38 protein-coding genes and 1 tRNA gene (1 of these 39 only partly in view) are annotated in these 55340 nt (G+C 42.9%); 8 read left to right on the top strand and 31 right to left on the bottom strand.

Annotated elements, in window-relative coordinates; all coding sequences use genetic code 11:
* The 7 genes in view from QZ738_RS19625 to QZ738_RS19655 are tightly spaced (at most 22 nt apart) and all read right to left on the bottom strand, a layout consistent with a single transcriptional unit that may run on beyond the window.
* Positions 1-506: the 5' portion of an ATP-binding protein gene (locus QZ738_RS19625; RefSeq protein ID WP_293789785.1), read on the bottom strand. Its footprint begins 760 nt before the window's first position; the window shows 506 of its 1266 coding nt (coding positions 1-506); the start codon lies at positions 504-506; its stop codon lies off the left edge, out of view.
* Positions 490-1863: a sigma-54 dependent transcriptional regulator gene (locus QZ738_RS19630; protein ID WP_293789787.1), complete on the bottom strand. Its 1374-nt coding sequence runs from the start codon at positions 1861-1863 to the stop codon at positions 490-492. Before QZ738_RS19630 ends, QZ738_RS19625 begins: the two co-directional genes overlap by 17 nt.
* 16 nt (positions 1864-1879) lie before the next feature.
* On the bottom strand, positions 1880-3061 hold the full coding sequence (locus QZ738_RS19635) for an ABC transporter permease (protein ID WP_293789789.1): 1182 nt from the start codon (positions 3059-3061) through the stop codon (positions 1880-1882).
* 22 nt (positions 3062-3083) lie between these two features.
* On the bottom strand, positions 3084-4313 hold the full coding sequence (locus tag QZ738_RS19640; RefSeq protein ID WP_293789790.1) for an ABC transporter permease: 1230 nt from the start codon (positions 4311-4313) through the stop codon (positions 3084-3086).
* Between the two features lie 9 nt (positions 4314-4322).
* Positions 4323-4988, bottom strand: a complete 666-nt coding sequence (locus QZ738_RS19645) for an ABC transporter ATP-binding protein (protein WP_293789868.1) — start codon at positions 4986-4988, stop codon at positions 4323-4325.
* 22 nt (positions 4989-5010) lie between these two features.
* Positions 5011-6471 (bottom strand): TolC family protein, encoded by a 1461-nt coding sequence (locus tag QZ738_RS19650; protein WP_293789792.1) that lies wholly within the window; start codon positions 6469-6471, stop codon positions 5011-5013.
* A 1-nt stretch (position 6472) separates the two neighbouring features.
* Positions 6473-7720, bottom strand: a complete 1248-nt coding sequence (locus QZ738_RS19655) for an efflux RND transporter periplasmic adaptor subunit (RefSeq protein ID WP_293789795.1) — start codon at positions 7718-7720, stop codon at positions 6473-6475.
* A gap of 385 nt (positions 7721-8105) precedes the next feature.
* Here QZ738_RS19655 and QZ738_RS19660 point away from each other — a divergent pair, with 385 nt between their 5' ends.
* Together QZ738_RS19660 and QZ738_RS19665 are read left to right on the top strand one after the other, a co-directional pair.
* A complete protein-coding gene (locus QZ738_RS19660) occupies positions 8106-9086 on the top strand; it encodes an SDR family oxidoreductase (protein ID WP_293789798.1) in 981 nt (326 codons plus the stop codon).
* Positions 9087-9662 (top strand): arylesterase, encoded by a 576-nt coding sequence (locus tag QZ738_RS19665; protein WP_293789800.1) that lies wholly within the window; start codon positions 9087-9089, stop codon positions 9660-9662.
* A gap of 180 nt (positions 9663-9842) precedes the next feature.
* Here the strand turns inward: QZ738_RS19665 and QZ738_RS19670 are convergent, their stop codons facing one another.
* The 16 genes from QZ738_RS19670 to QZ738_RS19745 form a co-directional block, all read right to left on the bottom strand.
* Positions 9843-11825: a DUF4832 domain-containing protein gene (locus QZ738_RS19670; protein WP_293789803.1), complete on the bottom strand. Its 1983-nt coding sequence runs from the start codon at positions 11823-11825 to the stop codon at positions 9843-9845.
* Between the two features lie 153 nt (positions 11826-11978).
* Positions 11979-13115 carry an acetylxylan esterase gene (locus QZ738_RS19675; RefSeq protein ID WP_293789806.1) on the bottom strand — a complete coding sequence of 379 codons (1137 nt, stop codon included), beginning with the start codon at positions 13113-13115 and terminating at the stop codon, positions 11979-11981.
* Positions 13116-13249: 134 nt separating this feature from the next.
* Entirely contained in the window at positions 13250-14905 is a 1656-nt protein-coding gene (locus tag QZ738_RS19680) for a RagB/SusD family nutrient uptake outer membrane protein (protein WP_293789809.1), read from the bottom strand.
* A gap of 13 nt (positions 14906-14918) precedes the next feature.
* Positions 14919-17741: a SusC/RagA family TonB-linked outer membrane protein gene (locus tag QZ738_RS19685; RefSeq protein WP_293789812.1), complete on the bottom strand. Its 2823-nt coding sequence runs from the start codon at positions 17739-17741 to the stop codon at positions 14919-14921.
* 34 nt (positions 17742-17775) lie between these two features.
* Positions 17776-19449 (bottom strand): RagB/SusD family nutrient uptake outer membrane protein, encoded by a 1674-nt coding sequence (locus tag QZ738_RS19690; RefSeq protein WP_293789815.1) that lies wholly within the window; start codon positions 19447-19449, stop codon positions 17776-17778.
* 15 nt (positions 19450-19464) lie between these two features.
* The gene (locus QZ738_RS19695) at positions 19465-22635 is read right to left on the bottom strand and encodes a TonB-dependent receptor (protein ID WP_293789818.1); all 3171 of its coding nucleotides are present in this window, start codon (positions 22633-22635) and stop codon (positions 19465-19467) included.
* Between the two features lie 481 nt (positions 22636-23116).
* Positions 23117-24043 (bottom strand): DUF4886 domain-containing protein, encoded by a 927-nt coding sequence (locus QZ738_RS19700; protein ID WP_293789820.1) that lies wholly within the window; start codon positions 24041-24043, stop codon positions 23117-23119.
* Positions 24044-24056: 13 nt separating this feature from the next.
* On the bottom strand, positions 24057-25208 hold the full coding sequence (locus QZ738_RS19705) for a glycoside hydrolase family 88 protein (protein WP_293789822.1): 1152 nt from the start codon (positions 25206-25208) through the stop codon (positions 24057-24059).
* A 20-nt stretch (positions 25209-25228) separates the two neighbouring features.
* On the bottom strand, positions 25229-26092 hold the full coding sequence (locus tag QZ738_RS19710; RefSeq protein ID WP_293789824.1) for a glycoside hydrolase family 16 protein: 864 nt from the start codon (positions 26090-26092) through the stop codon (positions 25229-25231).
* Between the two features lie 10 nt (positions 26093-26102).
* The gene (locus tag QZ738_RS19715) at positions 26103-27170 is read right to left on the bottom strand and encodes an alginate lyase family protein (RefSeq protein WP_293789826.1); all 1068 of its coding nucleotides are present in this window, start codon (positions 27168-27170) and stop codon (positions 26103-26105) included.
* 111 nt (positions 27171-27281) lie between these two features.
* Positions 27282-31379, bottom strand: coding sequence for a hybrid sensor histidine kinase/response regulator transcription factor (locus tag QZ738_RS19720; RefSeq protein WP_293789828.1), 4098 nt, complete (start codon positions 31377-31379; stop codon positions 27282-27284).
* A gap of 355 nt (positions 31380-31734) precedes the next feature.
* Positions 31735-31863 carry a hypothetical protein gene (locus tag QZ738_RS19725; RefSeq protein WP_293789830.1) on the bottom strand — a complete coding sequence of 43 codons (129 nt, stop codon included), beginning with the start codon at positions 31861-31863 and terminating at the stop codon, positions 31735-31737.
* Between the two features lie 62 nt (positions 31864-31925).
* Entirely contained in the window at positions 31926-33107 is a 1182-nt protein-coding gene (locus QZ738_RS19730) for a glycoside hydrolase family 88 protein (RefSeq protein WP_293789832.1), read from the bottom strand.
* On the bottom strand, positions 33104-34918 hold the full coding sequence (locus tag QZ738_RS19735) for a glycoside hydrolase family 2 protein (protein ID WP_293789834.1): 1815 nt from the start codon (positions 34916-34918) through the stop codon (positions 33104-33106). The genes QZ738_RS19730 and QZ738_RS19735 overlap by 4 nt, the downstream gene beginning before the upstream one ends.
* Positions 34915-36906, bottom strand: coding sequence for a glycoside hydrolase family 97 protein (locus QZ738_RS19740; RefSeq protein WP_293789836.1), 1992 nt, complete (start codon positions 36904-36906; stop codon positions 34915-34917). The genes QZ738_RS19735 and QZ738_RS19740 overlap by 4 nt, the downstream gene beginning before the upstream one ends.
* A gap of 4 nt (positions 36907-36910) precedes the next feature.
* Positions 36911-39085, bottom strand: coding sequence for an alpha-galactosidase (locus QZ738_RS19745; RefSeq protein WP_293789838.1), 2175 nt, complete (start codon positions 39083-39085; stop codon positions 36911-36913).
* 326 nt (positions 39086-39411) lie between these two features.
* Between QZ738_RS19745 and QZ738_RS19750 the strand changes: the two genes are divergently transcribed.
* Positions 39412-41901: a TonB-dependent receptor gene (locus tag QZ738_RS19750; RefSeq protein ID WP_293789840.1), complete on the top strand. Its 2490-nt coding sequence runs from the start codon at positions 39412-39414 to the stop codon at positions 41899-41901.
* 28 nt (positions 41902-41929) lie between these two features.
* Entirely contained in the window at positions 41930-43204 is a 1275-nt protein-coding gene (locus QZ738_RS19755) for a PepSY domain-containing protein (protein WP_293789842.1), read from the top strand.
* Between the two features lie 219 nt (positions 43205-43423).
* Here QZ738_RS19755 and QZ738_RS19760 read toward each other — a convergent pair whose 3' ends face one another.
* On the bottom strand, positions 43424-44446 hold the full coding sequence (locus tag QZ738_RS19760; protein ID WP_293789844.1) for an LLM class flavin-dependent oxidoreductase: 1023 nt from the start codon (positions 44444-44446) through the stop codon (positions 43424-43426).
* 119 nt (positions 44447-44565) lie between these two features.
* Here QZ738_RS19760 and QZ738_RS19765 point away from each other — a divergent pair, with 119 nt between their 5' ends.
* Positions 44566-45105: a hypothetical protein gene (locus QZ738_RS19765; protein WP_293789846.1), complete on the top strand. Its 540-nt coding sequence runs from the start codon at positions 44566-44568 to the stop codon at positions 45103-45105.
* Between the two features lie 101 nt (positions 45106-45206).
* Positions 45207-45695, top strand: a complete 489-nt coding sequence (locus QZ738_RS19770; protein ID WP_293789848.1) for a DUF4385 domain-containing protein — start codon at positions 45207-45209, stop codon at positions 45693-45695.
* Positions 45696-45757: 62 nt separating this feature from the next.
* Here QZ738_RS19770 and QZ738_RS19775 read toward each other — a convergent pair whose 3' ends face one another.
* From QZ738_RS19775 to QZ738_RS19785, 3 genes are all read right to left on the bottom strand, one after another.
* The gene (locus QZ738_RS19775; RefSeq protein ID WP_293789850.1) at positions 45758-46531 is read right to left on the bottom strand and encodes a DNA-formamidopyrimidine glycosylase family protein; all 774 of its coding nucleotides are present in this window, start codon (positions 46529-46531) and stop codon (positions 45758-45760) included.
* 120 nt (positions 46532-46651) lie between these two features.
* The gene (locus tag QZ738_RS19780; RefSeq protein ID WP_293789852.1) at positions 46652-47413 is read right to left on the bottom strand and encodes a DUF72 domain-containing protein; all 762 of its coding nucleotides are present in this window, start codon (positions 47411-47413) and stop codon (positions 46652-46654) included.
* A 120-nt stretch (positions 47414-47533) separates the two neighbouring features.
* A tRNA-His gene (locus QZ738_RS19785) sits at positions 47534-47607 on the bottom strand.
* Between the two features lie 175 nt (positions 47608-47782).
* On the opposite strand from QZ738_RS19785, the gene rnhA reads away from it, so the two are divergent.
* Complete coding sequence (gene rnhA, locus QZ738_RS19790; RefSeq protein ID WP_293789854.1) at positions 47783-48256, top strand: ribonuclease HI; 474 nt, start codon at positions 47783-47785, stop codon at positions 48254-48256.
* Here rnhA and fbp read toward each other — a convergent pair.
* The 4 genes from fbp to QZ738_RS19810 form a co-directional block, all read right to left on the bottom strand.
* A complete protein-coding gene (gene fbp / locus QZ738_RS19795) occupies positions 48253-49332 on the bottom strand; it encodes a class 1 fructose-bisphosphatase (RefSeq protein ID WP_293789856.1) in 1080 nt (359 codons plus the stop codon). The two genes, rnhA and fbp, sit on opposite strands and share 4 nt — an antisense overlap.
* A gap of 19 nt (positions 49333-49351) precedes the next feature.
* Positions 49352-49843 carry a metallophosphoesterase family protein gene (locus QZ738_RS19800; RefSeq protein WP_293789858.1) on the bottom strand — a complete coding sequence of 164 codons (492 nt, stop codon included), beginning with the start codon at positions 49841-49843 and terminating at the stop codon, positions 49352-49354.
* Positions 49844-50013: 170 nt separating this feature from the next.
* Entirely contained in the window at positions 50014-50715 is a 702-nt protein-coding gene (locus QZ738_RS19805) for a methyltransferase (RefSeq protein WP_293789860.1), read from the bottom strand.
* Between the two features lies 1 nt (position 50716).
* A complete protein-coding gene (locus tag QZ738_RS19810) occupies positions 50717-51097 on the bottom strand; it encodes a VOC family protein (protein WP_293789862.1) in 381 nt (126 codons plus the stop codon).
* 182 nt (positions 51098-51279) lie between these two features.
* Here QZ738_RS19810 and purL point away from each other — a divergent pair, with 182 nt between their 5' ends.
* A complete protein-coding gene (gene purL, locus QZ738_RS19815) occupies positions 51280-54963 on the top strand; it encodes a phosphoribosylformylglycinamidine synthase (protein ID WP_293789864.1) in 3684 nt (1227 codons plus the stop codon).
* Positions 54964-55340: the final 377 nt, after the last annotated feature.

The following is a 55340-nucleotide window of genomic DNA, read 5'->3' on the forward strand; positions in this document are numbered from 1 at the left end:
TCCGTCCGGAGCATTTTTGACGTTCCGGTTTTCATGCCCTGAATCTGATTTTCGAGCAAATCCGGATTCTCTTTGATAATTTCCAACGCCTTTGGATTGATCTGCTTGAGCTTTCCATCATAATCAAGAATAATAATTCCCGTTGGCGAAGTCTGAATAAGCTTTTCAAGAAAAAAATGCTGTTCTTCCTGTTTCGTTCGCTCGGTTCTTAATTCCTCGATCATACGGTTATAAACATCTACCAGCTCATCTACCTCTTTTTTTCCGGTCAATAAAAATTTAACATTAAAATCCCGGTCTTTTATGGCTGCAATGCCTTGTTTTAAATAAGTAAGCGGACTGATCAGCTGCTTATAAAGGCTAATTGATATCACAACGGAAACCAGTACAAATGCCTCTGCCAGCATAAATATGAGCTTGTTTTTTTCAAAAATAAAATAGCTCATCACCAGGCAAATCACGTGAAGAATAACGATAAACAGGATATACTTAGTCTTCAGTTTCATGAAATGGAATCTGATATTTTTCCAAACGGCGATAAAGGGCATTTCTGGTAATCCCCAATGACGCCGCAGCTTTTGTAATTCTGTTTTTATGAAAATTCATGGCCTGCTTAACCATTTCTGCTTCCATCTGGTCTAAAGTCATGGTACCTACCCCCGGCAATCTGATCTTATCATTTTTTAATGGCGATAAATTTAACTGGGATTGAAAATCATCAATCGTTAATTCATTTGTACTGCTGATCAAAACCGTTCGCTCCACCAGGTTTTTCAGCTGGCGGATGTTACCGGGCAAAGGCAGTTGCTGTAACCAGCGTAAGGCACCGGGCGCAATTGATAACGCTGCCCTACCGTAAATTTCTTTAAGATTGTTGATAAAGAAGTTAACCAGTAATGGAATATCAGACGGTCTTTCCCTTAACGGGGGCAGATGGATAGTGATCAGGTTGATGCGGTACAATAAATCTTCCCTGAACAAGCCAGCGGCTACCCTTTCGTTTAAGTTTTTGTTTGTTGCACAAACTACCCTGGTATCTACTGTTTTAGTTCGGCTACTGCCTAAAACTTCATACGTACGGTCTTGTAAAACCCTTAATAATTTCACCTGACCTGATGCTTCCAGATCGCCTATCTCATCCAGAAAAATGGTTCCCTTATTCGCCATTTCAAACCTGCCGGTCCTATCGAAACGGGCATCAGTAAAAGCTCCGCGAACATGACCAAACATTTCGCTCTCAAACAAAGAAGAAGAAATTCCGCCCAGATTAACTTTCACAAATGGTTTGCCCGAGCGGTTACTATTTTCGTGGATGGCCTCTGCTATCAGTTCTTTACCCGTTCCGCTTTCGCCGGTAATCAATATTGATGCATTTGTCGAAGCCACGCGGCCAATGGTTTCCAGTATATTAATCAGGATCGGGTCTTCACCGATGATCTGCTTAAAATTATATTTCTTATCCAGTTCCTTTCTGCTGCCTGAACGCGGTTTTTTACCGTTTATTTCTAATAAAGTTGCTACCGACTGCAGTAAGTATTGATTGTTCCAGGGTTTATTGATAAAATCGTTCGCACCGAGTTTCATCCCCTGAACAGCAAGTTCTATACTCGCCCAGCCGGTAACTAAAATAATCGGGACACCGGTATCAACAGTTCTGATTTTTTTCAGCAAACTCATGCCTTCTTCCCCTGAGGTATCAATAGAAAAATTTAAATCCAGTATCACAAGTGCCGGCTTTTGGTTTTTTACATCTTCAAAAGCCTGCACAGCGTTATCGGCAGCTACAACCTCGTAACCCGCCCCTTTTAAGAGAAGCGAAATGGAGGTTCTAACGGCAATGTCATCATCAACTACTAAAATCATATACGAAGTTAACTATTTAGTCTTCATGCAAAGCAATGGCCGGATGAATTGCAGCAGCCTGCCTGCCCGGGTACAATGAGCAGGCAATAACCAGTGTGTAAATAAATAAAACAGAAAGGAGAATGGCAATAAGGTAAACGCCCGAAGCGACATCAAACACATTTAACAGCGGAAACTGAACAGCAAAGAAACAGCCGATCAGAACAGAGATTGTGGCCAAGATTAACGATTCGAGTACCATTTGCGTAGATACGGAAATGCCACTTGCACCAATTGCCCGCCTCAGACCAATTTCCCCTTTCCGCTTATTAATGTTGTACCATAACACACCGAAAAGACCAAGGGCAACATTAATTATCAGGAAACCCGCAACGATGATGAACAATAACATCGGGATAATGGTTTCCTTGTTTCTGGCATCGCGCATTTCATCAACGTGCTGAATTTCGACTGCACTACGCATCATTGTGGCCATAAACTTATATAGCTTGCTTTCAAAACTGGCACCGGCAGTTTCCCGTACCCTTATTAAAAGTGTACTCGCCCACTTCAAATTCGTTGTATCCAACCGACTAAACATCAGATTGTTGGCAGGAACAAAATCGCCGTTGGCCTTAAAATCGTTAACGACACCAATAATCTTAAATTTTCTCTTATCGTCAAAATCGCCGATCAGCTTGCCTGCAGTCTTTGCGGTTCCGAACATCTCTTTGCTAAAGGTTTCGTTAATAATAATTTCTTTATTTTTGCTGATTAAGTCTTCCGGAGAAAACCATCTCCCGTCAATGAGTTTGATATTCCAAACTTTTTGATAATCGCTTCCGACGTTAAAATCGCTGATTTGATTAAATTTCTTTCCTCCCTGCGTTAATCCGGTACTCATAAAACTGGATGAATAGGGATAATTCGAACTCGAAAAACTTATCGCTTCAATTTCGGGCATTGCTTTCAATGCTTTGTTCAGATTGGTGTAAAAGATATTCAGGGAATCAGCATTTTTTGATAATTGATCACTATTATAGCTAACCGCCCACACCCTATCATAATCAAATCCAAGTGGCTTGATATAATTTTTATAGTAATAGGTCAGATAAGAAAAAACAGCAAATACAACCAGAAAGGAAATCAAAATCTCAGACAGAAAAAGGATATTCTGTTTCCTTTTGTTCCATATTAATTTAAACAGATGTTTATACATAACCGTATTTTATTTTGAGGCGTTAAGCCTTTAATGCTTTAACAATATTTAATTTCGACATTCGCCATGCGGGGTAAACTCCTGATATCAACCCAAATAAAAAACAGGTAATCAAACTAAAAAACAACACCGTTAAATTCATAGTGAGATTGAAGCTTGATATGTAATCTGATTCGTTGATGAGGTAAATAACAAGCAGGGACAAAAAGACCCCAATAACACCGCCGATAAAAGTAAGAATCAGGTTTTCTACAATAAACTGGTAAACCAGGGTTTTTGATGAGGCACCAAAAGCTTTACGAACGCCGATCTCTGAAGAGCGCTCCATGATCCGGGTAATATTGATGTTGACTAAATTCATGGTTGGCAGCAATAAGAACAGGAGTACAAAAATTCCGCCTATAGCGATTACTTTTGTGATCCCGTTACTGTTCGAATCTCCGGCCATTCTACGGGCAATGCTGGTTTTAAACCCATCTGCATTACAATAAATCTTATCAAAATCTGGTGGGATCGGCAATTTATTAACCATTTGCGTAAATTCTTTTTTCATCCTGGGCACATCATCTGCCGTACGGCCTAAAAGCACCGCATTATAGGAACCCATTAATTCTGTATTTTTGCTGTCTTTAGCAAGCGTATAAGGTAGATACATATCGCCGGTAAAATTGCGCGCAGCACCTGAAACATTATCAACCACTCCAATTACCCGATAGTTGATGTTATCTGCAGAAATGTATAAACCGATTACCGATTTTTCATCACCGAAATAAGCCTCTTTTGTTTTTTTAGAAATCACGGCAACCTGTTCTGCGTTTTTAATTTCCCTTTCACCATAAGGTTTGCCTTCTAAAAACCTGTATGATAAAACATTCCAGTAATCTGCATTGGTGTACTTGTAACCTATTACCAGCTTTTTATTGTTCAAATAAGCATTTGATGATTTCTGCGCTGATGAAATGGCCATTTTATAAACCGTTTTCAACCTGGAAACATAATGTTCGAAGAAATAAAACGACAGGTTGCTCATATTCATCCAGCCTTCTTTGGTATTTTTTATTTCTATACGTTCTACATAAAGCGAACGGTGTTGATTATAATCAGGATATCCCGGATTAAACATTTTATCTGCAAGTGCAGTGGCTACCATTAAGATGGTGAGCGTAAGGCTGATGCCAAATAAGCTGATGAAGGTGAAAAATTTCCTTCTTTTTAAAACAGCTAGGGCTATTTTGAAATAATTTTTTAACATAGCTGAAATTTACTGAACCTGTGAACCATCAAAAAGACGAACCAATCTGTGTGTTTTATGGGCCATGCTTTCGTCATGTGTTACCATTACGATAGTTGTACCTTCATTTTTATTCAGATTGATGAGGATTTCCATAATCTCATTCCCCATGGCACTATCAAGGTTTCCGGTTGGCTCATCAGCGAGGATAATCTGAGGGCGCCCGACAATGGCCCTGGCAATGGCAACACGCTGGCGTTGCCCTCCTGAAAGCTGCGTAGGGAAATGTTTCAAACGGTTACTCAGGCCAACTTTTTCCAGGGCTTCAGTTGCTAGGGCCTTTCTTTCTTTCGCAGATGAATTGCGGTATAATAAAGGTAGTTCTACATTATCCAACACCTGCAGATCATTAATCAGGTGGTAACTCTGAAAAATAAATCCGAGCTTCTCATTTCTGAAATTAGCCAGCTTTTTATCAGAAAAACTGCGAATGTCCTGGTCATCTATTTTAATATCTCCTTTAGATGGTTCATCGAGCAAACCCATAATGTTGAGCAAAGTACTTTTTCCGCAGCCCGATGGTCCCATAATGGAAAGAAACTCACCCCTTGCAATGTCGAGGTTAATACGGTTTATCGCCAGGGTTTCCACAGTTGCTGTACGGTAAACTTTTTCAATGTTTTTTAAGCGTATCATCATGTATAGTAATTAAGATTTATTAATAAGTTATTTTTATGTTTTTTTCAAAATCGTAAAGAGAAAGATAGCGAAGCTGATAGTAAGCGCCCCAAAAATCGCGCAGTGAAGAAACATAATCGCGTTTTGCTGCATCATTTTCCTGGAAAGCAATGCTTAAATCAGTAATACTCAGGTTGCCTAAAACGTAGCGTTCGCTGGCTATCTTATATTTTTCAGCGGCAATTTTTTCGGCAGCATCTGTAAGTTTAATCTGTTCTTTCATCATATTAAAAAGCGTTACCTGTGTTACGATCTGCTGTTTAAAAGTTTGCTTATCCTGCTCAACAGCATAAGTGACCAGTTGCTCGTTTGCCTGTGCCGTTTTTGTTCTCGATTTAGACCTGCCCCAATCCATCACCGGAATAGACAGCTGCAATTCTACAGTTTGCTGATTTTTCGGATTCCGGTAAATATCGAAAGCACTTAATCCGGCATTGGAAAATCCCAGATTTGCCCTTAATGTGGCTTTCAGTCCGTTTTCGCCCTTTGCTTTGGCCACATCTCTTCTGGCTTCTGCCAACCGGCGGGCAAAACCGATCGCGTCAGAACGGTTTGCAAAGGCTTCGGCCAAAACCTTTTCAGTTGCCACCGTCATCTGCGCAACCGCCTGTGGCATATCCAGCTTTATCCTGTCGTCACCCTCGATGCCCGTGTAACTGCGAAGGTTGAGCGTGGCCACTTCTACATCTCTTTTAGCGGTTCCAACAGCTTTTTGGGCATTAAGTACCTCCAGCTGAAGCTGGAGGATCTCATTTTTTGAAATCTTTCCCAATTCAAATTTGGTATCTGCAATACTCAGAATTCTTTTGGTATTTGCGTAATTTAAATCAGCAATATCAAGGTTAACCTGCGCCAACAGTAAATCAAAAAAATATTCGGTAACGGTAATCGAAATTTTTTCCTGCGTTTCGATAAAAACCTGTTTACTTTCACTGTACTTTAACGGTTCAATTTTCTTATCCCATTTTAAGCTGTTAAACTGTAACAACGGTTGTGTGTAACCAATTCCATACGGGATACCATTATAAAGCACACTGTTTCTATCAAAATCATCAAACCGCTGCAATTGGGTAGTTCCGTAAATGGTGCCTCCCGTTGCGGCAATACTTTGGCTAAAATTTAGTGTCAAGGAGGAATTATCATAATGTACAGGCTGGAAAAGAATGCTTCCGTTGGGTTGCTGTACCTGGGTATAAGTTTTAGTATAGCCAGGCAGAACACCTTCTAGAGCCAACTGTGGCTGGTAATTTGATTTGAAAGTACGCCACTCCCAGTATTTCGTTTCTTTAACGGTTGCGGCCTGTTTTGCCGCAATAGAATTGGCCCTGGCCATTTCAACTACCTTTAGCAGACTGAGTTTAAGCGTATCGGCCAAAGCAAATACCGCATTTACGGAGCTAAGTGAAATCACTAATCCAACAAGTACAATTCTCTTCATCATCTTAATGGCTTATTGTTACTTTTTCCGAGTTTTTAAAATCGCCCATATCCGAGGTAATAATTTCGTCTCCGGCCTTTAATCCGCTTAAAATTTCAACATAGTCAAAGTTGCTTAAACCTGTTTTCACGGTGCGCCTTTCGGCAATACCGTTTTTTAATACGAAAATTTCCTGCAAATTCGAACCGTTAAATGCTGGTCCGTTCGCCACTCTCAAAACACCATTCCGGGTATCCGTTACCAAAAAAACATCAACTTTTTGATTAGGCCTTAATACTTTACTGTCTTTTTGATTTAACTGGATATCAAACGATACTGTGGTATTGGTTACTGCGGGCGAAATGTTTACCACTGAACCCCTCAGTTGCGTATCACCAATTCTGATGATAGCGGCCATATTATGGTGGATTTTATCCAGTAGATTATCAGACATGCTACCTGCGACTTTAAAGCCGCTTAAATCGGCTATCCGTACCAGGGCATCACCTTCGTGTACGCTGGAGCCAATATTTTTATTTACCCAGGTAATTACCCCGGGCCTGGTTGCAGTTACCTCAGCCAGATCGAGTTTCCGTTTCAATGCATCCAGATCATTTTTTTGAATGGCCAGTGCAATTTCAGCCTCCCTGATTTCGATTTTCATGGTCTGCTGTTTGCTTTTAATTTCATTTTCAAGCTGTAGCTTCTCCAGTTCGGCAACCTTTAAATCAAGCTCAGCCCTTTCCACATCCTCTTTGGTTCCGCCACCGGCTTTAAGTAATCGTTTCGCCGATGAAACAGCATCTTTAAGGTTGCTGATCCGTAACTGTTTGATGCTGTTGCTCGATTTAACATCGAAAAAGCTTTTTGCTAAATCGAGCTTCAGCTTACTTATTTCATTTTGTTTGGACTCCATCTGGAATTGTAGCTTTCCATAATCGGTTTGGCTTACTGATTTATCCAGCAACAGAATCGATTGTCCTTTATTCACTTTCTTTCCGGCATCCATCAAAACATTTTTTATAGATGCACTGATCGGACTCGTTAATACCTCTTCAAATTCTGGTAACACTTCACCCGTAGCATTAATCGTATTTTCAATTATTCCGGTTTCTACTTTTGCCGTCGTGATATCAGCTGCTGTAAGTGTAGCCTTAAAATAAAACCGTACTAATAAGATACTGGCTGTAAGCAAAACAAGGATAATAGAAATCAGTAAATAGTTTTTTTTCTTCTTTTTAGCTAAAACTTCTTCTTCAATAAGTTTGTCCATTTAAACATTTTTTGGACAAGCATTTACAAGGGGAATGCCAATATTAAGTACATGATAATCAGTTTGTTAGGATTTTTATCAAATCTAAAAATGCCCGATATCGAACGTTCTGCCTGTTATCGAACGGACAAAAGTTGTATTCGGCAACAGTAAAAGTCTTTCTTTCCAAAAGATACTGAAATGAGTTTTTTTAGGTATGCTAATAAATGTGCCGACTTTACCATAGCAGATCAATAGATAAGGAAAGAAACCGAGGAGTTACAGTCATAACGACTGTTCCCTATTTATACTGACAACTTTTGCCACTGATAGAGAATAGAAAAAAAATTCGCGCCAAAAATGCAATCTACGCAAACATTCACCTTTTAAAGAAAGTTTGGTAGATATGGAACAGGATCAAAATATAAAAACAGCGGCCAGAACAGTCGTTATCACCGGCGCATCAAGTGGTGCCGGCCGGGCTATTGCGCTGGTCTTTGCGGCAAACGGCGACAGCGTAGTGGTTGCTGCGAGAAATATCGATGCGTTGAAAGACCTCGCTACCGAATGCGAACGTCTTGGTGGAACGGCAGAATGCGTCGCTTGCGATACATCAGATTATCACCAGGTGCTCAACCTGGCGGCAACAGGTGCAAATATTGGTACTGGTATTGATGTATGGGTCAATAATGCAGGTGTACTCGCTATTGGCAGTTTCGACCAAACACCCATGGAAGTTAGTGAGCAGGTAATCAAAACCAATCTTTTAGGTTATATGTATGGTGCCCACGCGGTAATACCTTATTTTAAAAAACAGGGTTTCGGAATCCTGATCAACAATATCTCCATCGGCGGCTTTCTGCCTGTACCCTTTGGTGCGGGTTACTCTGCTGCTAAGTTCGGACTCCGCGGCTTTTCTGCCTCATTGAAATCTGAGCTTCAGCAATACCCTAATATTCATGTATGCGATGCCTTTCCCGGCTTTCTGGATACACCAGGCATGCAGCATGCAGCCAATTATACCGGTAAAGCGCTCAAACCGGGCCCTGTAGTCTACGACCCCAACCGCCTAGCCCATGAAATATTTAAACTCTCACTAAATCCCAGATCGGAGAAAATGGTGGGTAGTTTTTCGGTATTGATGCGTTTATCCCGAGCCTTGTTCCCAAGCCTGACCACTGCAGTCGCAGGAAGCGTGATCCGTACCTACCTGAAACATGCCAAAGCGATAGCGACTACAAATGGCAATATTTTCAGTCCGGTAGCCTATGGCAATTCCGTACATGGCGGATGGAGAATTCCCGGAAGGCCAAAAGCGCACCGTAAATATGTAGCACTCGGCGCAGGACTACTGCTCAGTGCATTACTCATTAAAAGAAAATGGTAAATGGAGAACAAAATTATTTTTTTTGGCGATAGCCTGGTGGCGGGATACGGACTCAAAGACCCTTCTTCAGAATCCGTTCCGGCCCTTATCAATGAAAAATTAAAAAAGCTCGGACTAAAATACAGCGTCATTAATGCAGGTGTAAGTGGCGATACCACCGCGTCTGCCCTATCCAGGCTTGACCGTGCCCTAAATGAAAAACCTACAATTTTCATCCTCGAACTAGGTGCAAATGACTTCCTGCGCGGCATTAGTCCCGTGCTGATTTTATCCAACCTACAGCTCATCATCAACAAAGTTAAATCTACCATTCCTTTAGCATCCATATTACTATTGGGTATCGAACTTCCAGATTGGGCAACGGGCTTGCATCATGGCAATTATTCGGATATATTTTCGGCACTGGCTGAAAAAAACAGCATTTCATTGGTACCATCATTCTTAAAAAATGTGGCAGGCATACGCACACTGAATATGTACGATGGTGTTCACCCGCTTAAAGAGGGCTACCAGATCGCGGCGGAAAATATCTGGCCGGAGTTGTACAGGATTATTCAGGAGCGTAAAGGTTTTTAAAGAAACTCCACTATATGTGACTGGCATAACAGTATCAATCCGTAATTCAAACTATTTCGTGGATGAGTTGAATGAAAACAGGCAATTTTTCAAACTCACAAAAAAATCTGATAAGGGTTACTCCTGTAAGAGCAACCCTTATATTCAAACTTTATCTGTCTAGGAGCATTTCCCCAGTAATTATTCCAGTGAAAAAGTTTCCCAGTCAGAAATAGTCGCCCTATTGCATTTCATGGCTGATTGGCCGTTTTCTGAAGAAATGTATTTACCATTATTTCCTTTAAGAGAAATTTTACCGCTAGCGTTCACCACCCAATCAAACTTCTCCCAATCGCTAATGCTGGTGCGGTTGCAGGTGATCCCGGTTGCGGCGCCATTTTCTGAAGATACATATTTGTTCATGCTTTTCAGAGCAATTTTTCCTCCACCAGCATCAACAATGGTAAAGGTTTCCCAATCTGAGGCGCTTGCACGGGTACATCTCATGCTTACTTCACCGTTTTCGCCGGAAACAAACAAGTTATTGGAACCTTTGAGTTTAATTGTCTGACCGATTGGAGGTTCGGCCTGTATTTGCAGATTGCCCAATTCCAGCCAGCCGTTTTTAAAGGTTCCGGTTACGGCAAGTGCAATACCAGGTTTGTTTGCATTTGTTTTATCGACGATGGCCACGCCCCATTTGTAACTACCCGCCGGCAGGTTAATGGCTGTTGTGGTAAAGTTGTAACTCATGGGGTTATCTTTTATCCATTTAGAGGGTTCACCATTTTCATCGATAAAAAGTTTTTTAACCACACCGGCAGTATCCAGAATGGCAAAAGCCACTTTATACTTATAATTCCATTGCGGAATGTTATTAGGACAGTAACCCCAGCCCATATTTCTCCAGCGATGGCTGAGCGTAGCGGTCGAGCCATTGGCAATCTCATTGGGTAATGATACCTGATCAGGATAAAGACGGTAGCCTCCTTCGGCATTGAAGCGCTGTACCAACGGAAAACTGGTTTGAAACCAGGAAGCCACTTCTCCGACTCTAAAATCCATCATATTTACAGCCGCCTCTGCGGATCTTTCAAATTCAGCTTTTCTAACGTCTTCAGGATGTCCTTCGCGATATTGGCCACTCGAATCGATCCAATAACGGTGTGTACCGGTTACAATCCATCCCCCCTCCATAATAATCGGGCGTTTATGTTTCCAGGTTGCCGCAAAGTTTTTTTCCCAACTCTGGTAATAGTCGGTCATTGCAAAAGCATCATGCCTTAAGCTATATCCCTGATTTATCGCTTTCACCAGCAACTGGTTGCTGTTTGGGTTTGCTGCTCCCCAACTCGTCGGATGGCCGATTAACCGATGGTAATTGATCACGAGTGGCACTTTAGTGAAAGTCCTGTTGTAGAGCGCCATGATCCAGTCCAATACCTCTTCCTTTACCGTTTCCGTTTGTGCAGCCGTTAATACACCTGGTGCAGCATATACCGTATTATGGGCTTCACCCCATTTGCCTAAACCATAGGCATCAATAAAAGAGGTGCGAACCGGATCATTGAAGTCTTTGGCAAGCTCTTCAATAAACGTGGTATAATATTGCCTAAAGATTGGGTCTTGAGGAAAAGGAGTTTTCTGTGCTGGCACTGCAGGGTTTGATAACCAATATTGAGCACCCGCCGTGAATACAAAAGAAGGGGTATTCTCACCCTGGTCGCGCCCATCTACCACAATCCGGAATGCAATGGGCAAGCCCCTGGTTTTAACACCATTGATGAGTTTACCAATCTGCGAGTTGGGGTCTCTCCACGCATACACACCAGCGCTTGGGTTGAGCGATCGCCAGCTGGTGCGGATGTAACAGGCAGAGGCGTAATCGATCGCCTTTACATTGGCACCTAATTCGGGCACAAAAAACTGTGTGTCCCAATACGTTTCAGTAGCATCACGTTTGCCATACATTACCCACCCGTTTAGTGGATTCCGTAACACCGCCGTACTGTTATAAACCGGGTTAATCAGCACGTTATTGGCAATAACAGCCAATTTCTGTGGTCCCTTATCAAAGGTTTCTGAAAGATTTTCTTCCACCATTTTGGAACAGGAAAGCGAATGCAGCCCCAGAAGAGCAAGCAGTGTGACCTTTCCGGTCCAGCCGAAAATAAGTTTTTTCATAGTAATAAATATTAAATTTTAGATTAGAGGTTTTGCTATTAATACGGCACCTATATTGGACCCGGGATTAAATTGTCTTTACACTAAACTTTTTTTTCCTGTAGCAATGGGAGAAAAACGCCTATCAATTTAAAAAAGACTTAACCGCAGACCTTAAAGGTTGAAATGGTAATTGGCGAAGCGGATAAAATTTGTCCAGTCATAAATATTGAGGTCGTGTTTTCCTTCTCTGAAATGATAACCCATAGCCGAATGGATGACGGGTCTGTTCGCATCAGGCATATTTTCAGGTAGCGTTACTGTCTTGCCGTATAGATCATAAACAGGTTTGGCATGTAACAACGACAAAAAAGAGCCATAGGGATCTGCCCAGCGATCTTCTGTAGCATTCGTGGTATAAACCGGCCTTGGCGCAATTAAACCGATGAGCATGTGCTGATCAACAGGCAAGCCGTTTACATCATTGCTATACTTTTTGTAATTATTGTTAAACCAGTAACCAAACTGTTTGGTAATCAAGCTTACGGTTTCTCCATATTTACGCCTGGCCAGCGACGCGCCCGTACTGCCAGAGCAACTGCTGAACACCATTGCAAAACGTTGGTCCTGGGCTGCCGACCATAAAGCGGTTTTTCCACCCCTTGAATGGCCTACCAGCGCAACCTTGTTAACATCGATATCTTTATCCGTTTTGAAGTAATCCATTACCCGGCTTGCCGCCCAGGCCCATACGCCAATGGCTTTCATGCCATTATCCTTTTCGAGCTCGGCAGGAAACAACTGTTTTAATACGCCGTTCTGATAACTATCTTTCCGATCGGGAGCTACATCTGAATGATGAAATGCAGCAATGGCATAACCGCTGTCGATTACCATTTCGGCTGGCCAGAATGTACTTTTTTCCACTCTGCCCGGATCCGTATTTCTGCTACTGCGGTTGTTGATTAGCAAAAATACCGGAGCAGCTTTTGTTCGCTTGTTGGGAATAAAGAGCACTACAGGAAAAGATACTGAATGACCATGGTTCCACGCTGTAATTGTTACTTCTTTCAAATGTGCTTTTCCAGCCATGGCAGCCGCATTCTCATTGGTCACCATAAACTTTACACTATCAAAACTGCCTGGTGTTTTTCCGTAAACGTGTTCTTCAAACTGAGCTAAAAGCTCCGGTCGGCGCTGCTTTTCCCAGGTAGAGACATTTTTAATCTTTTTGCCCTTTGCAGTTAGCAATATATCGGGCAATTTATAAGCGGGCACGGCACTTTCATCGTAATTGACGATTTCTCCCATAAAGCGATCTGTTTTCTGCGCATATAATCCGGCCGATAAAGAAACCAGACCCATTAAGCAGACCGATACTCTGATGCAATTATTAAATCGCCAAGAGCATTGTTGAACAAAGGATTTTACGCGCTTCCTCATACTCAATACCCCGGGTTTTGAATGAGTTTATTCGCCTTATTAATCTCTGATTGCTGAAAAGGATACCAATAGTTTTTACTGGTAAAGGTCCTGTTTTCAATTATAAATGAGCTATAGGTTAACGTAGTGCCTACTTTGGTAATCTTCATTCCCCGAACGGCTCCGTTAAAATTACTCTCCCCATCCTTCCAGCGGCGGACGTCAAAAAAACGTTGTTCTTCAAAACACAATTCCACCCTGCGTTCATTTTTAATCCTGTCGCGCATCTGCGATTGTGTTAATCCGGCCAGTGCAGGCATTCCGGCGCGGTTGCGTACCGCATTTACGGCGTTGTAAACCTCCAGATCCGGACCTCCAGATTCGTTCAGCGCTTCTGCATAAATCAGTAAAATTTCTGCATAACGAAACAATACCCAGGGCCTTCTTACACTCGTGGTACCCGTGATGTTGTATGTAGCATTACCGCTTAAAAACTTCCGCAGATAATAACCAGATTTTGTACTGTTTACATTGGAAGGTACATTATCACGTCCACCTTCATAAGTCTCTACAGCCCTGCTTAGGCTTCCTGTTTTAAAATTTGCACCGTTAACTACAATAAACTGGTTTAAACGCGGATCTCTGTTCACATAAGGGTTTTGCGGATCATAGCCTGATGTAGGGTCGGTTATGGCTTTGCCGTTGTTCATTTCAAAAGCATCTACCAAATTCTGTGTCGGGTTTGTTCTGCCCAACCCTCCGGTGAAGCTAACGGGCGCATTATTGGCTTCGATGGCATTCGTATTACTTGCCGGTGTGGCAAAGATCACCTCATTATTGTAAGAGGTTGCCGTGTTGGTATAATCCCACAGGTTAGGAAATAAGGCCGTACTCAATAAGCTGTGTTTATTTAAATCGATTAAATCTTTAGCCGCATTGGCCGCATTTTGCCAGCGTTGCAGATCATTGCCCGTGTTGTATAACGGACTTGCGTAAACCAGCAGGGTCTTGGCTTTTAGTGCCATTCCGGCAGCCTTCGTGGCGCGTCCGTAGTTTGCAGCATCCCAATCTTTGGTGGAGGCTGCAGGAATCTGGCTGATGGCCGAGTCGCAATCCTTAACAATCTGTTTAACTACCTCATCAGCAGAATTGCGTGGAATATTCAGGTCTTCTACCGGCGAAAAGGAGCGGGTAGCAAGAACAATGCCCCCATATCTTTTAAACAACTCATAGTGTAACAAAGCCCGCAGAAAAAAAGCTTCTCCCCTTAGTCCGCGAAGATCGCTAGCCGGAAAAATCACCGCTGTGGGCGACCGTTCCAAAAATGTATTCACTACCCATAAACCGTTGTAAAGGTTGGTATACTGCTCATCAAAAGTCCTTAAACTACTCCAGTTGCCATTATTGAAAATGTTTATATTGCTGTTCAAGTTCGAATTTACGGCTTCATCACTTCCACTGGCCATCAATGCACCTGAGCCATCAACATTATACCTGGCCAGCATATAATTATAGCCGTTATTTAAATATTCGCGCACGCGCCTGTCGGTATTCCAGATCGCGTCTTCGTTAACAGGACCTTCACTGTACGAAGGTTCAAAAAACTCATCCTTACAAGCACTAATGCCAACGAGCAAAACTATAAGAACGATATATATACCATATAAATTCTTTTTCATCTTCATTTTTGAATTAAAATTTAACATTTAAGCCTATTGCAAAGGTTTTTACGTAAGGGTAAGACGAAAAACGACCTGCATTGGGGGTTTCGGGATCAATGCCCAGCTCATTGAGTTTGGAAATTGCGAAGATATTATTGCCACTCACAAAAATCCGCGCACCTTTAAAACGTAAGCGTTGGTTAAAGCTTTGTGGCGTACTATAGCCGATCTCAGCAGACCTGAGTTTTAAAAAATCTCCTGAATACAACCAGAAGGTGGAGTTGGCTGTATTGTTCCCGTTGTTTGAAATCCCGATACGGGGATACTTTGCGGTCGCCGCTGTGGCGGGAGTCCAGCTGGCTAAACTGAGCTGGTTTAATCCGTTCGGACCTGCGTAAAAAATGTCAGAAACATCTACCGTTCTGCCCGCAAGGCCCTGGAACTGCGCCCCGAGGTCAAATTGTTTATACCGGATATTAAAGCCAAATCCATAGTATATTTTTGGGATATCGGTATAGTCGCTGGAAACGGCGTCGTTTGCATCAATGATGTTATCATTGTTCACATCCCTGTATTTGAGATCGCCAGGCACCACCAGGCTCGAAAGGGTTTGTTTCGGGCTGGCATTAATCTCTGCCTGACTCTGAAAAATACCTTCTGCAATATAATAATTTCCGCCATTCACGTACCGGCCTATGGTTGACTGATTGGGCAATACATTTTCCGTCCTTTCCAAAATAATATTTTTAGCATAGGTAAAGTTGGCGTTGGTACTGATCAGCACTTCGCCAATTTTTTTATTGAAAGTTCCGCTGGCATCAAATCCTTTGCTGCTTACCTTGCCTGAATTTACCTGAGCGATGGCTATCCCGAGTATGCCCGGTAAATTTGCAGGCCCAAGAATGTCTGTTCGTTTTTCGTCAAAATAATCAACAGAGAAAGAAAGTGCACCTTTAAAAAAGTCGACATCTGTGCCCAGGTTCAGGCGGTCAATTTTTTCCCAGGTGGTTAAAGGGTTACCTGCAGGGCTTACCAGCCGAGCCGTGGTCGACGTAGAAAAAGTAGAGCCTAGAAATGGTCCGGCATCTCGGGTAAACAGCGTTCGGTATGGCAGCCTGACTACATTACCATTGGCATCATACGTTGGGCCAATATTACCCGACCGGCCATAAGATCCGCGCAGTTTAAGGTAACTGATCACTGTTGCATTTCTCATAAAATCTTCTTGTGATATTAGCCAACCTGCGGATACAGCTGGAAAAAAGCCAAAACGTCGTCCAGGTGCATAGTTTTCAGATCCGGAGTAACTTCCCGTAAATCCCAACTGGTAACGTTGCTTAAAGCTGTAATCTGCCCGCCCTACAATCATCCGTGAGCGGTAATCCAGGCGGTCTACCGCAGCACTTACATATTGCTGCGCCCGTACATTTGCCTTTACCTGATGATCTGTAGCAAAGGTTCTGTTGTAGTCCAGGCCAAACCAGAGTTCATTATTTTTGGTATTGGTTTGAAAAGCTGCTGTACGGTAAGCAATAACCGCCGGCGTACGATAAGTTTGTACAGGCGTTACGGTTTGATTGAAAACTGCATAATTTTGCGTTAATCCGTCGCCATAATTACCATAACCATCATAAGAAAAGAACAGGTTAGCAGAAAGGCCTTTGGTGATAAAATCCATTTTCTGATCGGCCATGATACTGGCGAGCAAGATATTGGTGGTGGTTCTGGAAAATCCGGTAGATTGTAATTGGCCGAGCGGATTATTCTGAAAGAGTGAGGTTCCGCCGAAAGATCCATCTGCATTTAAAATCGGAAAGGCATTTGGAGGTAAGTTATACAGGTTACTTAATACGGTACTGGTGCCGTCACCAACGTCATTACGCACCTCACTCCTCACGCCTGCCAACAGCGTCAGCGTAAGCGTTTTCGTTACATCATAATCTAAATTGATACGGAAATTATAACGTTTATAGCCATAATTGGAATCATAATTGGGTGTTTCTGTCTCCTTAAAAAGCCCCTGCTGATTGAAGTAACTCACAGCGCTGAAATAACGTACGCGGTTACTGCCGCCGCTAAAGGTAAGCGCATATCTTTGGGTAGCTGCCCTTTTGCCCAAAAAGCGGTCTAAGTAGTTATTATCTGGATAGAGGTAGGGATCAGTATGGTTTTTATAACCTTCGAGGGCCCCATTATTATAAGCCGGTGCCTGCCCCACATTGGTTAAGCCCTGATTATATAGGGTAGCAAAATCAAACGAATTTAAGGGCTTGATCAGGTTGCTGGCAGACTGGAAACCACCCTGCGCATCAAAGGAAATGAGGTTTTGTCCTATCTTCCCTCTTTTGGTGGTGACCAGGATTGCACCATTGCCGCCGTTCAGGCCATACCAGTTTAAAGCCGCGGCATCTTTTAAGACCGTTACACTTTCAATTTCGGTAATATCCATATCTTCAAAATCACGTTCAATTCCGTCTACCAGAAAAGCCGGCGTAGCGCCCTGCGCATAAGATGATTTTCCTCGGATTTGATAGGATACGTTTCCACCGCCTGGCTGATTGCCTGTCCACCTAAATAAAAAGCCGCTTAACCTGCCGGCCAATAAACCGGAAAGGTTACTGATGGGTACTTGCGTAAGCTGCTGGTAGCGAAGAGAGCTTTGGGCATAATTTAGTTCCGCTCTGCTACGTGTCGCAAAAGGAATTTCTATTAATTTATCTGTCGAGTCTGTGCGGTTAGCTTTCACAATCCTAACGGTATCCTGCTTACCACTAGTTTGTGCGAAAGCCGTGCAGGTTAACAGATAGCTGATGATGCACGCCATAACGCCCGAACATTTAATATATCTTGTCATTTCTTATCTTTTAAATTGATGTATAACCCAAAAACTACCAACCCGGATTCTGTTTCAATGCTCCACTGGTCTTGTTCATTTCTGCCCGGGGAATAGGATACAAATACATGTTATTATTAAATACTTTTTTAAATGCGGGCAATTCGACTACATTATAACTAAAAGAGCCGTTGGCATTTTTAATCACTTTCATACCCTTCATTGGCTGGGCCACAATTTCAGGCCCTTTTTTCCAGCGAAGAATATCCCACCAGCGCATATCTTCGAAAGCGAACTCGATGGCCCTTTCGTTTCTGATGCGTTCGCGCATTTCAGCCTGGCTGAGACCAGCTGGTAAAACCGGCATTTTAGCGCGCAGGCGAATGGCATTTACCGCATTATATACTTCTGCGGTTGGCCCTGATTCTTCATTTAAAGCTTCTGCATAATTAATCAGGACTTCTGCATATCTGTAAAAAACATAATTCAATAATGCTGATGCGGTTGAACCCGAACGGGAAGCCTCCGGCCAGAGCCTTTTGAGGTAATAGCTTGTTTTGGTTATTGAAGTAGCTGTACTGATATCGGTTCCATAAGTAACAATACCCTGTGCGTTGGGTTCAGATTGCCAGGTTTGCACCGCCCGCCCCTGCCAGCTAGCATTGTTATAAAGGATATTCACATAAAACCGCGGATCTCTGTTGAGATAAGGATTTTGCGGATTGTACCCGGAAGTGGCATCAGTAATGGCTTTACCATTGGCCATTTCATACAGATCAACATGATTCTGAACAGGTGAAAGATTAGATTGTGCCCCTCCATAGCTGGTAGGAATCAAAAAATCGCTCAGGTAAGTACCAATAAATCCACGGCCACCGCGTGGCCAGATCCGGATGTATTCGTTAGAATTTGCTACAGTAAGCACATTGGCGTAATTGGGCTCCAGTGAAAATTTATTCAGATCCATAATTGCCTTTGATGCCTCTGCGGCTTTTTTCCATTTGGCCAAATCATTTTCCGGATTGTTTAACGGGCTGGCATCGAAGAGCAGCGCTCTGGCTTTAAGCGCCATCACCGCAGCGCCCGTAGCCCGGTTAGATTGCGCTGCCGGGTTAGGCCAGTCGGCATTGGTTAGCGGCAACAGCGTAAGGGCTTGGTCAAGATCAGCTAAAATCAATGCAAAGGTTTCGGCATAACTGCTACGTGGAAGATCTGTGGAAGCTTCGGTAAAGTCTTGTGGTTTGGTTAGGATCACAACTCCTCCAAAACGCCTTAACAGCTCGAAATAGAAATAAGCGCGGAGATATAGTTGCTCACCCTTGATATAACTAGGGTTATAAAGATCGGTCCAGGGAACTTTATCCATATTGGCCAGCATCAGGTTTGCATTTCTGATTCCACGGTACATTTGAGCGTAAATGCCTGTCACATCAGAAGCTCCCGGATCCAGAAACTGGCCACTGTTCATCGCCGCCACCTCGATCTGACCATTGTTGGCAATAGATTCATCAGTAAATTGCGAGGTCATTCCCTTGTATCCGCTCAGGCGGCCATAATCTGAGATGGAAAAAGTATAGGTAAAGTCGCCAAAACGGGAAGCCGTTAAAGGGTCTTTAAAAACTTCTTCAAGATCACTCTGGATGCCCACATCACGCTGTAAAAAATCCTTTTTGCAGGAATAACCAATACAGAGAACAAATGAGAGCAAAAGATATATGAATTTTTTCATGACGGTAACCTTTAATTAAAGTGATAAATTGAGGCCAAAATTGAAAACCTTAGTAGTAGGAATAGTGGCGATAGAAGAGGCATAAGCATTGCCCGACAAACTGTTTTCGGGATCTATTCCGTAAAAATTTGTCCAGGTGATTAAATTCTGACCACTAACAAATACGGTAAATCCATTTAACCGAAGCCTGTTTACCCATTTTTTAGGCAAACTGTAACTGAACTGCACATTCCGTAATTTGATATAAGAGGCATCCTGCAGGATGAAATCGTTGAGGCTTTCATTAGGATTGGCATTGAGGCCCGGACGCATTACCGGCCAGCTGGCATTGGTATTATCTGGCGTCCATCTGTTTAACATTGGCGCGTAATACTGGTTAAGCCCACCACTTTGAAATACCACGTTCGAACTCACGTTTGTTACCCCATTAAAAAGTGCCGATAACTGAAATCCCTTATATCCAAACTGCATATTCAAGCTTGCATTGTATTCCGGAATATTAGGATGCCCAATGGCGATTACATCTTGGTTATTGATGATTCCATCGCCGTTAACATCCTGATATTTAAAATCGCCCGGTATAGAAGGGTAAGCCGTAATTTTGTTCAGCGGACTGCTATCGATATCTTGTTGACTGGCATAAAAACCAAGTACGTGGTATCCGAAATAAGTACCTATCGGTTTACCGGTTACCCTCAGATTTTCAGCAAGGCCAGGCGCTTCGTCCAGTACCCGGCGTTCATTTCTGGCATAACTCAGGTTTCCTGTAAAGGAATAGGTGAAATCTTTGATTTTGTCGCGGTAAGTTACCGAAAGCTCATATCCGTGGTTATAATTAATACCATAATTGGTGCTTGGCACGGTGGCGCCGTAAGTGGCAAAACTGGTTGCCGAACGGGTGGTTAAAATATCCGAGCGCTCGTCATCAAAAAGGTCGGCAGTGATATTAAGCTTGTCTTTGAATAAAGAGAGATCCAGTCCGATATTCCGTTTTAACGACACCTCAAAAGTGATAAACGGATTGCCATATTGTAACTGGGTATAGGTAGGCGCGCTAAAGTTACTGTTCGGATTTCCGAATACCACGTTTGATCCGGCGCCAAACCTGTTCTGATAATAGAAACGGCTTGTACCGGGACTTGGAATCCCTACCCTTCCAATCGAACCTCTGATTTTAGACATGCTGATCCAGGTAAATTTTTTCATCCATTCCTCATTGGCCAGATTATAACCCAGCGTTGCTGCCGGAAAAAACCCGTAGCGATAACCTTTTGCATAATTCTCTGAACCATTGTAGGTGGCACTGGCTGTGAGGAAATATTTATTTCCGTAGTTATAGGTAGCCTCCGAAATAATCCCCTGATTGGCATAAGGAGCGGCCGCCGCAGCCGAGCCCTGAAGTTCGCGCTGACCAATCAGATTGGCACTGATGTTATGCTTGCCAAATGATCTGCCATAAGTTAAAAACAACTGCAGGTTGGTTTTGGTAAAACCACTTCTGGAATACGCAGGTGCCCCGAAAAAATCATTATAGGTACCACCCACCGGTGTTAGCGCCAGAGTGGCCCTGTTGAGTTCGAGATAACCGATACTTCCGCGCTGCAATTTCCCTGATAATTGTGTGGCATCGTAACCAAACTGCGCTTTAAAACTCAGGCCCTGCGTTACGAAATCAAGTTTTTGCTTTACGGTGAAAATCGATTCGGCGATGTTGTTATCCGTGAAGGCATATCCACCATAAGTAAGTAAGGCGTAAGGATTAAAGGCATTTACCCCGCCCAATCCATAATTTACGATATGGTTATAGTTTCCATCCAGGGCAATAATCCGGGGATCATCGGAGTTGATGTATTCTTTAAAGAACGGCGCTGCCCATGAAGGCATTTTCAACGCCCGGCCCACAAGCCCTTCAATACCATTGCTTACTACCCCGGCAGGGTCGTTATATTCGCTCATGCCTGCCGGGCTGTAACGATGCTCATTTCTGCCTGCAAGGTTCACCTCAAAATTGGTGGTCCTGGTCAGGTCTATGCCTACCCTGGCCCTGAAATTGTAACGGCTGTAACTTGGGGAAGTTGAATAATCCAAAGGTGTTTTAAACTCCTTAAAATTTCCTTCTTCACGCATGTGGCTAAATGAGGTAAAGTATTTTACCTTGTCACTACCGCCTGATATGGTTAGGTTTTGCTGGTTCTGCATCCATTGGTCTTTAACCAGTTCGTCATACCACTGCACGTCCGGATAAAGTAATGGATTACCGTTTCCGGCCTTAAAAATCGCTAAATCCTCATCGGTAAAGGTTCTGGATTCACCCACGTTGCGCTGCCCTTCGCTTAACAGCATAGCACTTTCATAAGCGCCAAGAATTTCCGGACGGGAGGTTGCACTGATGATGCCCAGATTACCAGAAAATGTTACTCTCGCCGGCCCCTCCACTCCTTTTTTGGTCGTAATTACAAATACGCCGTTTGCACCTTTCAAACCATATAGCGCGGTAGATGAGGCGTCTTTCAGTATGTTTATACTTTCAATTTCATTGGGATCAATATCACCGAAAGAAGTACGTTCTACACCATCCACAATGATAAGTGCTGTAGCGGAGGGCGAAACCTGTCCGCGGATATACAAAGCAGCACCGTTAATGCCCGGACGACCGGAAGTTTGCTGAACCACCAGGCCAGGCACGCGGCCAGCCAGGGCATTATTTACGTTAGTAACAGGAGCTTTTAATAAATCCTGACCTGAAACGGTACTGATGGCAGCAGTAACGGCTGATCTTCTTTGTGTAGAATAGCCATTTACCACGACTTCACTGAGCGAGCTGCTTGCAGAGACCAGCGTAATATTGATTACGCCAGCAGCGCCTATGGTTACCTCTTTACTTTCAAAACCAATGGTTGAAAAAACCAGTACCTGACCAGTGTTGACATTGATTTTATATTTTCCATCCAGGTCGGTCTGAACGCCCGTAGTGGTACCTTTTATTCGGATGGTTGCACCGGGAATGGGTTGGTTTTTTTCATCTTTAACGGTTCCGGTTATTTCCTGAAACCGCTTCGTGGAGCCTTTGTCAACATAGCTAACAGCAATTTCTATTGGCCTGGCCGGCAACGCCTGTGCCTTACACCAAAATGCCGCAAACAAAAGAAGCCAGCCTTTAGACTTTAGGGTTATGTTTTTTATCATCTATCGGGGAATATGGTTAGAATTAATTTTTAAATATTTCTGCTTTTTGCGCAATACAAATCTCCAGGACACGCGGATGCGTACTCATTAATTCCCCAAAAGGGTGCCGGCTTCGCGCCGAATTAAAAATGGAGCTGTGAAAGCATCAAAAAGCGTCTTGATCCAGGAATTTGAACTAAACCTGATTCCGGGAAATGCCTATCAGGTAAAATGGCATTTGCGACGTGGAAGCTCGTAATTCAGGTCTGGAGTTTTCCTCATTAATACTGATGGGGATGGTTAAGAAATAGCTTGTCATCATATTTAGGTTTTTATTTGGTTACCACAAATCTATATGCTTAGCTATTTCAGAGGGTTCACTTTTGTACGGAAATGGTTTGTTTTTGTACGAATGGATAATATTTGCAGTTTATTTTTAAAAAGTTTCCGTTTTGCCAACCAAATGGCGCAAATAGACTAATGGTCGGCATCTGCAATTATTTTATCGATTCGCTTTTGATATGGTTTTAGCCGCCACTTTACGAAGGTATCGGGCAAACTCTCCGGAAACATTTTCCGGCTTAAATCTGATATCTTTAACCGAGTCGTTAAACAAAATCCCGTACCAGATAAGTCCACCCAGATATTTCCCCGCAGCATTGGCATGGTTAGGATCAAATACCAGCTCTTTTTTATTCCAATAGTACCCCACATTGATCGAATGGGTCTGATCTGGCAGATTTGGGGCCACGGGATGATCGTAGTTAAATGAAAAATCAGGTTTAAAACCATATTTCCTGTCATTGGCTACAATTTGGAAAGCATCACCTACCGGTAAAACCGGGGCATTGATCCGCTTTGCCAGGAGATAATATGCCGCACGTGATTTCTGCCACATTTCCTGCTGGTTCATCGCAGATTTACCTTCTGCTATACGCCCAAACTTTTTTGCATCGGTACGGTAAGCCCAGGTTTGGTGGATAACAATACGCACCTGGGGTTGCAACGCTTTCACATAAGCAATGAGTTTGCTGGCATAGGGATAATAGGTTGAAGAGTCTGCTGAAAGATAAGAGTACTGTTGTATAGTAACGATATCCCATTTCCCCTGTCCCAACAACATCTTTAGCGACTTTCCACCGTAAGGTTTTCCCTTGGGATCGTTAGGATCCGCTTCTGCTTTTTCTACATAGCTCCAATGCTGCTCAAGAGAATGCCCGCCAAGTTCAGCACGCCCGATGATGAGTGTTTTCCCGCCTTCTTTTGCCAGTTGTGGCAAAAAGGCGGATGCATTTTGAGAAAAACTGTTGCCTATTATAAATAAACGCAAGGTATCTTGCCGGCTTTGGGCAAAAACATTTGTGCCCAGGCAAACCAGCAAAAGGGAATACACACTCAGCTTAAGCAGCGTTGAGCACTGTAGTTTCATATTCATCTTCATATTAGTTATCTTGGTATGTCTTTTTTGGCTTCTTTAAATATTCATACAACTGTGTTCCGGCCAGTAAAAATGCACCCACGCCATATACCTCGGTACTGCTGGCATTTACAGCATCCGGACTTGCACCAATGGGCTGCACATACCCTAGCATACCGTCTTCATGCACAGCTGAAACCATGGCTTTCCATGATTTTTCTACCACAGGGAGGTATTGTTGCTTTTCTAAGACACCGTGATGTAAGCCCCAGGCAATGGCATAGCAAAAAAAGCCGGTACCACTCATCTCCTTAACCGGAAAACTTGCAGGATCTAATAATGAAGCATGCCAGCTGCCATCAGGCTGTTGCAATTCTGCTACCCTGGCCACCATATCTGTATAAAGCGCAATTAGTTTATTTCTGTCGGGATGGTTTTTCGGCATATTTTCCAGCACCCTAACCAGGCCCGCCAATACCCATCCGTTGCCTCTGGACCAGAATATTTTTTGTCCGTTTTTCTCTCTTTTATTGAAGAAACTTTCATCTCTAAAAAACAGCTTCTCAGAAGGGTCATACAAAAATTCGGTTGTCTTCCACCACAATTTAATGGCCGTATTCAGGTACTTTTTATCTTTAGTAGCCGTGCTCAGATAAGCCAAAGACGGCGGCCCCATAAAAAGTGCATCGCACCAGGCCCACTCTCTTTTCTGGATATTATTTTTCCAGTTCAAAGGTTCGTTATGTGGCTGACTAATAATGCTATCGGCCTGCAGTACAAAAGGCGTTATCATCTTTTTTTGCTTAAATTTGCTGTAGAGCTGCGCATAAGTTTGTCCTACACAATAATCATCTGCGTAAAAGCGCAAATGTCCGGTATTCCAGCCCAGCTCATTTCCAATATCTACCAGTGTCTGTAAATAACGTTCGTTGCCCCGCAGGTTACCAAAAGCAAAAATACCGGTGTAACAGGCACCATTGGTCCAATCCGCTTTTCTATGGTTAAAGCCTTTGTTTCTCCAGGTATTTAATTGCCAATCTGCAACCCGCTGCATCGTTTTAAAAATTGTTGCGGTTGCCAACATAGAATCGCTTTTAACAGTTATTTGAGCAGAAAAGGCATTCAATACACCATAGCTATTCAATAGCAAAACAAAAAGCAGTCGTTTTAAATTCATATCGTTCATTTCTTAATTGATTATTTTTGATACACCCTTACATAATCCACTTCAAACCTGGCCGGGAAAGTGGTTTTGGAGGGATCTCCGCCCTGCTTACCTCCTATTGCCAAATCAAGCAAAATATAATGCGGTTGTTTAAAAGGATTAATATTCGTTCCGTTCTGGTTGACCAGCTGGTGTAATGGCACCTCATTTAAAAGCTCGTCATCTACGTAAAGCGCAATGCTGTTTTCATCCCAATCCATTCGCCAGATATGAAACTGATCTGCCCATGCCTGGCCGCCAAGGGAATCGATATTTTTCTCGGTACTAAACCAGGCGTCTTTTCTGTCTGCTCCCATAAAGGCGATATTGGCGAGCAGTTTTTTCCGGTAATATTCCATGATATCGATTTCACCGGTTGCAGGCCAGGATCCTTTGGTTCCCAGCGTCCACCAGGCTGGCCAGATGCCATCCCGGATATCAATCTTGCCTCGCATCACAAACCTTCCGTAAAGCCAGCTGTGTAATCCTTGTGTTTTGATACTGGCAGAAGTATAATTTGCTTCCTTCCTTTTCGTTCTCCAGTCGCTGCTACCTTCCTTGAAATTGGGATTTGACTTTTTCTCTCTTCTGGCTTCCAGAATCAGTTTTCCGTTTTCGCATCTTGCATTTTCCTTCTGGTACCATTGATATTCCTCGTTACGCTCAAACCCGAGTTCATAAGTCCAGTTAGTCGAATCGGGTGCGCCGTTATTGTTAAATTCGTCTGCCCATACGAGCTTGTAACCATCAGATTTTAGCGCTGGCGGCTGAGAATGCCGGGTTTGTTGGGCTATTGCCGGTAGGCTCATCCATAACGCACAGGCAGGTAATAATAACTTGGTTACAGATTTTTTCATGTTAAATATTTTATTGATATCCATTTAATCGTAAAGGCATTAGGGTTGGAAATGTCCAGGCATAATCGTGTGTGGTATACATGACGGGACGATATGGCGCCAGATACCCATCATATTTCGGCGAAGGATAAACGCCATTCATCGCCTCCAATAAGTTGGCCGGCCAGAAACCTGTAGCGGTATGTACATTGCCCGTATCCGGATTTTTGAAAAATTTCCACTCTTCGGGATGTTGATTGTAGTAAAATAAATAATCGAGTGCCTTTTTGAATGATGCTCCATCCCGCGATGCTTGAAAAAGGTTTTCGCTTGTTTGGTTAAAAATCACCCAGCTTGATGCGGTAAGTGGCGCCAGAGAAAAATAAGTATACCAAATGCCTTTACCTTGTCGTTTTACTTCTTCAACCATGTGACCGTCCGTGGCAATTTTATCGAAAAGGTCTTTTTTGATCAAATTTATGTTTTGCTGCATATCTTCGCGGTCTTCCAGGTAGGTGTCTGCCAGGATAGAAGCCAAACGAGACCAGTCGCCGGAGTTGTTGTTCCGGTACCGGATGCTGTTTGCTGCAGCACGAAATACATTTTTAGTCCACCATCGAAATTGTGTTACCTCTTTAGGCTGCCATCTTTTATAACCTTTGAGCAAATCGGCACTGATCATTAAGGCGGTGCCGGAATACGACATCACCAGTGAGCCATCCAGTTGTGAATATTTTTTATTGACCTTTGCCCAGGCATTCAGAAAATAAATGGCCTTGTCTGCATATTTTGTTTTTCCACTCAGCTGATAGGCTAAAGCACAGCTATAGGCCGAAAAACCATCTACCTGAAGCGCCCTTGAAGTGCGGCGATGGGTCTCCTTATCAACGTAAAACCCGGGAATACTGAAATCTTCTACCGCATGTTGTGCAACCAACAACGCGGAATCTGCTTTAACCAGCAAGGCTTTATAGGCCGATAAATAGGGCTCCTTTTTGGCTTTAAGCTGTTTTTTGACAAAATCGATCTGCTGTTGAGGATGCATCCCCTTAAGCCGATGTTGTGCAAAGGCTTCGTGCCGGGGCACTATGCACCACATGAAAATTGTCAATAAAAGGATAAGAAAAAACTTCAAATGGTTCATATGTTTTATTTGGTTGATGATAAAAACTTCAATTTTTCGATGGTGTGCATGCTCAACAGTAATTTCTTAAATGTGGTTATTCTCTGTATTAAAGCGCTTTTTATATTCAGACGGGCTGGTTTCAAATTGTTTCTTAAAACATACACTAAAATATTTGGCATTATTAAATCCGGTTTGATAAGCCACTTCTGCAACCGTTAAATCTGCATGCTCCAATAAGTAGGCACTCCTTTTAAGCCTGATATTTAGAATAAATTCTTTGATAGACATCCCCACAATATCATTGATCTTTTGATACAGAATGGTTCTTCCGGTATTCATGTCAGACACAAAATCGTCTACCGAATAATTCGGGTTAGCCATGTGCTGTTCAATAAATTTCATGGCCTTAACCAGCAACTCCTCATCCATCGAAGTAATGGTTACCTTGGCAGGATCAACCACCAGTCGTTTGCTATACAGTTCCCTCATTTCCTGCTGGTTTTTCAAAATGGTATCGATCTGCTGAACCAGGTATTCCACTTCAAAAGGTTTATCGATAAAAACTGTTGCGCCATGCTCCAGCGCTTTGGTTTTATTCTGGTTTACATCGCCCATACCCGAAATCATGATGATGGGAATGTGGCTGGTTTTAAAGTTCTGCCGCAAGTGGTTACATACCTCAAACCCATTGGTATTGGGCATCATCAGGTCGGTAATGATGAGTTGAGGATATATTTTTTCGGCTTTGATGATGCCCTCCTGGCCATCGCTGGCCAGATAAACATTATACTTTTCAGACAAGCGGCGTTCCAGATAGTTTCGTAGGTTAGGATCATCGTCAATTAATAAAATGCTGGTCGATTTTCTGGCGTTCTTTGGTGATAGCTCCGGTTCTTCGGCTTCTAAAAGGATTTCATCAATTTCGGAAATGGTGTAATCGTATATGTTGGATTGCATATCGCCCGATCCTGCTTCTTTTTTAAGCGGCAGCATCATCGTAAAAGAAACTTTATTGGTTTTGTTTACCATCCAGATTTTTCCTTCGATGGCTTCTACCAGTTCCTTTACAATGGCGAGGCCAAGACCTGAACTTTCTTCAAAGGTAGGCCGATAAGAAGATAACCGGTTAAAAGAGGTAAATAATGTGGCAATCTGCTCTTCTGAAAAGCCGATACTGGTATTTAACACCTCCACAGAAATGTATTCCCTTTCCAGAAGATCAGGCTCAATAGTTAATCTTGAATGCTCCTCTGTTGTAGATGGATAAATCCTAACGCCTACATAACCTTTGTTAGAGGTATACTTTAAGGCATTGGAGAAGAGATTGGTCAGGATTTTCTCAATAATATCATAATCGAAGGCCACAAACAACTGGTCAGCATGCGCAGTAAAATTGGTTTCTATTTCCTTTTTGTTTGCGTATAGTTCAAAAAGTCCAAAAACATCATGCACAAAACTGATAAAATCGCCCACCTGCGGATTTAAGGTTATTTTTTGGCTTTCAATTTCCCTGAAACGAAGTAACTGGCTAATTGACCGCTGTATGCGGGCAACATTTTTCTCAATCAATTGCATATAGCCCGCCGCATGGTCATTCTTCTGAACAGTTTCTTTCAGCTGCTTCAGCGGTTCGAGCACCAGGGTAAGCGGGGTTTTAAGGTCGTGAGAAATATTGGTAAAAAAATCAGTTCGCGCCTGGTTCAAATCCCTCATGTTCTGTTCTTTCAGGGCTTCTAAAGCCAATCGTTCTTTAAAAACCTTTTTATTGGTATAATACCGCATGATGAAGAATAAGAGGCCCAGTACGATTAAAGTGTAAATGGAGTAAGCCCACCAGGAAAGGAAAAACGGGGGATTGACATGGAAATAAAGCCTTGAAATTTCATCGCCCCAAAGCCCGTCATTATTGGAGGCCTTGATTTCAAAAACATAATCGCCACCTGGTAAATTAAAAAACTGAACAGCGTGCTGATTAGGATTTAGCTTCATCCATTTATCGGTTAAGCCAAGCATGCGATAAGAAAATTGATTCTTATCTGCCGACAAATAGCTGTTTGACGAAAAACGGATTTCTATATTCGACTGGTGACTGGAAAGTTTGATCTTCCCCTCATCATGATTGCTTAAGGTAGAAATATCTTTGGTTAAAGGTGAATCTTCGGTTGTATTACTTACCAGTTGGTTGTTAATTAACAAGCTGGTAAAAAACACTTTCGGTTTCTGAATGTTTTTGTTGAGGTATTGCGGATCAAAAAGTACAAATCCGTTAGTCCCCCCAAATAAGAGTTCTCCTTTTTTAGTTTTATAGGCCGACCTTAAATAAAAAGAGCCGCAACTATTTGCTTTATAAAATCTGGCTTTTTCAAACTTTTGTGCCTTTTGATCGAAAAAGTATAGGCCATCGTTTGTACTAAACCAAATATTTCCTGAAACATCATCTTCCAGAATGGCAAAAACGATTTTAGGAGCAAAACCATTGGTGCTGTTAAAATTTAGGTAACGTCCATCTTTCTTTAAAAGATTTACGCCCCTCCCCGAAGTACCGAGCCAGAGGTCTCCATTTGATGCTTCATAGTAACAGCCCAGGTGGTTTACTGCATAAGGACCATCTTTGATGACATAGTGATGCAGCACTTTAAGCGTTTGGGGATCTGCGATATAAAGCCCCTGATGAGTAACCAAACGAAGGTGCTGCTGTTGATCGAGCGAAATCGCCTCAATCTCAACATCCAGCGGCTGTCCGTTTGCAGCAATCAGTTTAACCATTTCCATTGCCGCTGCCTGGTTCCGCTTGCGGTGGAAGAAGTTTTTATCAGGATCGGTCATCCACCAGGTCCCCCCGGCATCACGTACAAAATCATACACCGTCAGAGGCTGTTTGCTTCCGGGCAAAAGCATGTTAAGGTTACTAAAACGCTTTGTAGCCATTTCGTAAGCAGAAATGCCTCCGTTGAAAGAAGAAATAAAGAGATTTTTTCGATCTGAATCAAACTTCAGGCGCTTAACCATGTTGGAGCTGATGGAATTGGCTTCGGCCTTGGTAAAATGACGAAAGCTATCATCTTTCCGGTTCCAATAGTTGAGCCCGCCACCCTCTGTAGCAATCCAGATATTGCCCAGATCATCTTCCTGGAAACCACTTACGATGGGATGATTAAGTCCGCCGGGACTGGTAGTAAAATAGCGTACATAAGCATCGTCAAGTGAACAATAAGCGATTTTGCCTCCATAGGTACCAATCCAGGCGCCCTGATCAGGGTCGCCGTAAATGGTCCATATGGAGTTATTGGGCAATGAGAACGCATCATTTGGATTCATTTTGAGCAGATTGCTCACCTGCGTGTTAGGATCATAAAGCAGCAATCCGGCTTGTGTGGCTACCCACATGATGCCTACCTGATCAGTAAAGATTTTCTTGGCTAACGTAGTCTGAAAACCCGGACCAGTGATTGGGATATTTTTTTTAATTACCCCTCTCGCATCGGTCACAAAAATGCCACCCCTTTGGGTAAGAAAATAATAATCGCCCCCATAGGCCACCGCATCATTCACTACAAAGGAGGGTTGACCCAAATTAGTAAAAACTGCGAAGCGCGCTGTCTTCGTATCAAACCTGTAAAGTAAATTTTCCTGCGATAGGTAAATATTTCCCTTCAGGCTGATCACACTATCAAAATACCTGTTGGTAGGAAGCTTGATTCTCTTGAATACCTTTTTATCCGTGCCAGATATAAAGAGGCTATCGCCAGAGAGCATATATAACTTACCATCATCATGCACACAGATGGATCGGATTTTTCCAGGGAGAATCAATTCAAAATTAAATTGGCCATAGTTAAACTTCAGTAAACCATGATTGGTACCCAGAAATAATCCACCTTTTTTATCGGTCACCAAACTGCCATAAGCCCATTTTACCTTAGGGTTGCTCTTAGAGGCCAGGTCATTCAACTGATAAAAACCGTTCCCATCATACATAAAAACAGCATCCGGACCAGTATACCACATCCTCCCCAAACTGTCTTTGGTGATGCTCTGGATACCACTGTAATACGATGTTTCGGGCATAACATGGAACCGATACCTGGAAATATCAATTGCGGCGGCACTTTTCAGCAAAAAAGCAACAAAAACCAGCAGCAAACACAAGATTTTCCGGATATCCATAAGGTTAAAATGCATAGGCAGGTATTTTAATCATCATTTAAATTTTCCATCTATCAATCTATTTGGATCAATTGTGAAGGGAGGCTACTAAAATAAGCGTTATGATTGCCATGGTTACGCGCAGATATCATAAATTGTAATTCCTTTCGGATTTGTTACGTTGAGTTTAATATTGTAAATACCATTGACGTTATTTTATAATCAATTATTTGATTGGGTTGTAGGTCATGCTAATCCACCTAGCGGGGCCATGGCACAGTATCTCCGTTCCGCTTAAGTCCGGACTAACAAATTTTTCGGACTCCACTGACCAAGCCAGACCACGGGCTTTGAAAGAAAAATTTTCAGCCGGCATTTTATTAATGTTTGTCTATTGCTTTTTATCTGTATTAATGAGCTCGGCAATGCCTCGGTTTTGCTTCTTTTTGATGCCAAAAAGAAGGAGCCCTTCGGCGGCGGCGAGCCGAGGAGAGACTTTTGCCAAGTCAAAAAACGTCATTCATATTGATTTTTATAAAATAATCACCTCTCAGGACGCCCATTCAATAATTTATAATATCCTTACAATCTTTTCTTCAAACGACTCAGCGCCTCCAGATAATAATAATCTGCATAGGTTAAGGGTACATCTACCTCCGATTTAAAGGGAAATGCTCCGGTGCTGTGCATCAGGATAAAATTTCCGTTCTCGCACAACTTTGCGGTGTATTCAACAGAAGCGAGCGTCCGGATTTGCTTTTCTACTACTTCCATGTATCTCTTTTTAATGTCGGCATCTACAAAATCACTCAATTCGGTTAATGCAGAAGCCATAATACAGGCAGCTGAAGCATCTCTTGGCGTATCAGCCCGCACCGGAACATCGTAATCCCAATAAGGAATAAAATCTTTGGGCATTCTAGGATGATTAATTAGAAAGTTGGCGATATGCACAGCCTGATCCAGGTAACGTTTTTCCCTGGTTTCACGATAGAGATAAGTATAACCATAAAGACCCCAGGCCTGGCCACGGCTCCACGCGGAATGATCAGCATAGCCCTGATGGGTTTGCTTTTTATGCGGAAGACCTGTCTGTCGGTTATAGGAAACCACATGGTAAGAGCTGAAATCGGGCCTGAAGTGATGCGTCATGGTTTTATCCGCATGCGAAAGTGTAATTTTCTTTAGCTGCGCATCTCCTGATTGCTTGCTTGCCCACAACAACAATTCCAGGTTCATAATATTATCGATAATCACCGGATACTGCCAAATGGTTTTATTATGGTCCCATGACCTGATCAGGCCCACTTTAGGATCAAAACGGGTAGCCAGCGATTGCGCGCCTTTGAGCAAAACAGCCTTGTAAGCGGTATCGCCGGTTAAACGCAAGCCATTGCCAAAACTGCAATACAGCATAAAACCTACATCGTGGTTATCGGTGGTAAATTTTTCGCGTTCTACCCTGGCCGTATACATTTTTGCAAAGTTTAACAGCTCTGGATTTTTGCTATGCTCATAAACATACCATAATGATCCCGGAAAAAATCCGCTACACCACCAGCGTGAATCAGACACCGTGTTTTTGCCCGCTTCGAACGAACGCGGTAATACACCTGGTTGATGCTCGTATTTTTTAGCCATCAACAGGCTTTGCTGTTCGGCAAAAGCCAGGGCTTGATCAACAACAGATTTCAGGCTTTGCGCATTTGCAAGGTTGCTCCCTAATAGCCAGGTTAATAACAGCGCTAAAAAATATCTGCTCATAAATTTTCTTTAATGTTTTTATAATAATCAGCAATCACATACCAGGCTTTTTTACGAAATCCCTGATCAGATACCAATCCTTTTCTATTCCAGCCATCCTGATAAGTGGGGTGAAAGCGAAATGGCGACCGAAAATCAAACAATACCCAGGGCGAGATGCCATTGAGATTGGGGATATTTTTAAACATATCCAGGTTATCCCTGTAAAGCCGGGCCTGATAGTCTTCGCTCCATGAACTGGCTGTATCGCCATCACCGGTTTTACCATACAAAGCTTCAGCACCAAATTCTGAAATGATCAAAGGTTTATTGCTGGCTACCTCCCAAATAGCGTTTTTTGGTGCAACCGGCCAGGGATGGTACCAACCCATATATTTATTAATGGCTACCACGTCTATTTCGTTGATGAACGGGTCGTCCATTACAAAGCGTTGTTTATCTGCATTGAACCTCACCAGATCAAATGCAGCCGTAATTAACCGCGTGCTGTCGATATCTTTGGTGCATTTGATCAGGTATTTCAGGAACTCGTTCCGGACTGCAGATGGTTGCGTTTCATTGGCCATGCCCCAGAAAGAAACGGCACATCGGTTTTTATCCCGCATCACCATTTCCCTGATCATATTGCCTGCCTTCTTTTTAGTTTCCTGGTTTTCAAAATCGATGCCTTGCCATATTGGTGTTTCCTCCCACAACAAAAAGCCCATTTTTTCGGCTGCACGTACCGTATATTCATTTTGGGGATAATGTGCCAAACGGATCATATTGCAACCCAATGCCCTGGCTTCAGATAACAGCATCATCGCATCGGCCTCAGAGAAAGCCCTCCCCTTGCGCTGTGGAATCTCTTCATGAAAACTAATTGATTTTAAAAAAATGGGCTTTTCATTCAGGTAAATCTGTGTTCCTTTTACCGCCAGGTTTCTAAAGCCAATTGATTCTTCCACCCGATCTTCTTTTGTAGAAACAAACACCTGGTACAGTTTGGGGATTGCCGGCGACCAGCGCTGTATTTTTTTTACGTTGGCGATTGACCTATTCGCAATACCCTGATCATCGGTAACGAGGTTTTGCCTGATATTCAGTTCGGGAATCTCAACTGTTACCGCTACATTTTTTTGTTTATCAACAACTTTAACCTTCACATTAATCTGATCCGGACGATGTTTGTCCAGCTGAATAAAATAATCCTGGATAAAAATTTTCGGAGTCGATACCAGCAGCACATCACGTGTAATGCCACCATAATTCCACCAATCAAATGATTTTGCCGGAATGGCATCAGCAGTTCGGGTATTGTTTACTTCCAGGGTTAAAAAATTGTTTGCCGGCTGTACCAGATCGGTTACTTCAACCTGAAAAGGTGTAAATCCACCTTCATGTTCGGCAATTTCTTTCCCATTAAGGTAAACCTTACAACGATAACTTACCGCGGCAAAATAAATAAATAGCCGCCCCTGATGTGCTTTTGGCGCATCAAAATGTCTGGCATACCAAACCGTACCCTCGTAGTATTTAAGTTCAGGCAATTGACTGTTCCAGTCTGAAGGCACGTTAAGTTTCAAGCCACCGTCAAAGGCATATTCATAAAAATCTGTCTTTCCGGTTGGTTTTTTATTGAGGTAAATTTTATTTTTCCGTCCCTGATCGTATTGATCTACAATCGCTTCCCATTTCCCGTTAAGGGTTTGTGTTGCTCTGCCGTACACGTTAATCAAAGTCTCCTGCGCCGAAAGCTTCGACAACAAACAGCATAACAGTAAAAGCAAATTGAAAATTGTTCTGGTAGGTTTCATAAATACGGTCTTCATTTTTTAAAAATCTTCATCGCGAAACCACCACCCTGAGCCATTTGAATGGATAACTTTCGATCGGCAGGGATTTCTATCTGCTTCTTTCTGTAGTCGGTAGCGATTTTATTGGCATTAATGCCATCCTGATAAATCTCGGCAGCATAATCCCCCCTGTCAAGAAAGCTAAGATCAAGAATAAGTTTGCGCGCTTCCCAATTGGTTAAAGCACCCAAATACCAGGTAGTGCCCTTTTGGCGGGCGGTGGTAATGTATTGCCCAATCTCACCGTTGAGTACAAGGGTACGGTCCCAAACTGTAGGAATCGCGCTGATGAAATCGGTGCATTCCTGCTCTTTCGCATAATTGTCGGGGCTATCACAAAGCATATTTAAAGGCGATTCAAAAACCACATATTCTGCCAGTTGCCTGCAGCGGGTTCCCTGACTCATGGGTTCATCATTTATTCCCCTGTGACTGTTCCTGGTGGCGTTACGCATGGCGCCCTGGGTATAATCTACTGGTCCGGCAATCATCCTGATGAAAGGCATAGTCACATCATAAGTAACCATATCCATCTCCGGCCCGGTCCATTTCATCTGCTCCAGACCATTTACCGCTTCATAATTAATTACATTCGGGAATGTCCGGTTTAAGCCTGTTGGTTTATACGTTCCATGAAAATCGACCATCAATTTATATTTAGCAGCTGTTTCTGCCGCACGGTAATGAAAATCGACCATTTCCTGATCATCTCGGTCCATAAAGTCGATTTTAAAGCCTTTTATCCCTAACTCCGAATAATGCCTGCACACCTTTTCCAGATCTCGCGCAAAGGCATAATAGCCTGCCCATAAAATAAGCCCTACATTTTTGGACCTGCCGTAAGCAATCAGTTCTTTCAGATTAATTTCTGGTACAACCTCAAACAAACTTGCCTTTTGGTTTACCGCCCAACCCTCATCCAGGATCACATATTCAATTTTATTTTTGGAAGCAAAGTCTATGTAAGTCTTATAGGTTTCCGTATTCACGCCTGAAACAAAATCTACCCTGCTCAGTCCCCAGTTATTCCACCATTCCCAGGCTACTTTGCCAGGTTTTATCCATGAAATATCCTTTAACCGGCTGGGCTCTGCCAGTTTGTAAACCATATCATTGTCAGCCAAATCTTTATCGCTGGTGGAGACAATGGCTATACGCCATGGAAATTTTGTTTTTGCCTTACTTTTAGCAAGATAAGGCTGGCGCGCGGTGACGATTTGCTGCAGCTGGTTATGTCCACCTTGCACCGTAGCTTTTGGATAGGGAGCAAAGTTGGCTTCCAGACGAGTTTCGCCAGCAGGATTATAAAGAAACATGCCCGGATAGCTTTGCAGATCAGCTTCAGCCAGACCTACTTTTTTACCATGATCCAACTCAACCACCAATGGAGAAAAAGCAAGCTTCTGCTGATCCATTTTAGTTAAAGGCCCATAGGTGTAGGTATTTTCAAACGAATTGAAATATTGGCCCGCTATTGTTTTTTCTTTAGTTTTTACATTGGGAATGTATGCTTTATAATCTTTTTGGAAATGGAAAGCGGCCAGCTCTTCATTCACAATAAAATCCTGCTTAGCCACAGATACAAAACGGTAAGCCATGCCTTCATTGTAAAGTCGAAAAATGAGTCTAAATTCTTCCCTGAATTCGAGTGTCAGTTCGGCATACTCGTCGTTTATCAGGTTTCTTTTGTAAAAATGAGCAGGAATATTTTGTTTAACGGTTATGGTTTTGCTTTGTTTTAAGTGAGATTTGATGCCAAAGCTTTTTCCATTGCCTAGTTTCATCGCTATGGCACCAGAATTCAGTATGCTTTCTCCATCGTGCGTCAGCTGAAAATGGATACTATCGGCAATACTCACATCCACCTGCAACCTCCCGTCAGGAGACTTGATACTCAGCCTCTTTTGGGCGGTTGCGGGGATGCTCAGGAACGTTAAAAGGAATAAATATAATATGTTTTTCATAGGTTTATTTTAAAACGGTATAGCTGTACAGCACAAAATCATTTATGACAGGTAAAGCTATTTTCAGGGCGCCTTTTCGGCCTGTTGTCTGGATCATCTGCTTCCCCCTGCCCAGCAGTGGCTTTAATTGTATTTTAACCTTTTCGGGTAACCAGGTTTCCAGTATGCCCGTCCGCTCAGGGGTATTTTCCCTGAACACGATAAAATAGCCCCTGTCTTGTTGAACCGATTGAAAACCTGTCCATGATTTGCCCGAAGGTTCCTCACCAATTGGTAAAATGATTCCATGGTGGAAATCGTGCTGTATCTTTTTATACTTCGCAACTGATTCTCCCAGTTTTAAGGCTTCTTTGGGCAAACCGGTACCTTCAAACCAGGCCAGTGGCTGGGCGGCCATGGTTATGGCAAAAAGATATTCGAAGGTATAGTTGGAAGGGGCAAATGGATCACTGCCATACTTTTCCGTATTTCTCCATTTGTTTAAAAATTCGATCTGCAACTTCTCTGCCGGGACATATTTAGATAGTTGCCATAAGTTGCGCAGTGTCAAGTAAGGATAATAATTTTGCCAGTCGGTATACCGGTTTTCGAGAAAAATATTACCGTATTCGGTAAAAAGATGGTAGCCGCCTCTGCGGCCTGCCGTAGCATCGAGATTAAAAACAGCCTGGTTTTCTGTTTCGCTCAACACCTTGTTGAACATTTTGGTTAGATTAATTTCTGATTGTTTGTTTGGAATGGAGAGTCCATCAATTTTAAATGTTCTGATTCCGTACATCCGGTATAATTCGGCCATTGCCGAAGCATCTTTCTCCCAGTCTGCATAATCATGCTGAATACTGGGATTAAACCACAAGCCAATTTCAATACCCAGTGCTTTACCCCTTTTTACAATCGGAGCAAGTCCATTCGGATATTTTACCGCATCAGGTTTCCAATAATTGGGGTTACTCCAAATATTAGAAAAAGATCCCTTAGCCATGGCAGAATTCGGGCTTTTTCCCTGTTGCCATCCGTCATCGATCTGAAAATGGGTAATGCCAAGTTTGGCTGCAGCTTCCAATTCCAGCAAGCTAAACCTTTCGTTAACTTTAGCATCCTGACTCCTATCGCCCCAGGTGTTCATCATTACCATTTCGTCTCGCCCAGGCTCATTTTTACGGATGGTTTTCTGGTAAGTACGCAAGGCTTTCAGCTGGTTAAATTCCTGTCCGCTGTAAACACCCAGCACTACCGTATAGGCTTTGCGCCACTCATCTTTATGAACATCTGCTGCATTCAGTCCCAATCCGTTCACGGCAAAATGTCCAAATTCAACCGTAAAATCCTGACCGCCATAAGCAAGCTGTGTAGCGGACCCAGGCGCCTCTTTTAAAAGGAAAAAACCGGCATCTTTTTCCTGGTTATGTGCAAAAAGCAGGTTGCCCCGATAACTCTTTTTTCTGTAGGGAATAAACTTATTCTCCAGCACCAGATTGTTGTTCCAATCGGTTACATCAAAAAACTCGACAGTTTTAACCTGCCAATGGAAACCGTCCAGCTTTAACTGATCTAAAATGGCGGTTGAGCCATTCACCTTCATGTCCTCCGCAAATTCAATGTTTTTCTGATCGGCGGCATTGGCTGGGCGTTCCCCTGCTATGCCCGCTAACTGTCCTTTCAGATAGGTTTCGCAGGCAATAGATGCGCTTTTAGCGTTGATCCGGTAAACCCGCCTTACATCAAGCGTACCTATAGAAAAAGATACAATGGTTTCCTGTGTGGCGATGTGAATAGCATTGTCTTTCCTAACCAATACTTTATACTGCCCATTTTGAGTTTCGGTGGCAGCCTGAATGTAAAAATCAGGTTTTCTGAGTTTGTTAAACCAGGCTTTCCCACCTTTCTTATCGATTAGGCTGTAGGTAATCACGTTTCCCTTGTTCCAAATAAACTTACGCTCAATGAATTGATTGCCTATCGTCAGGGTATCTTTGTCCAGGCGACTATAACATCCATCCTGTGCGGAGCAAGGCACAGCGGCTGCTAAAAGCAAAAGCGATAGTAAAAATGTATAAACTTCCACTGTTAAATTGCTTTCGATTCTTGCAAAGACCGGTACTGGTATCACTTTTGGAGGAGGATGACCGAAACTTAGCGGAAAACACCGCTCATTGATCTCATAATTTATAGCTGTCATATTTGGAGACTCCAAAACTAGCTACTTGAACTTAAGGAGGGGTTCAGTTTTGTACGGAAATGGTTCAGTTTTGTACAAATTAACATCTATGTAGCTGTTTTAACTTCAAGCTTTATGAAATACATGCGGGCCACTGCTTACGAAAACTGGTGCAACCCGATTCACCTGTGTAAAAAGACTGAAACGATTTAGGGTAAACAATTACATTTATTTGGATTTATTCTAAATAAATATACCTTTGCAAAAAAATGCCACAGCGGGACCTGAACTCCCGTGTGGCATTACCGGATTTTAACCCGATACCTTTAACATCTAATTAAAAGTAAATGCAATTTAAGAAAATTTTATTCTTAGGCATGTGCTGCGCCGGAATATTTGCAGCTCAAGCCAGTTCTGGTACTTCACGAACAGGAAGTTATGCAAATGCTACTGATAGCCTCGTTCAACACCGCAATGATGAACAAACCGGTACAGTGAGAGGAAGAATTACTACTGCCGATGGAAGTGTAGCTGCAGGTGTAAGCGTCGTGCTGAAAGGAACCCGTTATGGCTCGGTAACTGACGAGGATGGCCTTTATCAGATCAGGCGTGTGCCCGTTGGCAATTATACACTGGTAGTTTCGGCGGTTGGGCTTTATCCAAAAGAAAAACAGATTCAGGTTTCCTCACGTGGTACCGTCATCGCTGATTTCTCTTTAAAAGAAAACCGTTCTGAGTTAGACGAGGTACAGATCAGCACGAACAAAAAAAGATACAAGGTGGATAAAGTTTCCCCTTCCTTGCGTTTACAATCTCCGCTGATTGAGGTACCACAGAATATCCAGGTAATCACCAGTAAAATACTGGCAGATCAGCAGGTATTTGATATTGTTGATGGCGTAACCAGAAATGTGAGTGGTACGTTACGCGTTGGCCATTGGGATGCCCAATATGCCAATATTTTTATGCGTGGTACCAGCATTCCGGCATTCCGGAACGGCATGAACCAAAAAATGCCATGGGGTCCGCTGGCAGATGATGCCGCAACGATCGATCGCATCGAATTTGTAAAAGGTCCCTCTGGCTTTATGATGACAAACGGCGAACCTGGAGGTATTTATAATGTGGTAACCAAGAAGCCTACCGGCCAAAACCGCAGTTCAGTAAGTGTGGCCGGTGGAGGTTATAACCTAGGTCGCGTAACTGCCGATTTGGACGGCAAGTTAAGCCGCGATGGCCGTTTACTGTTCCGCCTGAACGTGGCCGCACAAACCAAAGACAGTTACAACAAATACAACTACACCGATAAATATATTATCGCTCCCGTAATCAGCTACCAGGTAGACAGCAACACCTTAATTACTGCAGAATATACCACCCAGCATGTGGAAGCGCAGGCATTAGGTTCATACGGTTTTTCGCCAAAAGGATTTGCCGATACCGACCCTAGTTTCTTTCTAGGCGATCCGGCGCTTGACCCTGCAAAACTATATGACCACAACGCCACTGTTTATGTGAGTCACCGTTTAAATAATGACTGGAAAATTAATGCCCAGGCGGCCTATCTCCGTTATGGTTTAGATGGAGGCACTCCATGGCCGTCGAAAATTGCACCCAATGGCGATATGCGCCGCTACCTGAATATCAGCGAGGAACTGGCCATTAATAAAAATATCCAGGTAAGCCTGATGGGCGACCTGACTACGGGGCCTGTTGTACACCGTATTTTGGCCGGACTTGATATGGGCAACCTGAAAACCTGGGGTGATTTTTCAAGCGTGCAGCAGCCAGATCTGCAATTGGCAAACAATGCTACCTTTAATATTTATAACCCGGTTTATGGTATTCCTTTTGACAAGATTCCTTTCTTCGATCGTTCGCGCAGCATTCAGAACCGTTCGGGATCGAATGTATATGCCACTAACCTCACCTATACCGGCGCCTACCTGCAGGATGAGCTCCGCATGCTGGATGGACGGGTTCGTTTAACCCTGGCCGGACGTTTTACGCATGCCGTAACCGTGGGCAAAACTAACCTTACGCAGATTTCTGATAATGTTTTTAGCCCTAGGGCCGGTTTGAGCGTAACCCTGGCAAAGGATTTCAGTGCCTATACGCTCTATGACCAAAGTTTTCTGCCTGTTGCAGGTCAGGATTATGCCGGAAACCCTTTCAAGCCGATTCGCGGCAATAATATCGAACTGGGTGTTAAAAAAGATTTCTTTGACGGTAAATGGAACGTAACCGCTGCTGCCTTCCGTATCAAGAAGAAAAATGTACTGACTGCCGACCTGGATCCGGCACACCTTGCGCTGAATCCGAATGCGCAGATCCAATTGGGTGGTATCATCTCCAAAGGTATTGAACTTGATATCAATGGCGAAATTACTCCTGGATTAAACGTAGTGTTAAATTATGCGCTAACAGATGCCACGGTAAGTGAAGATGCTAAACCAGAACTGATAGGCAGACATACCCCTAATTCGGCGAAACACATTACCAATGGCTGGTTATCTTATCGCTACCAAAAGCCAGGGGCTTTTTTAAACGGTTTTGGGTTGAGTGCGGGCTACCAGATCCAGTTGGATCGTTATGCCGGATCTACTTCAGTTCCATTGATGTTGCCAGCTTATTATCGTTTTGATGCCGGGGTTTCTTACGAAAAAGGTAAAATAACCATTGCCGCATTAGTGAATAACCTGTTAGACCGCAGGCTGCTGACCCAGGGATCATATACTAAACTGGCTACTGAAACGGCAACATCCGTTTCGTACTACACCTATATTTATGAAGTTCCGCGCAATGCAAGATTGAGCATTACTTACCGGTTTAAATAATCCATATCCGATCAACAAAACAGGCACCATGACCAAGACCCGAAATCAAGGAAAAAAGAAGCAAAAAGACACGGTTTTTAAGCGCATCAACAATTGGCTGCACTTGTGGCTGGGTTTGATATCTGGCGTTATTGTACTCATCGTGTGCCTTACAGGATGCATTTGGGTATTTAATGAAGAAATTACCGGGCTGCTGGAGCCCGACACGAAAGTAGCCTGGCAGGATAAACCTGTGGTTAAACCTTCAGAGTTGATGCAGCTTGCTGCGAAGCTGCATCCGGAGAAAGTACCATCTTATGCAAATTACCAGCAAGGCAGGGCAATTAACCTCAGCTTACGGGCCGCAAATGCCAGTCCGAAGGATCGACGTACGGGCAATACCATACTGAAAGTGAACCCTTATACGGGTGAAGTAATCCGTACCGAAGTGCATCAACCCGGTGAATCAGATTTCTTCAGGTTTATTTTAAACGGACACCGGTTTCTCTGGATGTCGCCTAAAATTGGTCGGCCAATTGTGAATTATGGCACCCTGGTTTTTGTTGTTTTATTAATTACCGGGCTAATCTGGTGGTACCCCAAAAAATGGAACCCATCCACGCGTGATAAAAGTTTTAAGATCAAATGGGGTGCATCCTTTAAGCGGGTAAACCTCGACCTGCACAATGTGCTCGGCTTTTACGCTTTACTATTCCTGCTGGCCATAGCCCTTACCGGAATGGTGTACGGCATTAAATGGTATAGCGAGGGGATCTACTGGGTTACATCGGGTGGCGATAAGCTGGCAGAATACAAACGCCTGGATTCAGACTCTACATTAAAAGGAAAAGGTTACAACCCAGAAAAAGCGATGGATATGGCCTGGAACCAGGTCATCACGCGCCATCCTGAATCGATGGGATTTTATTATAGTTTTGCCGATACGGCAGATGCCAAAGCCGCCATCAACATTACCGTATATCCCAATAAAGGGCAGTTTTACAACAGCCAGGGCTATACATTTGACCAACATACCCTGAAGGAACTAAAGCGGGAAGATGCCTATTCGGTGGCCTATGCTCAAGCCTCTTTCGGGGAGAAATTGCGGAAGATGAATTACGATATCCATGTAGGCAGTATTTTAGGCTTTCCCGGCAAAGTATTGGCCTTCCTGGCCTCACTTATTGGTGCCAGCTTACCGATTACGGGATTTTTGGTATGGTATGGAAGGAAGTTTAAGAAAAAGAAACCAGGAAAAGCTTTGGCTAAACAGCCTGCCAATATTTCTGAGGAACCAGCGGAACAATTACTTGCGAAAATTTAAAGATGAAGTCCCGGATTAAAAAAGCTGTGGCTTCGATTTTAAAATCTGAACTCAAAAATCAATGATGGATTTATCGCTCTTGCCGGCCGTTGACTATCAAACTGAAAATAAAAAAGCGGAAAAAACCAAAGGCTCTTCCCGCTTATCTAAATTAACGCTCTCTATATCTAAACACGACTACTGGCAATATGTTTTGTAAACTTAAAAAATTTGAATGGGCTATCGCCATCCGAGCCCTGGCGCTACGTGTTCCAGAATGGAAGATAAAATATGTATATTATAATCGACACCAAGGGTATTTGGAATGGTCAATAATACGGTATCCGCTTCCTGTATGGCTTCGTCAGCAGCCAGTTCCTTAACCAGCTGATCAGGTTCAGCAGCATATCCCCTGCCGAAAACTGCCCGTTGGGTCGGCTCGATATAGCCAAAGCTATCTGTCGCTTTTCCTTGCTGGCCAAAATAATACCTGTCCTGATCGTTCATCAGTGCAAATATAGAGCGACTCACAGACACCCTTGGCTCGCGATCATGCCCCGCTTTTTTCCAGGCTTCCTTGTAAAGCCTGATCTGTTCAGCTTGCTGTACGTGGAAGGGCTTGCCATTCTCATCAAACTTTAAAGTGGAACTCTGCAGGAACATGCCGTTTTCTGCCGCCCAAACCGCAGTGGCATTGGAAGCAGCTCCCCACCAGATGCGTTCTCTCAGTCCCGCTGAATAGGGCTCTAACCTTAAAAGCCCCGGCGGATTTGGAAACATTGGATTGGGGTTGGGCTTTGCAAAACCTTCACCTTTGAGTCTTTCCAGGAATTCCAAAGCCTTTTGCCTGCCCATATCAGCATCGTTTCCTCCTTCTTTTGGTGAGAAACCGAAATGCCGCCACCCCTCAATCACCTGCTCGGGCGATCCCCTGCTGATGCCTAGTTGTAACCTGCCACCAGAAATCAGGTCGGCTGCACCAGCATCCTCAACCATATACAAAGGATTTTCATAGCGCATATCGATAACGCCAGTTCCAATTTCAATTTTCGAAGTTTTTGCGCCAATGGCAGAAAGCAGCGGAAAGGGCGACGCCAGTTGCCTTGCAAAATGGTGTACCCTGAAATACGCGCCATCAAGCCCGATCTCTTCGGCCGCGACCGCCAGATCGATGGATTGCAGCAAAGTGTCACCCGCGGTACGCGCCTGATATGATGGATGTTCGGACCAATGCCCGAACGATAAAAATCCTATTTTCTTCATTTCATTAATGCTAAATTCAAAGTTAGCATTACTCGCCTAGCGCAAAGGTCATCCTGTAGTCATAACCTATACTACCATCTGGCAAACAATAGCCTGAGCCGATTGTTCAAAAATCAATCATGTCGAGAACAAAACAGATACGATCAAAAGAGCAGTTTGCCGCTGCGCTCGAACTGGAAAGATCGGGCGATCATGCTGGCGCACTAAAACTTTACCGGAAATCTGCCATGACCGATCCTGCCAATTCACACGCTTGGAACAGGCAGATGGTACTTTTTCGCAAAACCAAATCAAAAGAGGATGAGGTCAAACTTATTAAACAGGCCATAGCGGAATACCGGAAATCTTACGAAATCAAACAACAAGACTGGTTGAAAGAAAACCAGGACAAAGCAAACAGCACCCGCGAACTGGCTCATGTTCTCGGGCTTTTGGAACCAACGGGCCTTCCAAAAAACGACGATGCCACAGTCGAGAAATGGCATACCAGGCTTTATTTGCTTGAATACCGCATCAAAAATGCGCGAAAGAAGAAAACCGCGTCAAAGAAGCCTTTAGGTAACTCATCAAAAAAAACAGCATCTGCAACTAAAAAGCGTAAGCAAAAAGCCGTTACCAAACCCAGGCTTAAAAAAAATAATAAGACCAATCCAATCTGAAAAGGCATTTATCGCCGCTAACATCCGTAACCACCGTACCACATTTTAAGCCAAATTCCATTGGGATAAAACATAACCATAAGCCGATATGTTGCTAAGCTATGCCATCAGCAAGAAAGCCATCATATCTCGATTTTGACCTGGAAACATACCCATGGAAGCAGGATATCGATTATAAAGAGCATCCCGAAAAATACCGTGTTGGCAAGGGTGAACAAGGCGTCCTGATCTGTGAGCCTTATAAATCCAAGATCGGCCAATTCTGGAGGTTTAAAACACCAGAGGTTGCTAAAGCAAGTAGTGAAAAGATATTGGAGATGTTTCATGAATACATCCTGGCAAATGATTTTGTGGGTGCCGATATGGCCAGGAAATACTTGCAAATGGGCTACACCCGCGCCAGGCGATATGCCAATTATAAAGGAGGAAAGAAATACGACAAAAATCAGGATTACAAGCCACTGGAACGTGGTACCGGATCAGCGGAGAAAGCCGAATCTGCTGCGATATTCTACGCTGCTTATAAAATGGCAGAGGCACACCCGATCTACAAATCACTAAAGTCAGACTGGAAAAAACGCCTGGGATAGCAAAATGCAATTGCACCTTTAACTGGAAGCGAAATCTGCACGATAATATTATGGATTGTTTTTCAAGAATATAATTGCTGTTCGTCAGTATAATAACTGGTTCTTCCGCCTATTTTATCTGACTTCACTACCGCTCCGGACGGGGATTTTTCCAGCTTTGCACTATGCACTTTCATGAAGTCGCGCAATTCGCCACTAAGCTCATTTCCGTTCTCTTTTGCGATAGCTTTAATGGCTTCTTTTAGAACAGACCCCAAACTCCTGAACAGTTTTTTAACTATTTTTTCCGGTATGGCCGAGCTGATTGAAAATGGCGATACCCTGGCATCCCATAGGATCTCGTCAGCGTATGAATTACCTATGCCCCGCATCTTTTTTTGATCCATCAGCACCTCCTTAACCATTTTTTTGCTCTTGGAAATCACCCCGATAAAATATTCCTCGTCCATTTCCAGCGCATCTGGTGCCATAGCAGCATCGGGGTTTAAGGTAGGTGTTGCTGCACGCAAGATATCTACTACGGTAAAACCTTCGCCACCGGAAAAATGAAAAGCAAGGATGGTGTATTTTGGTAACGCCGAATCTTTCTCAATCGCAGCTAGTTCTCCCCGAAGCATCAGATGAACTTGTAAAACTTCCTTACCAAAATGAAAGTGTAAGGTTTTTCCAGAGCGCAAAACCTTCAAAAGCTTCTTTCCTTCAAGGTTTTCCTTTAGTGATGAGGCAGTTACGTTCAGCTTTTTCGCCACCATTATTTCCAATTGTTTCAGGGATCTTCCCTTGAACTTACGCGAGATGATCTGTGCAAAAACTTCTAAGTCTGGTAATTCAGCCATAACGTATTAAAAATTAAATACTCCTGTATTTTTTGATATTCCTTACCGAACTTATTGATTGATTGCAATAATGAAACATTGTTCAGGTACAAAAAGTTTAGGACTGATGCTCAACAAATACTAATAGGTATCTCTGACAATCTGCCGCAACATGTTCAGGTTGGCATGTGCCTCCCCCATTGTATTATTAAAATACACAAATACCTTTTTGCCTTCTGACAGCCAGTCCGTAACATAACTTGCATACTCATAAAGTACATCATCAGCATAACTTCCTCTGTAGTTTCCTCCCGGACCATGAAACCTGATGTAGATAAAATCAGGATGGCTTTCCTTTACCGGAGAACTGGCAGGCGATTTATCGTGTATCACCATGCCAAGCCCAAATTCTTCCAAAAGCTCATACACCTCATCTATATATAAAGAAGCGTGCCGAAATTCCAAAGCAATTTTCCAGTCGAAAAAAGGATCATTCGCTCTAAGTACCGACATGAGATAGCGCAGCTGCGCAAAATGAGAAATCCTTACGCTTGGCGGGAACTGTACCAAAAGACAAGCCTTTTTCTCCCCGACATGCGAAATGACCGAAAAAAATTTAGATACCATCTCCGGATCAAAGGCCAGATCCTTATTATGGGTAATCTCCTTAAAAAGCTTAAAGGTGAAACGAAATTTATCGGGCACATCCGCCGACCACTTTTTCATCGTAGAAGCCTGCGGTATTTTATAAAAAGAAGAATTGATCTCGATAGAATCCATCAGCGAGGCATAATAGCACAGCCTGCTCTTCTGTTGAAATTCTTCCGGGTAGTGCAATTTATTGGGAACGGGTAACAATAGCCCGCTGGTACCCGAATAATAGTTTTCAAAGGCAATGTCCATATCAGTTAAACCACCGGAACAGAATAATTGTTGAAGGGCCTGATCGGAAGAGAAGGATTGCCTCAAAAATCCCCTAAAAACAAAAAAAGCAGCTCTTTTCAGAACTGCTTTAAAACTCGGGGTGGATGATGGGGCTCGAACCCACGACCCTCGGCACCACAAACCAATACTCTAACCAACTGAGCTACATCCACCGTGATTTTGATGTCACAAAAGTACGACTTTTAACATTCCCTGCAAATATTTTTTTCAATGTTTTTACCACAAATTTTTAATTCCTTAACATTCAATTGTTTGAATTTCAAAAAAAATTTCTGCAACCGATTAGATAGACGATTTTAAACCTAAAAACATAACTTTACCACGTTTATGATCGAAATTTATACAGACGGAGCTGCTAGCGGAAACCCCGGTCCGGGTGGTTGGGGCACCATTTTAAGGGCAGGGCAACACTATAAGGAATTAAGCGGCGGTTTCAGGATGACCACCAATAACCGCATGGAATTATTGGCTGTAATAAAAGGATTGGAGGCACTGAAAAGCTTAAACCAGGAAGTAACGGTTTATTCCGATTCGAAATATGTGGTAGATGCCGTAGAGAAGAAATGGGTTTTCGGCTGGGTAAGCAAAGGTTTTAAAGACAAAAAAAACAAAGACCTCTGGTTAAGATTTCTTGAGCTGTACAAACTTCATAAAGTCAAATTCGTTTGGATTAAAGGCCACAACGCTCATCCGGAGAATGAACGTTGCGACCGTTTGGCGGTATTTGCTTCTCAAGACAAGCAAAACTTAGCCATCGATACTGTTTTTGAGGCAGAAAGAAATAAGGCAACCTTGCTTTAATCCAACCCGCCAATTACATGCAGATTTTCCGGTTTAGCATCTACATTATTTTCGATAGCTATTGATTTTTCCGTATACAAGCTCATCATTTCTTCCGCTTTTTCTACCATATTTTTGGAGCCGATAAAAATGGGAACCCGTTGATGTAGTTCGGTCGGATTGATATCCAGGATCCGTTCAAAACCCGTACTGGCCTTGCCCCCGGCCTGCTCAATAATAAAGGACATCGGATTACATTCGTACAACAGCCGTAATTTACCATTCGGCGAACGTGAAGTAGTGGGATAAATATAAATGCCGCCTTTAATCAAATTCCGGTGGATATCGCCAACCATAGAGCCAATATAACGCGAAGTGTAAGGACGTTTCGTGGCTTCATCTTCAACCTGGCAATATTTAATATATTTCTTTACGCCATCCGGAAAATGTACATAATTCCCTTCATTGATAGAGTACAGGTAGCCCGTTTCTGGCATTTTCATTTCAGGGTGCGACAGGCAAAATTCACCTATTGATGGATCAAGCGTAAAACCGTTAACACCTTTGCCGGTGGTGTAAACGAGCATAGTAGAAGAACCATAAATAACATAACCGGCAGCTACCTGTTCAGTACCTTTTTGAAGTACATCATCTAAACTGGCCCTGCCCTCAAACGATTTCCGCCTGTAAATCGAAAAGATGGTACCCACCGCAACATTTACATCCGTATTGGATGAACCGTCAAGGGGGTCGATACAGACAATATATTTTGCATTTTGCGACACCGGCGATTCGATATGGATCACATCATCTTCTTCTTCTGTAGCAACCAGACAACATTCCCCACCGCTGGCCAGGGCTGCAATAAACTGCTCGTTTGCATAAACATCCAGTTTCTTTTGTTCTTCGCCCTGTACATTCGTGCTTCCGACGTCTCCTAAAATGTCCACCAGACCCGCCTTGTTGACTTCCCGGTTTACGATTTTAGCTGCAATGCCAATATCGCGCAGCAGCCTGGATAATTCACCCTTTGCATAGGGAAAATCTGCCTGTTTTTCAATAATAAATTGTCCTAATGTCTTGACGCCACAAACCATACTTAGTGTATATTTTACATTATCTACCTGATAATTCTATGACCGCTAAGGTATGAATATTTTCGTCAGTAATGCAAAACCTAATCAAGGTTCGTACTTTGTGCCAACCTTGTTTTCCCGCTGCACCGGGGTTTATATGCAAACATTTTAGTTTTTCATCAAACATCACTTTCAAAATATGCGAATGCCCGGTAATAAATAATTTCGGAGGCTTAGTGTAAATTTCTGGTTTTACCAAAGCTGAATATTTTCCGGGATACCCCCCTATGTGCGTCATCCATACCGGTACATTTTCGCAGTTAAAGCGGTTGTGTTCGGGAAATTCGCTTCTGATTACAGCATCGTCTATGTTTCCGAACACCCCACGCAAAGGTTTAAAGGCCGCCAGTGGTGCAGCTACATCCGGACCAAAATCGCCGGCATGCCAGATTTCATCACAGTCATCAAAATGTTTGAAAACGGCGTCATCTAAAAAACCATGGGTATCTGAAATCAATCCTATTTTTTTCATCAGGTCAACTTAATGGTATGTTTATTTTACAGGATAATCTCCAAAGTAAAAGCAATAAAAATTTAATAAATGAGGTACATAGGTGCAAAAAAAAAGTCGCAAAAAGCTTTTAATCGCAGAACAAAATACACCATTTTGAACGTACAATCTTGATATCTGTTCAATATCAATCAATAAGCCAAAAAGAAATCTTTAAGCAGTATTTTATATTCAGCTGTATGCACTTTCAAATCTTCATATAGATAAAAATCACTTTCCTGTATTGCTGTTTTATTTTTACCTAAACTTATTATCTGCCTGAAAGCAGCTTTAGACCGATCAGAATGAATATGTATTTTTTCCAACAGCTCCATTCCGTAATACCCGGCCTCCACAACCACCTCATCGGCCTGCTTTATCGGAAGGATCAGCCAAGCCTGGCCATCAGCAGTCAATAACTCACTGATCTTTTTTACCAGCATGTTGAAAAAACCATCTTCGGCATGCCTGGCGATGCCTTTCCTGATCTCTTCATTTTTAAGGTCATTTACAAAAAACGGCGGATTAGATACAATTAGCTCAAATCTATCAGGCGAATTATAATTTTCAATTGCTATATTGCCAATAGTTAAACGATGATGGAATGGCGATTGTTGAAAATTCCTTTCCGCAGTTTTCGCAGCTTGTTCATCGATTTCTACTGCATGTATCTTTGCATCAGGAAAACGTTGTGCCAGCATCAGGGCAATTACACCTGTACCGGTCCCAATATCCAGGATCTTTTTAGGATCCCGCTGGTTAGCCATAGCTGCAATTAAAACGCCATCCGTATTGATCTTCATGGCGCAACCCGTCTGGTCTACCTCAAACTGCTTAAACTTAAAAACACTCATCCTAAGCCTCGTACAATTCCAATGGTAAACCGTCAGGATCGGCAAAAAAAGTAAAACGCTTATCTGTAAATTCATCAATCCGGATCGGTTCCGTAATAATTCCTTGCTTATTTAACCGGTCAATCTCCTGTTCCATATCGGCTACTTCGAAAGCCAGATGGCGCAACCCCTGCGCTTCCGGCCGCGAAGGCCTTGCAGGTGGGTTCTCGAAAGAGAAAAGTTCGATCTGGTAAACACCATTCACCGCCAGATCCAGCTTGTACGATTTCCGTTCTGCCCGGTAAACCTCAGCAAGTACAGTAAAGCCCAGTTTATTTACATAAAAATCTTTCGATTTTTCGTAATCAGAACAGATAATGGCAATGTGGTGGATTCTTAGCATATATAATAACTGAATTGAAAAATGAGTGCATAAATGAATAATCTGTAAAGTTCTGCATTCTCTAATTCAAAATTGAATCATTTGGACATTATTTTAAAATCGTTCAAAATTCTACATTCAATCCTTCATTCCTTCCCTCATTAAATTTAAAAACGCTAAATTTGCGACTTCAAAAAAAAAGCATGATTCATTTCTTCTCTAGTCATCCTGAGCCTGTCGAAGGGCAATCCCAGACAATCTTTGTTTTACAAACAGACAAAGCGCTTTCTACCACTGATATTACTAAACTCGAATGGTTATTTGGCGGCGCCAAAATATCGCAGGAAACAGCTCTGCAAGGCTATTTTGTAGGTCCAAGGGCAGCGATGATCACGCCATGGAGTACCAATGCGGTAGAAATTACCCAGAATATGGACATACAGGGCATGATCAGGATTGAAGAATTTAAAAAGGTTGACGAAGCCTTTTCCGATTACGATCCAATGCTTTCTCAAAAATACGATAAAATTGACCAGGATATCTATACCATCAACATCAAACCTGAGCCAATTTTGGAGATTACCGATATAGCGGCTTACAATAAACAGGAAGGACTTTCTTTAAGTGATGAGGAAGTTGATTATCTAAATATATTAGCGCAAAAATTAGAGCGACCATTAACTGATTCGGAAGTGTTTGGCTTTTCGCAGGTCAACTCAGAACACTGCCGCCATAAAATCTTTAACGGCAAGTTTGTAATTGATGGTGTAGAACAACCTACCTCTTTATTTAAACTGATCCGTAAAACTTCTGAAGAAAATCCGAACGATATTGTTTCGGCCTATAAAGATAACGTTGCTTTTATTAAAGGACCTAAAGTACAGCAGTTTGCACCTAAACGTGCCGATCAGCCTGATTTTTATGCCTTAAGCGATTTCGATTCCGTAATCTCCCTAAAAGCAGAAACACACAATTTCCCGACTACGGTTGAGCCCTTTAACGGTGCTGCAACAGGTTCGGGCGGCGAAATCAGAGACCGTTTGGCTGGTGGCCAGGGCTCTTTACCTTTGGCCGGAACAGCGGTTTATATGACGGCACTTTCCCGTTTAGAAGAAAACCGCCCATGGGAACAAGGTGTAGAGGAAAGACAATGGCTGTATCAAACGCCAATGGATATCCTGATCAAAGCCTCAAACGGGGCTACCGATTTTGGAAATAAATTTGGTCAGCCGCTCATTACCGGATCGGTGTTAACTTTCGAACACGAAGAAGACAACCGTACCCTTGGTTTTGACAAAGTGATTATGCTTGCGGGCGGTATTGGCTACGGCAAAGCCAGCCAGGCACAAAAACTTAAACCACAGGAAGGCGATAATATTGTAATCTTAGGTGGCGAAAACTATAGAATTGGAATGGGCGGCGCAGCGGTTTCATCTGCAGATACCGGTCAGCACGGCAGCGGCATCGAATTAAATGCCATCCAGCGGTCGAACCCCGAAATGCAAAAACGTGCGGCAAATGCCGTTCGTGGTTTGGTAGAAAGCGATCATAATCCAATTATTTCCATTCACGATCATGGTGCAGGTGGCCACTTAAACTGTTTATCAGAACTCGTAGAAGAAACCGGTGGTTTAATTAACCTGGATAAGCTTCCCGTGGGCGACCCTACCCTTTCAGCCAAAGAAATTATCGGTAACGAATCGCAGGAAAGAATGGGATTGGTAATTGGCAACGACCATATCGAAACCCTTCAAAAAATTGCCGATCGCGAGCGTTCACCGATGTATACCGTTGGTAAAGTTACCGGCGATCACCGTTTCACCTTTAAATCGGCCACTACCGGTTTAAAACCTATGGATTTGGAACTGGCGGCCATGTTTGGCAGCTCGCCAAAAATCGTGATGGAAGATCATACGGTAGACCGTAAATACAGCGAGCTGAATTATGATGCCAGCCAGTTAAATGCTTATTTGGAGCAATTGCTTCAATTAGAAGCTGTAGCTGCTAAAGATTGGTTAACCAATAAAGTAGACCGTTGTGTGGGTGGCCGTGTAGCCAAGCAACAGTGCGCGGGTCCGTTGCAATTGCCGTTAAACAACTGCGGGGTAATGGCATTAGATTTTCAGGGTAAAGAAGGTATTGCCACTTCAGTTGGTCATTCACCGGTTTCAGCACTGATCGATCCGGCTGCAGGTAGCCGCAACGCCATTGCCGAATCACTTTCAAATATTGTCTGGGCACCTTTAAAAGATGGTTTAAAAAGCGTTTCACTTTCTGCCAACTGGATGTGGGCCTGCAAAAATGAAGGCGAAGATGCCAGGTTATATTCAGCCGTAAAAGCCTGTTCTGATTTTGCAATCGATTTGGGCATCAACATTCCAACCGGAAAAGATTCCTTATCGATGAAACAGAAATACGCCAATGGCGATGTAATTGCGCCCGGAACCGTTATCATTTCTGCCGGCGCCAATTGTGACGATATCACTAAGGTAGTGGAGCCGGTACTTCAAAAAGATGGTGGTGCCATTTATTATATCAATCTATCAAATGATAGCTATAAATTAGGTGGTTCATCTTTCGCACAGATTTTAAATAAGGTAGGTACCGAAACACCAGATGTTAAAAATGCAGATCAATTTAAAAACGCATTTAATACTTTACAACAATTAATTAAAGCAGGCCAGATCCAGGCCGGACACGATATTGGCAGCGGTGGTTTGATTACAACCCTGCTGGAAATGTGTTTTGCCGACCGCGATTTAGGTGCTCAACTCGATTTATCAGCCTTGGCAGAGCAGGATAGCTTGAAATTGCTTTTTGCCGAGAATATTGCAGTCGTTTTCCAGGCTGATGCTGCCGCTGAAGCTACATTGACCGAAAATGGTGTTACTTTCCATAAAATCGGCACAGTAATTCCGTCGGCTACCCTGGAAGTTAAAAACGCTGCTGACAGCTTTACTTTTGATATTGATCACCTACGTGATGTCTGGTTTAAAACTTCTTATTTATTAGACAGCAGACAAACCGGTAACGGATTAGCCAAAGAACGTTATGAAAACTATAAAAACCATGTTTTAAATTACAGTTTCCCGCTAACTTTTAATGGTAAAAAACCGGTAATCGACAACGCCAAACCCAGACCAAAAGCAGCCATTATCCGCGAAAAAGGAAGTAATTCTGAACGCGAACTGGCAAATGCCATGTATTTAGCCGGTTTTGATGTAAAAGATGTACACATGACCGATTTAATTACCGGCAGAGAAACTTTGGAAGACATTCAGTTTATCGGTGCGGTGGGCGGTTTCTCCAACTCCGACGTTTTAGGATCGGCAAAAGGTTGGGCAGGTGCATTTTTATATAACGAAAAAGCAAGAATTGCTTTAGAAAAATTCTTTGCCCGCCCTGATACTTTATCTGTAGGGATCTGTAATGGCTGTCAGTTATTTATTGAATTGGGCCTGATTAATAAAGACCATACCGATAAACCTAAAATGTTGCACAACAAAAGCGGCAAACACGAAAGTATTTTCACTTCCTTAACGTTACAGGAAAACAATTCGGTAATGTTATCCAGCCTTGCCGGCAGCACTTTGGGGGTTTGGGTATCGCATGGTGAAGGAAGATTCTCCTTACCTTATGCAGAAGATCAATACAAAATTGTAGCCAAATACGCTTACGAAACCTATCCGGCCAGTCCGAACGGTTCTGATTACAATACTGCCATGTTATGTGATGAAACCGGCCGTCACCTGGTGATGATGCCGCACATCGAACGTTCATTGTTCCAATGGCACTGGGCCAATTATCCGGCAGGCCGCAAAGACGAAGTTTCGCCATGGATGGAAGCCTTTGTAAATGCACGTAAATGGATTGAAAACCAAGGGTAATATTTATAGAGTTGTCAACTTTACTAGCATGGTGGCAAGAAAGATGACAACTCTTAATCATAATGTTGATGGATGATGGAATTAAAAACCATCATCCATTTTTTTTGTCATCAGGAATAGATTTGTCAACTTTACTAGCATGCGGCAAGAAAGTTGACAACTCTCCCGCTACTGATAAAAATCTGAAGATCCGAATACAACTCTATTATAATTTTTTTGTTAGAAAATGAGCGTTTTGCTTTTCATCGCAACTGTACTCCCGCCATCGCTCATAGTCCTCGTTTCGCTGCGCTACACTGCGGGCTAACCGCCCTGTCGGGTTTATTGAACAAAAGCCTGTTATCTCACACAAAGCCTGTTTATCCGCTGGCAATATA

This window comes from uncultured Pedobacter sp. (genome assembly GCF_913776295.1).
In the GTDB taxonomy this organism is placed as follows: Bacteria; Bacteroidota; Bacteroidia; order Sphingobacteriales; family Sphingobacteriaceae; genus Pedobacter.

Coding starts and splice junctions, on each gene's coding strand:
- QZ738_RS19685 (WP_293789812.1), bottom strand. CDS start 17,741: ATGACAAGATATATTAAATGTTCGGGCGTTATGGCGTGCATCATCAGC.
- QZ738_RS19720 (WP_293789828.1), bottom strand. CDS start 31,379: ATGCATTTTAACCTTATGGATATCCGGAAAATCTTGTGTTTGCTGCTG.
- fbp (WP_293789856.1), bottom strand. CDS start 49,332: ATGGTTTGTGGCGTCAAGACATTAGGACAATTTATTATTGAAAAACAG.
- QZ738_RS19775 (WP_293789850.1), bottom strand. CDS start 46,531: ATGGCTGAATTACCAGACTTAGAAGTTTTTGCACAGATCATCTCGCGT.
- QZ738_RS19740 (WP_293789836.1), bottom strand. CDS start 36,906: ATGAAAAACATATTATATTTATTCCTTTTAACGTTCCTGAGCATCCCC.
- QZ738_RS19645 (WP_293789868.1), bottom strand. CDS start 4,988: ATGATACGCTTAAAAAACATTGAAAAAGTTTACCGTACAGCAACTGTG.
- QZ738_RS19805 (WP_293789860.1), bottom strand. CDS start 50,715: ATGAGTGTTTTTAAGTTTAAGCAGTTTGAGGTAGACCAGACGGGTTGC.
- QZ738_RS19700 (WP_293789820.1), bottom strand. CDS start 24,043: ATGAAACTACAGTGCTCAACGCTGCTTAAGCTGAGTGTGTATTCCCTT.
- QZ738_RS19765 (WP_293789846.1), top strand. CDS start 44,566: ATGTCGAGAACAAAACAGATACGATCAAAAGAGCAGTTTGCCGCTGCG.
- rnhA (WP_293789854.1), top strand. CDS start 47,783: ATGATCGAAATTTATACAGACGGAGCTGCTAGCGGAAACCCCGGTCCG.
- QZ738_RS19635 (WP_293789789.1), bottom strand. CDS start 3,061: ATGTATAAACATCTGTTTAAATTAATATGGAACAAAAGGAAACAGAAT.
- QZ738_RS19715 (WP_293789826.1), bottom strand. CDS start 27,170: ATGTGGTGCATAGTGCCCCGGCACGAAGCCTTTGCACAACATCGGCTT.
- QZ738_RS19725 (WP_293789830.1), bottom strand. CDS start 31,863: ATGACGTTTTTTGACTTGGCAAAAGTCTCTCCTCGGCTCGCCGCCGCC.
- QZ738_RS19655 (WP_293789795.1), bottom strand. CDS start 7,720: ATGGACAAACTTATTGAAGAAGAAGTTTTAGCTAAAAAGAAGAAAAAA.
- QZ738_RS19745 (WP_293789838.1), bottom strand. CDS start 39,085: ATGACAGCTATAAATTATGAGATCAATGAGCGGTGTTTTCCGCTAAGT.
- QZ738_RS19750 (WP_293789840.1), top strand. CDS start 39,412: ATGCAATTTAAGAAAATTTTATTCTTAGGCATGTGCTGCGCCGGAATA.
- QZ738_RS19770 (WP_293789848.1), top strand. CDS start 45,207: ATGCCATCAGCAAGAAAGCCATCATATCTCGATTTTGACCTGGAAACA.
- QZ738_RS19660 (WP_293789798.1), top strand. CDS start 8,106: ATGGAACAGGATCAAAATATAAAAACAGCGGCCAGAACAGTCGTTATC.
- QZ738_RS19760 (WP_293789844.1), bottom strand. CDS start 44,446: ATGAAGAAAATAGGATTTTTATCGTTCGGGCATTGGTCCGAACATCCA.
- QZ738_RS19695 (WP_293789818.1), bottom strand. CDS start 22,635: ATGATAAAAAACATAACCCTAAAGTCTAAAGGCTGGCTTCTTTTGTTT.
- QZ738_RS19730 (WP_293789832.1), bottom strand. CDS start 33,107: ATGAGCAGATATTTTTTAGCGCTGTTATTAACCTGGCTATTAGGGAGC.
- QZ738_RS19810 (WP_293789862.1), bottom strand. CDS start 51,097: ATGCTAAGAATCCACCACATTGCCATTATCTGTTCTGATTACGAAAAA.
- QZ738_RS19680 (WP_293789809.1), bottom strand. CDS start 14,905: ATGAAAAAGAATTTATATGGTATATATATCGTTCTTATAGTTTTGCTC.
- QZ738_RS19755 (WP_293789842.1), top strand. CDS start 41,930: ATGACCAAGACCCGAAATCAAGGAAAAAAGAAGCAAAAAGACACGGTT.
- QZ738_RS19665 (WP_293789800.1), top strand. CDS start 9,087: ATGGAGAACAAAATTATTTTTTTTGGCGATAGCCTGGTGGCGGGATAC.
- QZ738_RS19690 (WP_293789815.1), bottom strand. CDS start 19,449: ATGAAAAAATTCATATATCTTTTGCTCTCATTTGTTCTCTGTATTGGT.
- QZ738_RS19800 (WP_293789858.1), bottom strand. CDS start 49,843: ATGAAAAAAATAGGATTGATTTCAGATACCCATGGTTTTTTAGATGAC.
- QZ738_RS19630 (WP_293789787.1), bottom strand. CDS start 1,863: ATGATTTTAGTAGTTGATGATGACATTGCCGTTAGAACCTCCATTTCG.
- QZ738_RS19735 (WP_293789834.1), bottom strand. CDS start 34,918: ATGAAGACCGTATTTATGAAACCTACCAGAACAATTTTCAATTTGCTT.
- QZ738_RS19710 (WP_293789824.1), bottom strand. CDS start 26,092: ATGAAAAAATCTGTAACCAAGTTATTATTACCTGCCTGTGCGTTATGG.
- QZ738_RS19780 (WP_293789852.1), bottom strand. CDS start 47,413: ATGGACATTGCCTTTGAAAACTATTATTCGGGTACCAGCGGGCTATTG.
- QZ738_RS19650 (WP_293789792.1), bottom strand. CDS start 6,471: ATGATGAAGAGAATTGTACTTGTTGGATTAGTGATTTCACTTAGCTCC.
- QZ738_RS19640 (WP_293789790.1), bottom strand. CDS start 4,313: ATGTTAAAAAATTATTTCAAAATAGCCCTAGCTGTTTTAAAAAGAAGG.
- QZ738_RS19705 (WP_293789822.1), bottom strand. CDS start 25,208: ATGAATTTAAAACGACTGCTTTTTGTTTTGCTATTGAATAGCTATGGT.
- QZ738_RS19675 (WP_293789806.1), bottom strand. CDS start 13,115: ATGGGAGAAATCGTCAATTACGATGAAAGTGCCGTGCCCGCTTATAAA.
- QZ738_RS19670 (WP_293789803.1), bottom strand. CDS start 11,825: ATGAAAAAACTTATTTTCGGCTGGACCGGAAAGGTCACACTGCTTGCT.
- purL (WP_293789864.1), top strand. CDS start 51,280: ATGATTCATTTCTTCTCTAGTCATCCTGAGCCTGTCGAAGGGCAATCC.